Here is a 57,671-nt window from a genome sequence, read left to right as displayed (position 1 = left end):
CATCAATCTCATAGCTGAGGTTCACTACCTTTAGGGCACTTAACACTAGTTCCACAAACATAATGATTAAAAAGCCAATCAGTAATAACTTCAGCCAGTTCAAATCAATGGTAGAAATATCCGCTCGAGCCTCTTTGTGGCGCTTGTGATAACGAGCAATAAGGACAAAACAACTTACAATATAAAGTAAACGCAGCAGTTTGATAGCAGTATCAGACGCTATGTAATGCCAGGTGTGATAAAGCTCCCAGTTCTCTATTGAAATTTGCTTAGCAAGATCACCAAGGCTGTAATACACCACAATTAGATAAACAGTGTAGGCAACAAAAGGAACAAGATGGACAAGGTGCTTTTTACTGAGCTTAAAGTCACTGTACACAGATGAACGTATATAAAAAAACAGTAAAACTGCGTCTAAGCAGTAAGCTAAACTACCAACAAAGAACAAATTAGGTTCAAAATCCAACACTTCGAATCTGAACTTAACCCCAAAAAATGTTAACTCATGAAATGCAATAAGTGCTTGGCTGGTTAGAAAAGCTGATAGTAAGTAAGCACTAACATCAGGCATTCTATGACTAGAAATCAGCATTAGAGCGAATAAAATAGAAAGTACAAATGTCATCACCAGAATGATGTCATTTAAATTGAAAACAACGCTACTCATAAACTTAAATTAGATATCCGATTTATTAATTTAGCCGTAATCACGTAATTTGCTTTCAAACTTTACACAGAACATTCTATTGAAATTAGTTAGATATATCCGGCCGAATCCTGCTTGGCCGTAAATGCTAGCCTATTATTAATAGGGATCCTATGAATTTATTAATTCACTTAACCCGAGCATGAGTTATATGCACTGGCGCAAAAATATGTGGCTAAGGGCTGTCGGTTTTTAAGTGTAGATAGTTTAGTGAGGCTTATTTATAAGGAAACCCAACTCTACAACAATGAATTGCCATAGAGCTGGGAGTGGTATCACTTTAAAATAAGTTGAGACTTATTGACAACTTATGATGGCTTCAGCAGCTGTTTGCGGAATTAAATTAATATCAGAAACAGATAGCTGTAGCGCACCTTCAGACTCTAATGAGAACGGCGATACAATTTTCTCAAATTTAATGCCTTTATCAGCAAAACATTTCAAATCAACCTGTAAACTAGACCACTCATTTAATGGCAGCTCATTTACAGCTTCAGTTATATCTAGCTGAGTACGGCAACTTCCCACTTCTTCAGAAAACGCTTCACAGTTCATGGCAATGAACACCTTATCACTAGGCTTACTATCTAACTTAAGTAGCATAGATAAACTGCTTTGTAACAAGAGGTCTTTAGTTAAGTCTTCTCTGAAACGGCTTTTGCTGGCTATTGTCACACCTGATAGTTGCCCACCATCTAGCTTAATAGAAAACGAGTCTTCTTGAACTTCTCTATCAACAGTACGATATGCTAGGCCTTCCATTTGGTGAGAGTTAGCACTAACTTGCAGTTCTTTATTGCCTGTAAACAAGTGCATTAACCAAGGCTGATGCATAGTACCTGTATACAAATGTCTAATCTGTGCTTTATCTGCAGCTAAGTCTTCATGTTCAGACAAGTCGTCACCTAATAGGTTCTCATCTTGATAGGTCAAGCCAAAGCCATAGGGTAGTAATGGGTCGTAGTCAGCATCGCCATAGTTGACGGTAGCTTGGTCAGCAGATTTAGGCCATGAAAACGACAACTTACCTTTAAAGTCATGTTGCACTGAACCATCAGGGTTAGCTAATACCACTTCAGCAACACCTTTTCCTTCTGAGCCTGGTAACCAAGCAGCGACTAAAGAGTCAGAAGCATTCAACTCAGCGTTGATCCACATAGGTCTTCCAGAGATAAAGATAGAAACCACAGGAATACCCTGTGCTTTAAGCTTTTTAATAAGCGCTAAATCTCGTTTGTTACCTTGTTGATAACTTAAGCTTTCTCTATCACCATGGCCCTCTGCGTATGGCTCTTCACCAAAGACTACAATGGCAACATCTGGTTTATCTTCAAAGTTACCATCAGTGTTTAGGCTTATCTTGCCACCAGCTGCTGTTACTTGTTGTTCTAGCCCATCAAAAATTGAGGTACCACCTGGAAAGTCTGCATTAGTGTTATTGGTACCCTGCCACGTAATAGACCAGCCACCAGATTGCTTACCTATATTATCTGCTGCGTCTCCCGCTACCAATATTGATAACTTAGGATCTAAAGGCAGTAGTTTATTTTTATTCTTTAAGAGTACTAAAGACTCTCTTACAGCTTGACGAGCCACATCTCTGTGACTTTGTTGCCCAATAAGCTCTGTTTTTCCTGAGAACTTACGGTCCGCTGGGCTAGGTTTTTCGAATAAACCGGCGCGCACTTTCACTCTTAAGATACGTGTCACCGCATCATTAATACGTGACATAGGAATAGTGCCGTCTTTAACTTGAGCAATAGTATTTTCGTACAAGGGCTTCCATGCATCGGTAGGTACCATGAAAATATCTAAACCAGCATTGATTGCTTGAGGACAGTTATCGTTACTGCACCCCTTAACTTGCCCATGGCCGTTCCAGTCACCAACTACAAATCCATCAAACCCCATTTGCTCTTTTAGCACATCGGTTAACAGGTATTTATTACCGTGAACCTTATCGCCATGCCAGCTGTTAAATGAAGCCATAACAGATTGGGCACCCGCAGTTAAACCGCCCACATAACCTTGAGCATGAATATCAAACAACACTTGTTCAGAGCTGATATTGTTACCTTGGTCATCGCCTTTAACTGTGCCGCCATCCCCAATAAAATGTTTTACTGTGCTGATAACACGGTTATCTGATAAAAAGTCTTTGTCAGCATGACCCTGCAAGCCTTTAACAATAGACGCAGCGTAGTTTCTAACGATTTCAGGATCTTCAGAATACCCTTCATAGGTTCTGCCCCATCTATCATCACGCACCACAGCAACTGTTGGAGCGAACACCCAATCTATTCCTGTCACCATTACTTCTGTGGCAGTTACATTAGCTATTTTTTCAATTAGGTCAGGATTATTGGCTGCGCCTAACCCTATGTTGTGGGGAAACAAGGTGGCGCCTATAACATTATTGTGACCATGGACAGCATCTGTGCCCCACATGGTAGGAATATTTGAACCGTCTAGACTGTCGTCAATTGACGCTAAATAGAGTTCATCCGCTAATTTGATCCAATCTTCGGCAGTTGAGTGCTTATTGTTATTTGGAAAGGCGCCGCCACCATTTAAGTAAGACCCAAACCCATAATTACGCATGTCTTCTACGGTAATGTCTCTTATTTCAGGCTGGATCATTTGTGCGACTTTTTGCTTTAAAGTCATAGAAGCCATTATCTGTTTTACTTTAGCTTCAACCTCTTGATCTTGCTTAACTGCTATATCTAATTTTGGCCAAATTTCAGCCGCTTTACTCTCTTTAACGGCTGCATCATTACCACTGTTACAAGCAGTAAGTGCAAGCATTGCGCTTGCTAAAATACTTATTTTAACGGATGTATTCATAGTTATTCCCAAAGTAAATTACTCAAAATAGCCAAGCTATTTGAATCAAGTTATTGCTATATCATACCAAGGGTTCGGAAATTATTTTAATTAGGTTTTTTTAGCGTCCTTAAAAACAAACTATCATTCAAACCCTGCTATTTTTTAGTCCGAATACCTGTTTGTTTAGTCGAACTTCCCTTTATTCACAAGGGTTTACGCCCTACTGATGACATTAAAAAAAAGTAAAAAATCGTTAGTTTACTATGGAGATATTAAACCTCACCCAAACAAGCAGAGGTTATTTAATGATTTTAAATTGAGAGATAGGTGACACAAGGAGTTAAATTGAACACTAAACCAGCAAAATAAATGAGAGCTCGATAACCTTAGTAGGCCATCGAACACTTACAATTATGATAGAAAAACATTCAAAGAGTATTGAGTGGTTTAGCTAAATTGCGACATAAAGTTTTCAATTCGCATGCAGGCGTCATCCAGTTGCACGTCATCCACAACGTAAGAAATACGAATATAGTTAGCCGCGCATTCACCAAAAGCGGTGGCAGGCAATACCCCAATTTTTTGCTGTTCGAATAACATTTCTGCAAATTTTTGACCGTCTAATCCTGTTTTGCTCACATCTACTAATAAAAACATCGAGGCTTTAGGCGGGACACAAGCTAAGAGTGGCTGGCGATTAAAACATGCTAATAAACGGTCGCGGCGGCGCTTATAGGTAAGTCGCATATGTTCGGCTTCTGCCAGAGCTTCGGGATCAGTTAATGCGGTATAGGCCGCTTCTTGTACGAAGCCAGGTAATCCGTACAACATGCACAAAGATAAGTTACTTAAGTGCTTAATTAACTCAATCGGTCCAATAGCCCAACCAGCTCTCCACCCTGTCATAGCATGGGATTTAGACAAGCTGTTAAGTGTCACTGTGCGCTCGGACATATTCTCAAGTCCAGCTATGCTAACGTGCTCACCTTCAAAAATAGTATTACAGTAAACTTCGTCTGAGATTACCCATAAATCATGTTTTATCGCTACATCGGCAATAAATTGTAATTCGTCTTTGGTAAGCATTACCCCACTTGGGTTACTCGGAGTTGCAAAATATATGGCTTTGGTTTTTTCTGTGATAGCTTGTAGTAATGCCTTTTCATCAAGACAAAAGTCATTATCTACATCCATAGCTACGGGTACTAGTTTTGCACCAGTAAGTTGAATACAAGCTTCGTAGGTAACATAGTTAGGTTGTAACACTAGTACTTGATCACCTGCTTCTAGAATACACATAGAAGTAGCAAACAAGGCGTTTTGCGCACCTGCCAATAAAATTACATTATCTTTTGTCACCACTTGGCCGCAATTGGCTTGGTGATCTGCCGCTATTTTATTACGCAGGTGGTCTCTACCTTCGATATCTACATAATGAGTATCGCCACCACGTAAGCTTTTCACTGCGCTTTCAACTATTGGGGCTGGTGTATCAAAATCTGGGTCACCAATGCTAAGTACTATTACACTTGGGTCCTGCTCTTTTAGAGCGGTAGCTTTGAAATGAATATCCCAAGCATCAACGGTCTCCCCTTGAATTGCTTGAGTAAGAGGTGCATAACGCATAAATTTTTCCTAACTTGCAAATTAAAAATGGCTTTGCAAAACAAAGCCATTATTCGCTGAATAACTTGATATTATTGATCTGTAGAGTCTATTAACAGAGCTTTGGTTTCGGTGTATTCTTTTAACCCTTCTAGGCCCCATTCGCGGCCATTTCCAGATTGCTTATAACCACCAAAAGGTGCGTCTGAATTAAAGTAAGCGCCTTGTAAATAACACTGACCAGCCCGTAATTGACGAGCGATTTTAATAGCCTCGCTACTATCTTTGGCATACACAGCGCTGGCTAATCCAAAAGGCGTATCATTAGCAATGACAATAGCTTGTTCAATATTTTCGTAGGGGATAATGCACAGCACTGGGCCAAATATTTCTTCTTTGGCTATGATCATGTCATTACTCACATGTGAAAAAATTGTAGGAGCCACATAGGCACCTTTGCTGAATTCCGGAGCAAGCTTGGTGCCACCACAAAGTAACTTTGCGCCTTCTTCTATGCCTTTTTTGATATAAGCCAAGACTCGACTTTGCTGCTGGTGAGAGCTCAATGGTCCCATATTGGTATCTGCCAGCATTGGGTCGCCAAGTTTCCACTCAGCGGCAACAGTTTTGGCTATGGTTTCTACTTCAGTCAGTTGCGATGCGGGCACTAACATGCGGGTTAAAGAGCTGCAGGTTTGCCCAGAATTTAGCATGACGTCTTCCACACCATAACGCACCGCAGCCTCCAAATCCGCGCCAGGTGCAATGATATAAGGAGACTTCCCACCTAACTCCTGACACACCCTCTTAACACTTGGGGCAGCGGCTTGAGCAACTTTAATACCTGCTTGGGTTGAGCCTGTAAAAGACACCATGTCAACATCAGGGTGACTAGATAAGGCTTCACCAATTTGACTGCCAACACCCGTTAATAAGTTAAACACACCTTTAGGTAATTCTGTTTGGTTGATGATATCTGCCAAAATTAAATCTTGCAGCGGCGTTTGTTCTGCTGGCTTTACAACCACAGTACAGCCGGCTGCGAGCGCAGGCCCCAATTTACCCACTAGTTGGGATAACGGATAATTCCACGGATTAATTAAGACGCACACCCCAATCGCTTCGCTTACCACTATGTGGCTATCGAACACTTCTTCCTTGTCCATTTCCAAAGCAAGTACCGCAAAACTCCGTAAAGCATCTATAGAGCCTTGCACTTGTAGGTCTTCTGCTATCGCAATTGGGCAGCCCATAGTGGCAACAATTGCCTGGATTAATTCATCTTTACGAGCCTGCATGCCATCAGCGATAGCATTAATTAGGGCTGCGCGCGCTTCACTTGGCTGTGATGACCAGGCCAGAAATGCCTTTTTGGCAGCGTCAACAGCTAGATTAACATCCTGTTTATTGGCAGCCGGTACGCTCGCACACACCTCTCCATTAGCTGGGTTTATAACGTCGAGTGTTTCATTACCTTGACTGCTAACCCACTGCCCATCGATATAGACTTTTTCAAAGTTCTTCATTTTATACCTTACATTATGGGGATTAACTTAATGGCCATTACATTGCGAGCTTAACAACGGCACCTAATAAGACTTGGCAACCAGCTGCGATATCTTCAGGTTTGGCATTTTCTGCCTCATTGTGACTAATGCCTTTTTCACAAGGAATGAAAATCATTGAAGTAGGCGCGACCTTAGATATGTACACCGAATCGTGGCCCGCACCCGAGAACATTTCCTCGTATGCTAATCCCATATCTTCAACGGAAGATCTAACAGCATTAATACAGGTTTTATCAAATGCCACAGCAGGTGAATCCCATTCATCTAAGATTTCGTAGTTTACTTTACTGTCTTGGCAAACTTGCTTAGAAATCTCTCTAAATTTCTGATCCATTTTCAATAAAATGTCTTGATTGGGGTGTCGCAAATCAACGGTTAGAGTAAGTGTCTCTGGAACAGTATTGCGAGAGCCTGGACTTACATTAATATCTCCAAAGGTTGCCCGCGCTTGAGGTGAAAACTCATCAGCCAAGGCATAAAGCTGTGTAATTATTTGTGCCGCGGCTTTGACAGGATCTTGCCTTTGTTCCATTGGGGTTGGCCCTGCATGTACCGGCTGGCCGTGGATCACTAAATCATACCAACGCATGCCCTGAACACCTTGCACCACACCTATTTGTTTACCGACGGCTTCTAAAATAGGCCCTTGCTCTATGTGTAACTCAAAGGCCGCTTTTATTGGAAACGGCGCACAAGGTGCATCACCTAAATACCCTATACGCTCAAGCTCTTGTTGAATTGTTGCGCCCTGTTTGTCGGCCCGTTGCCAGCCATAATCTAAAGAGAAGTCGCCGCACCACACACCAGAGCCTACCATTGCGGGAGAAAACCTTGCCCCTTCTTCGTTGGTCCAAACCGCCACTTCAATAGGATGCAAAGTAGTAATCTCAGCATCATGTAGCGTTCGTAACACCTCTAAGCCACCTAATACACCATACACGCCATCAAATTTACCGCCTGTTGGCTGAGTATCTAGATGACTGCCCATTAACACCGGAGGTAAACTATTGTCAGTTCCTGCTTTACGTAAAAATAGATTACCCATTTGGTCTACACGGCGCTCACAGCCTATTTCTTCACACCAATCAACAAATAGGTCACGGCCTGCTTTATCTAAATCAGTTAAGGCTTGGCGATTACAGCCACCTTTATCAGTAGCGCCAATTTCAGCCATGGTCATCAAGCTAGACCACAACCTTTCACTATTAATTTGTAACGTCATTTGCATTCTCCTAAGCGTCTTTTCTGCTCAAAGGCTGACACATACAATGCACCCCGCCACCGCCAGAAGTAAACATAGACATGTCTGGCGCGTATACCTCTAGCCCATGGGCTTTGGCTTTACCAATTAGCTCTTGGCTGGCTTCTGGAATTAGCACTCTGTCTTTACCTAACGCCACCACATTTACACCAAGCTCTAGTACCGAACGGTAAGAAATATCAATGATTTCTATCCCTTTGGCTTTCAACCAATCTAGTAATTCATCTTCCACTGCTTGAGTACAAACGGCAGCTAACTTTTCAGATAACATGGCAAACTTAACATCTAGATGTAAGAAATAAGGGTCAAACTGATAAGACTTAAATTCCCAGCCTTCTTTTTCTACCCAAGAACGCATTTGATTTATTCCTGCTTCACTGGTGCGCTCACCCGTATAACCGCATAATACAACCCCAGGCTCTAACACCATAAAGTCTCCCCCTTCAAAGGAGCCGGCAGTAACCGCATCATAAATGGGAATATTGTTCTCTTGATAAAAGCGCATCACCTCAACCCATTCGCCACGTCGCCACGGGCTGTACATTTGGGTGATAACTGGCCCCCAAGGGGTTAATACCGATGAGTCTCTGGCATAGATTTGATAGGGTAAATGCTCATTGGGTTCCAAAATATGGGTTTTCACACCACACTGCTTATACACATCTAACATTTCATTGAATTGCTGCTGCGCCAACTGCTTATTATACTCGCGGCCCAATCTTAACGAGCGCCTAGACATGGCATTACCAGCCTGCCAATCATAATGATCCATGGGTCCTATTAGTACTTCCTGCAACTCGCCATATTCAGAGTCCATACTCCAGTGATCTAAACGAGGCGTATTGCCCTGCCCATTACGTCGAAAAAAATTAGATTTCATATAAAAGCCCTATCAGAATACCTACACTTAGTTTATGGTTACATTTTAATTACTCAAGCAACGATTTTTCACCACCTTGGTTCAATTAATAGACCAAAAATTTGATTTATTGGATAGACCTAACCTATGAAGCCAAACAAAAGCCCTTACTTGGATCTACGACAAATCCCGCTGAACGCCTTGTTGGCCTTCGAGGCAGCAGGTAGACACTGTCATATGCGCCGAGCGGCACAAGAAATGTTTGTATCTCACTCCGCTTTAAGCCGCCATATCAAACAATTAGAGGCACGCTTAGGCACTCAACTGTTTGAGAGGAAAAACAATAAATTACGTTTAACGGCCCCTGGTAACCGCCTACTTGCATCTATCCAGAGCGCTTTTTCTGAACTCAATAAAGGCATTCACTCACTTGATCCAGACCTAGTTGCTGGAGAAGTAGTAATAGGTACTACAGCCACTATCATGCTGAATTGGCTATTGCCTGTATTAGCTAAAGTTCAGCAGCAATACCCAGAAATATCCTTTAATGTACAAACCTTAGAGCCTTTACAACAATCTTTACCTTCTGATTTAGATTTTGCCCTATGTTTAGGACGCCCCGACGATCCGAGTAGAGTAGTGACTAAGTTATATGATGAATATTATCTACCTGTATGTAATCCCACCCTATTAAAAGGCCAACCCGTACAGCATGTAAAAGATTTGCTCAACTACCCCCTTTTACATGATGGCTTAGGTCAGTGGTATAAGTGGTTTAATCATCACAATTTAGATGGGCACGACTCCAAGCACCACACCTCTTTTGAATATGCGTTTCAAGCGATAGAAGCCGCAAGGTTGGGCATGGGAATGGCACTTGCAGATATAGTAGAAGTGGAAGACGATATTAACCAAGGCAGGCTTATGCAGGCCATAGACACAGCCCATACAGAAGGCCAGTCTGTGTATTTAGCCACCCATGAAGACTCGCAAATCAACTATCGCACCCAGTTAGTGTTAAATAGTATTTTAGAAAAACTCACAAAAAAGACGCCAAGTTAGAGGCTACTAGCTAATTTTTAAATTCCGCATGTTGCTTCACTAGTTCAGTAGGAGTTTGGTTAAAGTGCTTTTTAAATGCGCTTACAAAGTTAGATGAGTGGTTATAGCCCACCATGTAGGCGACTTCTCCGATGGTTTTACCCTCAAACAGTAAAGCGTGGCGAGCAGCTTCTAGTCTTTTGGTACGTAAATAATCGGACAAGGTAACCCGGTGATGCTCTTTAAAGTAACGCTGTAAGGTACTCAAGCTGGTGCCTAATTGTTTGGCGATTTCAGCACCTCCGTGTTTTGTAAAAATGAAAGCATCCACCTTTTTTTCAAAGCCTCTAAGGGGCAAACGGCTTGGGCACTGTTTACCCGTATGTTCCAGATATGAGCCATTTAATAGATACTTCACACTTTCATTAAATAGCGTTAGTGCATATTGTTCGCAATATAAATCAATAAAAATACTTTCGTCGTTGCGGTGTTCAAAGAATTGCTCACATTGATGGAGTGTTTGCAGATCACAGGGCCATTCTTTAACAACAATGTCTTTTTCAAAAAGAGAAACATTGCTTCCTAAGTAAGAGAAAGATCTCAGCCGTTGCTGCAACCATTCTTGAGACACAGAAATATTTACTTTTTTAACCTTGTTGTTTTCAACTAACCTGCGCATGAACATCACGGTTTTATTATTAGCGTAGGCGAAAACTCTAGGACCCTGTTTCGCAGAAATAGAATAGGTGGTTTGATCTAGGCTGAACTCAATAATACCTTCGAGTAACACACAAACGCAGACACTTGGCTCTATTTCAGTGCTGCATTGGGCGTTTTCTTGCTCAAGCATATTGGCCACATGTACATTAATACCACTAGGTAAACTTTGATAATCTAAGTTACCTAACATGAGTGGATCTTGATCTTGAAAAGCTGGCGATAATAGAAATTGTTCACACCCAGTGTTGGATAATTTCCTTGATAACTCTATCTTAGATACCGCATTAAACTCGCCCACTTCCTTCTCCTTATGGCTGGTGACCATATTGCATAACACGCTGATTAAATATCATAACAAAGGCTAGAACGTAAAATATACCACAATGGTATCTTAATGATAATTGTTCTCATTAAAATTATTATTGTAAGGTAAACCTATGAAACTCACTTCAACAAAAATGCGTTATTCTGCTATTGCTTTGTCAGTAGTGGCATCTTTAACATCTGTACAAGCTTTATCACAAGAAGAAAGCGACAGCGAAGCATCAGTAGAAAATGTTACGGTCTGGGGTACAGAGGTTAAAACGTCTTCTTTGTTTTTAAAACAACAAGCCATAGCGGATAAGCAAGCAGACCATATCAGTGACTTACTGCGCGTCATCCCTGGTATTGATGTAGGTGGAGCTCACTCATTAAACCAGCGTATAACCATACGTAGTATGGACGATAAAGATCTGCAAATATCTATAGATGGCGCAAGACAAAACTCTTACATGTATCACCATTTAGGAAACCTACAAATTCATGCTGACATCTTACAATCAGTAGATATTAACGTAGGGACTAACAGTGTAATAAACGGTGGTATCGGCGGTGCAGTACGCTTTGAAACCAAACAAGCTGCCGATTTGCTAGACAAAGGTCAAGAGTTTGGTGCCCGTGTGCAAGTGGGTGCTGGCGATAACTCTGGCACCACCCTATCTGCTACAGCCTATGGCATGTTATCGGATAATGCTGACTTTTTGGTGTATCACAATGCTGTAAATCGTGACAACTATGAAGTAGGTGGCGGCAAAATATTAAACTCAAGTGGCGAAGTTATCGATGGTACAGATGGCACCGTGCGCGGTCTTGAAGGAGAATTAAGAGACACACTGATTAAGTTTGGCTACAACCTAAATGACAACCAGAGATTCGAAATAGGGTATGAGTCTTATAAAGATGAAGGTGATTATAGTTATCGCCCTGACATGGGCCTTGCTACAGACCTAGCCATCACCAATTCTTTAGGAATTCCATTATTGTGGCCAACCGAACTCACCCGTGACACCTTAACCCTAAATTACGATCTCACCATAGATAACACAGTGATAAAAGCAGCTGTGTATAAAAATACCAGTGAGCTAAAACGTGATGAATCAGGTTGGGCCGACAACGCTGCTTTTGCAGGTAACGCAGGCTTTATAACAGGCGAAGCTAGTAATACTGGTGCATCCTTAATCGCAAATACCATAATAGATAGTTCCATAGAGCATGGATTAACCTATGGTTTTGACTATGTAAAACACGATACACACTATCAAGGAGAATTCACAGATAGCACAGCTACCTCAGGTGAAGACTCTAGTACGCTGGCATTATTTATTGAAGATAAAATCAGTTTAAATGAACAATTTAGTGTCATCCCTGGTTTACGCTACGAAAACTATGAGATTGATTCAGCGGTAGTTGATGATGAGTTTGACGCCCTTAACTTGGCGCTGGCCCTAGAGTACGCACCAAGCAACGACTTGTTATTCCGCTTTAGTGCCACTGAGATATTTAAAGGCCCAGAAATTAGTGAAGTATTTATTGGTGCTGGTCTTTACGACACAGCCAATGCAGACATAAAAGAAGAAACAGGGCTTAACCTTGAACTGTCTTTTGCTTATCAAACTGAGATTGATAAAAACCAAAGCATTGCCTTAGGTGCAACCTTATTTAAAACCGAAGTAAATGATTATATCTATGACTACGCAACGGCACCTGAAGAAATAGGAGGTTCATGGAAAGACAATGTAGGTGATATGAGCATAGATGGTTTTGAAGCTTATTTTGAATACAGCTATAAAGCCTTTACCACTTTATTTACAGTGTCTCGTGCAGAAAGTGAATTATCTGCCTTCGCAGATTACACTGAGTTACAAAACGCTAGGCTTGATCGCCAGCAAGGTGACACTTTCACCTTAAACCTAAATTACACATTTTCAGATGCGAATATTGTTACCTCTTGGGAAATACAAAGTGTGCAAGATGTTGATGCAGGAGTTGACCTAGATGGTGCGACCTTGGACAACAGTAAAGATGGTTTTGTAGTACACAACATGTCAGCCCGCTGGACCCCAGATGCAGTTAAAGGACTGACCTTAGTATTTGGAATAGATAACGTTTTTGATGAGTTTTATGCATCACAATCATCGCGCACTGGCGTATCTTTTCACCCATTATTTGGTGAGCTGTATTTGCAAGACTTTGAACCGGGCCGCAATATAAAAGCCACAGTTCAATATAAATTTTAAAATATGACTGCAATTATATTAACCGTTGTATCGGTTACCCCAATGGGAGGCGCTCTTAACCGTTTGGTTTTGAGCTCTCCTGAGCTCACTAGCGAGCGGATCCCTGCGTTTTTTGCAGGCTTACATATTAAACTATTTTTTAAACAGCCCCATCAGGCAGAACTCGTGCTGCCTCAACGGGACGAAAACGATAAAATAGTATGGCCTGAAGCAGACAAAAAGCCCTTAGCCCGAACTTACTCTATTGCTGACTTTGATGCTGAAAATCAAACTATAACAGTCGATTTTGTATTGCACCGAGACTATGGCATTGCCAGCGAGTTTGCCAAATTGGCAAAACCTGGGGATATACTTGGCTTTGCAGGGCCGGGCTTAATCACTATGGTAAACCCAAGTGCTGAACAGCATTTGTTGGTGGGAGATTTATCTGCCATGCCTGCCATTGCAGCAGTATTGAATACCCTTACTCACAAGGATAGTGTGCGTGTAATTATTGAGCTTGAGAGTAGCGTTAATCAAACCTTGATAACCCAACAATACTTTGCAGCTAGAGAGCATCAAGTTACTTTTGTAGAACAAAAGTTTACGGATAAGTCTGAAATACTTGAGCTGGTTCGTAACTTACACATTAGCAACACCAAGGATCAGTGGAGTATTGCTCTCGCAGGAGAACACCTCACAGTTGTCAGCATTCGTAAGTACTTGCGACAAATAGACTTTGATAAAAAATCATTATATGCAGTGCCCTATTGGCGGAATCAACAAAATGAAGAAACCTATCATGCACAGCGCCACGAAGTGATGGATACCTAACATGAAAAAATTATTCGTATTGATACTGACTAGTTTAACTTTATTGCAAGTAAGCTGGTTACAGGCTGCAACAACCGACAGCGTCCCGCAAAAAGTGGTGTCATTTGACTTAGCACAAATCGACACCCTTGATTATTTGGGTGTGCAAGTATTAGGTGTACCTAAAAGCCATACCATTAATTACTTAGCTAAATTCCAAGGCGATGAGTACATAAATGTGGGCTCTATGTTTGAGCCAGATTTTGAGACCGTCGCCAGCCTTGAGCCAGATTTGATCATTGTTGGTGGCCGGACCCAAAGCAAAATAAAAATGATGAAAAGTATTGCTCCAACCCTTGATAGCACAGTTTGGGGTGATAACTATCTGCAACAATTTTACCTTATCACCCAAGAGTCTGGCGCCTTAGTAAACCAGCCAGAACTTGCAGCCCAAGCCATTGCTGACATAAAGCAACAGGTAGCCAAGATAAAAGCTAAGGCTAAACAAGGCGGTAAAGTGATGTTTGTTATGACCACAGGCGGTAAAATCACAGTATTTGGCCCTGGGTCTCGATTTGGCTGGCTATACACTGAACTAGGTTTTGAAGCCGCTGGAGATGAGAATGCTCTGTCACATCATGGTGACCCAGTGTCTTTTGAATATTTACGTAAGCTCAACCCGGACATTTTATTAGTACTTGACCGTGATATTGCCATTGGTAAAGACACAGGTATGGCTAAACAACTATTAGAGAACGACCTTATAAAAGGCCTGAAAGCCTATCAAAATAATAAAGTTATTATGTTAGACGGCTATGCCTGGTACACAGTTGGTACTGGAATTAGTGCCATGAATAAAATCTTAGCGCAAATACAAAGCGCCCTTATAGAGTAATAAAACTTGATGACACCCCAGCAGCCAATATGACCAAGACCTATCTTTATTGGGCCTTAGTATTTGTTGGCCTAATTATCACTAGCTTACTACTGGGTTCTATCACACTAGATAGTGCCAGCTTTGACTGGCAATTGCTCAGTCAAACACGGATACCAAGAACGATAGCGATTGTATTGTCTGGTATGTCTTTGTCTGTTGCAGGTGTCATCATGCAAATGTTGGCTAACAATAAATTTGTAGAGCCTACCACCACAGGCACAGTGGAATGGGCCATCCTTGGTATGTTGTTACTACTTATTTTTTACCCCCAAGCCTCTCTTACCGTTAAGTTAAGCGTCTCTGTGTTGTTTTCTATATTGGGGGCAATGAGCTTTCTATTACTTATCAAAAAGCTACACACTCGCTCTATCATTATGGTGCCCTTAGTAGGAATTATTTATGCTGGAGTGATTGGCGCTGTGGTTAATTTTATTGCTTACCAGCAAGATCTTATGCAATTTGTTTGGGTGTGGATTCAAGGCGATTTTTCAATGATATTGCAAGGTCGTTACGAACTACTATGGATTGCTGGCCTGTTAACTTGTCTAGCCTATTTTATTGCTGATCGCTTTACCATAATTGGCTTGGGGAAAAACGTCGCCACCAATCTAGGATTAAATTACGGCTATGTATTTGCCATTGGGATTACACTTGTGGCTAGCGTTGCAGGCATTACTGTTGTGATTGCTGGGGTATTACCATTTCTAGGACTAATAGTGCCAAACATTATTAGTCTATATTATGGGGATAATCTGCGCCGCTCTATTCCACTAATAGCATGTATGGGCGCTATGCTAGCCTTAGTGTGTGACATATTAGCCCGTGTTTTAGTACATCCTTTTGAGATACCTGTTGGCGTCATAATGGGAGTGGTGGGCAGTGTCATATTTTTAGGACTACTGCTAAGGCAAACGCGACATGACTAAGCAAGCAGTATCTAAACTTAAGCTGTCACCTTTTACCCGCTTAGCTCTGCTGACGGTGGCGGTAATTTTAGCTTGTACCTTATTTTTAACCTGGAACGTTAAAGCATCTTGGGCCTTTACACTTGAATTCAGAGGTCAAAAGCTAATCAGTATGGTGTTAGTGGGGATTTTTATCGCCATCGCCACTTTGCTATTCCAAACCATCAGCCAGAACAAAATTTTAACGCCATCCATTATGGGCTTTGATGCCTTATACATGCTGATTCAATCTGTGTTGATAGTGGTAATAGGAGCCAGCGGTTACTCCATACTGAATGAGTATACAAAATGGGCCATCGAGATATCTATCATGACCAGCATGATGTTACTGCTGTCTAAATTTCTATTTAGAGGCTCTGCCCAATCTATACAATTATTAATACTCAGTGGTGTAGTGTTAGGGATATGTTTAAGTAGTATCAATGGCCTAGTGTTTCGTACGATGGACCCTAGCCAATCAGTGGTAGCTCAAGATGCCTTTTTTGCTTCGTTTTCATCTCCGTCCATAGCTTTAGTGCAATTATCCTATTTATTATTAGCTGCGACGTTTGTGTATTTGTTTAGGTATCATCACCAACTAGATGTGCTCTTGCTAGGGGAGCAAACCGCCCATAGCTTAGGCATAAACTACGCACGTTTAACCCAGCATCTACTCATATTAATAGCCATTTTAGTCGGTATGTCGACTGCCTTGGTAGGCCCCATTACCTTTTTAGGCTTGCTAGTTGTACATCTAGCCTACCAATTAGCGGGCAGTTACAAACACAAAATATTATTACCTTTTGCCGCCTTGCTGGGAGTATTGGTTTTGGTTTTAGGAGAATTTATCTTGCAACATTTAGTCTCATTCAACACTCGACTAAGCATAGTGATAGAGTGTGTAGGTGGCTTAGTATTTTTAGCCCTAGTAATTAAACAAGCCAAATCATGATTGAATTAAAAAATGTAGCCTTAAGCTACGGCCAAAAACAAGTCCTTAAAGACATTAATTTAACCCTAGCAGATACCGGCCTTACCTCCATCATAGGACCAAATGGCTCAGGTAAGTCCTCTTGCTTGTCTCTTATGAGCCGACTACAAAAAGCAAGTGTTGGGGAAGTATTATTAGATAACTGCCCGATACAGCAAATACCCGCTAATCAACTAGCTAAAAAGCTGTCTATATTACGCCAAGACAACCATACCAATGCCCGTATTCAGGTTAAAGATTTAATCACATTTGGACGCTACCCCTATCACCAAGGGCGACCTAGCGCGGAAGATCTGAAAATAGTTGAGCAATGTATTGAATATGTTGATTTACAAGCAGTACAAGATAGATTTATCGACCAGTTATCTGGAGGGCAGCGACAAAGAGTGTTTATAGCCATGGTATTAGCCCAAGACACCCAAACGATTCTGTTGGACGAACCACTTAATAATCTCGATATCAAACATAGCGTGAGCATAATGAAACAGCTGCGCCAAGCTTGCGACGAATTAAACAAACAAGTGGTAGTAGTCCTACACGATATTAACTTTGCTGCACACTATAGCGATACCATAGTCGCCTTAAAAAATGGTGAGCTGGTGGCCAATGGCAGTCCCACTGACATAATGCAAGATTCAATATTAAGCCACATCTACGATATGCCCATGACAGTGACACAGATACAAGGTAAGCCCACTTGCCTATTTTATTCGTAACACTAAAAGCCGGCATAATGAGTATTACATAAACACTCCCGGCGCTTGGAAACAGGAACCCCCCTTAATAGTTTAATCTCTCTCACAATTTGCAATTAAAATGTGACGTTTATGTAAAGCATTGTTTAATAGCGGCTCTTAAATTAAAGGCACAGTAAAAACACCAAAAAAACCTAATCAATAACCATTATCATTTACATTAGTATTATGTATACTCTCGCGAAAAAATACATAATCATTTAAATGGCATAGGTTAACCATGAAACTAAAGCACACACTTAAACTTTCTCCGCTAGTTATAGCAATGGGAATGACTAACGTTTTGGCACAAGAGGCTAACGAAACAACCACCACTACAAATAACAACGAACAAGTAGAAGTTGTAGAAGTGGTAGGCAGTGTTTCAAGGTTTGGGGCCACTAAATCTAACACCCCTATTTTAGAAAGTGCCCGCTCTGTATCAATTGAAACTATTGAAAGCTTCTTAGAAAAAGGCGCATTAAACCTATCGCAAACCACCACTTATATGGCTGGTGTATCTGGAGAAACCTTTGGTTTCTCAACCCGAGGAGACTGGATAAGGATCCGTGGGTTAGAGGTGCCCCGCTACCGTGACTCTATCCAAGAATTGTTCGGAAGTTACAACACCACTAGAACCGAGGTTTACACGTTAGAACAAGTCGAAGTGTTGAAAGGCCCTGCGTCTGTACTTTATGGACAAGGCTCAGCGGGCGGACTCGTTAACGCTGTCAGTAAAACTCCCAGAGCCGATGCAGCACAAGAGATATCACTGCAACTCGGCAATTATGACCGTAAACAACTTAGCATCGATTTTAATGGTTCATTAAATGATAGCGAGAGTGTTTTAGGGCGTTTTGTGGGTATTTACCGTGATTCTGACACCCAAGTAGACAATGTTGATGACAACACCTTAGTCTTGATGCCTTCAATTACTTTTTTACCAACGGATGATACGAGCATTACCTTTATTGGGTTATTTCAAGATACCCAGAGTGATATCGGTTCTCAGTTTATTCCAATTGAGGGTACCTTAACTCCTTTAGCTGATGGCAGCTATTTAGATCAAGATGTTTACGCTGGCGAGCCTGGATTTAATAAGTTTGATACAGAATCTACTCAGTTTACTGTGCTTGCAGAACACATGATTAACGACAACTTTTCATTAAGCGGAACGGCTTTGTGGCGCGAAGGTGAAGCAGACTATAACCAAGCTTGGCCAACATTTTGGGGAGACGGTGTAAGCCGTTATCTAAACACTCTATTTGGAGCAACAATTGCCACTGACACCACAGTCGCTCGCTCTTTTTATCAAGCAGATAATAGCTCAGAACAAGCTGCGATTGACCTTCGTTTAAATGGAGATTTTACAACAGGTGACTTTGAGCATGAGATTTTAGTAGGTGTGCAGTATCAAGATGTCAAAACAGATAACAACTCTTCATATTACTATGGCGGTGGCGTGCTAGAAGGAGACTATAGCTATATACTTGACCTAGCAAACCCAGTATATACAGGTGCTCCAGACCAGTCTGTATTTGACGCAATCTATTACGATGCCCCCTCAGAAACAGTGAAAGACACAGGTTTGTACCTATCCGATCAAATATCTATTGATAACTGGCGCATCACACTTGGCCTTCGGTACGACAATGTAGACAACACCACAGCAGCAGCTCCAGATTTTGGCATTGAAGAGTCGAGTCAAAGTGATGATGCGGTGTCATTTAGTGGTGGCGTACTGTATAAATTTGATAATGGGTTATCACCCTATGTAAGTTATGCTGAATCATTTGAAACGGTAGTAGGTACTGATTCTTTAACCGGTGATGCATTAAAACCACAAGAAGCAGAGCAATTAGAAGTTGGATTAAAGTATGAACCTCAGAGTTTTGCTGGTTACTTCACCCTAGCTTATTTCGATATTGTAATTAGTAATTTAGACAGCCCAAGTGCACTACCTAATGCTGTCAGTCAACAAGAAGGCGAGTCAACACTTTCAGGTATCGAGTTTGAAGGTAAATTTGCTGTTGGCGACTTTGATATTCAACTTGCTTACGCCACACTTGATGCAAAAGATCCTGATGGATTTCATCTTGCAGCAACGCCAGACAGCAACGGCGCAGTTTGGGTAACATGGCAACCCGCTAAGTTATTACCAAACTTCAATATAGGTGCTGGCGTGCGTTATGTGGGTGAAAGTGTTGCTGAAACTAGTACTGTTAACTACACAACACCAAGCTATACCCTTGGAGATATCATGCTTGGCTACCAAGTCTCTGACAATCTTGATTTAGCACTAAACATACGTAATGTAACTGACAAACAATACCTTACCGCCTGCCTTACTCGTGGTGATTGTTTTCCAGGATTGCGTCGTAGTGTTAACGGCAGCTTAACCTACCGTTTTTAATCATCAATAATAACCGGAGATAGCAATGATATTGATTCTAGCAATAATGCTTGGCTTAGTAGGCAGCTATATCATTTACCTAAGTTGGAAGCGTCATAGCAAAGGACTTGCTATCTCTGGTTGGTGTTGTTTATTTGCCAGCCTACCAGCCCTTATTGTGCAATTTGGTTTGGAATACGGCAGTGTTTTGGCTGTATTTTTACCCGCTTTATATGTGTGGTTGGGTATATTTCAAGAGCAAAAAAAACAGATTTATCCTAATGAAATAAACAAGCCGCATCAGGCTATTTCATTTAATTTTAAGAAAATTGTAGTCAACAGTTGGAATATAATTTATCAGTTAGTCTTACTTTTGTTTGTCAGTGGGGTGATAACAATATGCCTAGTTGACTTGATACCTATTGCTAAACCCGAACAATTGGCCCTAGGTATGATTGCTATGCCTATTGTCTGGGCTGGGTTGTCTTTTTGGCACTTAGTTTCAACAAATAAAACAGCCAGCCTTACCTTTAGCTTATTCAGTTCTCTTGCTGCTAGCATTTACTTATTTGTGGTGTAACCATCCATGCAAAACCCTACTCAATTACCCGTACCTACATTAACTAAACGTTCATTATCTGCACACACTTGGCTTGGGCTATTCGTCAGTGCTTTTATGTACATAATTTGCTTGTCCGGCACACTAACTGTTTTCCACCAAGAGTTAGAACGTTGGGAGCAACCTAATGTAATTGAAACTACTGATTTTGATATCGCCACAATCGAGCAAGCCTACGACAATTTTGTAAACACATACTCTGAAGAAACTGAGCACATGCATGTGGTTTTTCCTACTTCAGGGATACCTCGCTTAGTCATAGAAGATGATCATGTCGCTCACTTCGTTAATTCAGATGGCTCGCTGGGTGATACGGAACAAAGCTATTGGACCAAAATGCTTGAAGATTTGCATTTTTATCTACACTTACCTAAGAGCTTTGGCATGATCTTAGTGAGTGCATTTGGCGCTCTTTTGTGCGCATTAATGTTATCAGGTTTCTTTGCCCATCCCAGAATAATAAAAGATGCGTTTAGGTTCAGAAGAGGAGGAACGGGGTTACAAGAAAATATAGACTTACATAACAGATTTAGTGTTTGGGCTTCACCCTTTCATCTAATGATTGGAATTACAGGTGCCTATTTTGGATTAGCTACCATATTAATAGTATTAGTGTCTCAGGCATTTTATGAAGGTAATAACCAAACTGTGATTGACGAAGTATTCCCACCTGAGCCCATTTTAGAGCAAGCTATAGTTAAGCCTCAAATAGGTAAAGCAATTAACTATGTGCAAACCAATAAACCCGATGCAGAGTTAATTTTCCTTACTGTTCATGAGCCAAATACCAAAGGTCAATTCATTGAAATTTACACTAAAATGTCGAAACAACTAGTGTACTCAGAAAACTTTCGTTTCGATGCAGATGGTAATTATATAAACCAAGGAGACTATCGCACCTTAAGTGGTGGTAAAAAGCTTATCTACTCTATGTATCGGCTTCACTTTGGGGATTTTTTGGGTATGCCAACTAAAATCCTCTATTTCATACTGGGGATCATGCTTACAATTGTGTCAGCTACTGGCATTAATATTTGGCTTAAAAAACGTAAAAAACAAGACCTTATCAATCAATGGTGGCCAACCCTTGTTTGGGGTACTCCGGTGGCCTTATGTATCAGTGCGACTATTAACTTGTATTTTGCTACCCGTTTAGACGCGGTTATTTGGGTTACGCTAGTGATAGCGTTAGCCGCATCCAAAAATATAAAAAATATACCGCAACTTATTTACTGGCTTAAACAAGCACTCATTTTTACTTTGTTCCTTTTCATTGTTTGTTACTCAGTAAAGCATGGAAGTTCAGCTTTTAACTTTGCAGCCCTGCAGATAAATGTACCTTTAGCACTATACGCTTGCTACCTGTTTATCAGAACCCCAAAGCCCAATCTACTAACATAGACTGGGCTTTTTCATTAAAGAAGGTTTACTTTGCGATGTAATAATCCGTTAAGTAGATTTTATCTGTGTTATTTCCGCCCACTCCAAATATCGCTATTTGGGTAAGCTTAGATAAGTCCAATGGAATCTCACTTAAATCAATACTGACGTCACTCCAGCTGCTATTTACACTTAGCGGGACTTTAAACTCAGCGCCATCAACAATAAAATCTAAAGTGTATTCAGAAAAGCTACCAGTTGAAGCAATCTTGAAATTAAGAGATGTATACTTGGATACGTCTATATCGTACTGCTGCACATCGCCGTATATATCTCCCATTAAAGCGAGTACCGCACCCCACCCACTGCCTTTAGATAACTCAAAGCTAGTCAAGCCGCCGTAAATGACATCAGACATAAATGTTGTGCCTGTAGACCATTCATTTAGGGTGATATTACCGTCATTAGCAAAGTTATTGTCATCAATAATCATGTCTGTATCTTCACCAGTTGAAGAGAAAAACACAAATTTATCATCAGAACTGTCTTTTTCAGATTTTAGTTTGCCAGAGTCATACATGATAAGGTCAGTCACATAAATATCTTGGGAAGCTGAACCTCCTTGATACACACCAAATAAGGCTACTTGGCTGACATTAGATAGATTCACCCCGTACATGGCTAAATCAATATCAATAAGATTCCAATCCGCTTGGCTAGCTAAGCTAAAGCCCACTTCTTGGGATACTTGGTTACCATTTACATTAGACACAATAGCAAGAGCATAACGTTCAAATGCTCCTTCAGAGGCCACTTTGAACTTTATGTTGGTATATTCAGCAAAATCCACATCATAGTTATCAATAGTTGAACCGTCAGATATATCACCTTGCAGTGCTAATACCGCTCCCCAAGACCCATTTGCACTTAACTTAATACCATCAAGCCCAGCATAATTGGCATCAGAGATAAGCGTGCCGGTACTCCACTCTCCAAAGATAACATTGCCCACATCACTGTTATTGTCGCCATCAACAATTAAATCACTAGGCACACTTTCATCTGATGAGATAAATACAAAGTCGTCGTTAGTTGTACTATCGAAGGGAATTGTTTCATCTTGGATAAAGCTAAAATCAGTGACATAAATAGTCGACACACCTGACTGTCCGCCAATACCATAAACCGCTATCCAATCGACTGTAGATAAATTTAATGGAATATCTGAGGTATCTAGGGTTACGGTTTGCCAAGTATCAATGCTTTCATCTATGGGCAGTGTAATTTCTTTACTTACACCATTACCAGATATCGCAATTTTGTATCCACTTGCGTAACTGCCTGTGGTCGCTAGTTTTAACTCGATACGATTAAATAAGCTGAGGTCTCCATTTATACCATTCTGGAAAGCCAGAACCGTGCCCCAATTTCCTTGCTCTGGCGAGTTTGAGCTAGATACTAGCTCCCACCCCAGTAAACCATCAAACATGACATCACTTTGAATACTGGTACCTGTACTCCATTCGCCAACAGTATCTGACTCAAAATTAATATCGGAGTCACCAGTAGAGGATATTAAAGTATAGGTATCTCCATCTATGGGCTCGCCGCCATCACTATCTTGCAAAACCACACTAACATCATCTATATATACTTCACCGACTTCAGCCCCTAGGTCAAACAGTACTCGATTGTTTTCGCCACCAAAACCTGTGGTTGTAATGGTAAAAGAGTAAGAGACCCAGTCAGTGGTAAGAGAGGCGGTTTCTGCGACATTTGTCCAAGGGTCATAGTTAAGCCCTAACCCCACTAAAATTGTACGTTCAACCGACGCTTTAGCCTTAAAAGAAACAATATAGGTTTCATCTGCGAGTAAGGTCATAACTTGACTTAGGTTTACATCCCAGGCGTTACCAGCAGCTAATACATTGGCATAAAAAACCTTATTGCCGTCTTCTTCAATAACATTTACAGCGCCAATCCAATCTTCACCGCCATTATCAAATGAACCATTACTAACTAAATCACCGTCTTGGCTGCCATCATCGCCGCCATCATCTCCACCGCTGTCATCATCACCGCCGTCGTCATCACTTCCTTGTCCATAGAAACGAATGTTATCGAAATATACGATATTCTCTTGAGTACGGCCTGCATTGTCAAAATCTGGAAATACGATAATTTGATCAATATCTATGGCCTCAGCTAAACCAATATAGCCGCTAAAATCAAAGGTTAACTCTTCCCATTCATTGATTAGGGTATTAGCTACCTTGATCTCTTGCTGAGCACCGCCACTATTGATGGCAAACTTTACACCCACATCACTGATAACACTTTTGTACACCATCATTTTCACTATGCTGTTGGTTTCATCAAGTGTTAACGGGCCAAACTCGCCATGCACAGTTTCGGTTCCTACCCAAGGTGCACCAGTAACACGGGCAGTAAATTTAGCAACAGTAGATGAGTCATTAATTCCTGAAGTATCTGGGTTATCCACAAACTCAAGGGCTGGGTTGTCGTCATTCTCAAACACATTCCAGTTTACCGAAGCACCATAACCGCCTTCTTCAAAATCAATAGGGGTGATATCGCTTAAGTTGCCGTCATCGCCACCATCATCTTGAGTTTCAGTTATAGTGACATTATCTACTCGATAAACTGCACCTTCACCTGCTCCCCAGTCTGGGAATATCATTAATACATCAATACCGTTAAGCTCTAAACCAGCATTACTCAGGGTTTTAAGGGGGACTGAATAATGTTGCCATTGTGAGGTAGGCGCGGTGATAACAATATTCGCCTCGCTCGCGGCGCCACCTTGCTCAACTTTAAGGTTCCAACCTGCAGATGCATTATTAGGAGGGGTAACCAATTTCAAATCAAATTCCAGCACACCTGTATCTTCTAATGGTGAGCCATCATAAGGTGCAGGATTCTCAGCAAAGTTAGTATTAAAACCCAATACAGTAGGCTCAGCACCAACAACAAATTCCACTACGTTTAAGTAATCACCATCTTCATATTCGATAGTGGGCGTAGTCCCCCCACAGCAATCCCAAGCTGGCCATGCTGGATTTAGAGTGTCTTCAAAAATAATGAGGTCTTCGGCTATTCCATCTGAAGGTGGAATTGGAATAGGAGCTTGCCCTTCGTTTAAGGTACCTCCTTCATCGATGGGATCTAAATAACCATCGGTAACCGTTGCACACCCCTGACCATTTGTGGGGTTAACTGAACATTCATACACGCGAACATAATCAACTTGAAACTTATTGGTACCGTCAAATGCCGATGGATCAACACCGCCTTGATTGACATTTTCGGGCCAGTTTCCACCAACAGCGAAGTTTAAAATCATATGAAAACGTTCATCGAATGGCGCTTCTGTGTAAGCAAACTCACCGTCTTGCTCTGTATACCACCCTCTATGCTCTAGGCCATCGGCAACACCATTTTCATCATAAGAAACTTCCGATTTCAACTGAGTTTGATACAAGACACCGTCTACATACCAACGGATCTCACCTTCTTCCCACTCAATGGCATACACATGAAAATCATCAGCAGGGTTAGCTTCATCAGGTAAAGCGTAATCTAAGCCGGAATAATCATTATTAGGCCAACTTTGACCATAGTGTAAAGTGCCATGTACAGCCGACTCCACAGATCCAGTGCCATCATCTAAAGGCACACCTAAATTGACGGCTTCAAAAATGTCAATTTCACCTGAATGAGGCCAACCACCGTACACATAATCTGTAGGCAACATCCAAATTGCAGGCCATGCCCCCTGACCAGTAGGTGCTTTGGCTCTTATTTCAAAGCGGCCATACTTCCAGTCGCCTTTATCTATTGTTCTCAATCTAGCTGAGCTATAAGGCAAAGTTTGATTGTCCTCAGCTTTAGCAACAATATTTAAAACACCATTTTCAATATAGGAATTCTCTGCACTATCGGTATAACACTGTCTTTCGCTATTGCCGCCGCCATCACAGTTAACTTCGTGAGACCATTTAGATTCATCAATCTCAGAGCCTTCAAATTCATCGCTCCAAACTAAACTCCAACCATCATCCTCAGCCTGCTCATTTCGTAATGAAGCCTTGAAACTAAGTACTTTCCGCTCTAGTTCAAAGTCAACTCTTATGGTTTGTGATGCCCCAGGTTCCAAAACAGTAACGGGTAAATCAAAATATGGCGCATCATCTTCATTCACGCCATCTTGGTTCGCTACAACTAGAGTCGCATCATTAATAACAACACGAAAAGGCCCCTCAACAATTTCTGAGCCGTTATTTGCGATAGTTACATAGGAGTAATAGACGCGATTGATGCGATCTAATGCTGCTCGAGAATTAGCAAGACTGATATCACTTTCAATGTTTTCCCAACCAGCTAAGGCAGCTGTTGAAGACAACATTAGGGCGCAACAAAACCCCTTTGCGAATTTAAAATTTTTCATACTATTCCTTTAACAAAGAATGCCTACCGACTAGTAATCTAGTAAGTTGATAAAAAGATGTGCCTAGATACTTCTCGATGAATTTCGTCTATTACGCAAAAAGAGACCTATTAGACCCAACGAGAATAACCAAACAGTTGCTGGCTCAGACACCACAGCATCAACTTCTGTCAATGAAACACTATTAATTAAAAAAGAGGAGCCGTATGCATCGGAGAAACCAAATTCGTCTACACCAAGGTTCAACTGAAAATCTAGAAACCAGCCAGTCTGGTTTGCAAAAGAACTATCAATTTCATAAGACACTGTTTGGCTCAGTGCCTGATTTATATCAGTTGGCTCATATAAAAAACCTAACTCGCCGCCTTCATCAAAATAATTACCCATCCCATCATTCAAGCCAATTAAAAAGTAATCAGCAATAAAAGAAGGGCCGGTGTTATTCGCTTCAGTATCCACTGAAAAATCAATTTCAAGTAAAAAATTAGTATCATTAGTGGTCGTAAAATCGAGTTCTTGATATAGGGTGTTTGCAAACCACGCTTCATCAATAGGTGTCCCAAAAACGTCACCTGTTGTATCAAAATGGTCAACATTAATTTCTGCACTACAACTTGTACCAGTGCTTTGAATTGCAAAATCGTTTCCCATGGATATATCACCAAATCCATCTGTATCTTTTTGCCAGCCAGAGAAGTCACAGCTTGCAAAATCGCCGTTCGCTATCATTGTCGCCGATACATTGACGCTAGCTAAGCTAAGTGCTGCCAATGTAAAACCTGTCGCTATTTTCATATTATCTACCTTAGGAATTATTTTAAGTGCGAATAGAAGAAGGCATTAAGGCATTTCTGAAACAGCTATCTGTCAAAGAACTAACCTCTCTAAGCCGTAGTTGATTTCGCATAAACCATCATTTGTTAAATAAGCAAGCCCCATAAAAACAATTAAGAAACGTTTTATTAACAAAACAAGAGTAAATTGCCGATTCCAGATAACATATGTTTTTGCGCTAAGGTGATGTCTAATAGTGGATAAAGCGGACATGTAACTAAGACCAGCTTTGGTTGACACTACAGGATGGACTAATAGCGCGATCAATAGGCATGAAAAAGACTGTCTAGCTATATTTTTGTAATTAGCAGAGCAGAAAAATCAGCATTAGGAATTTGAAAACAAACTAGACGTTGTCTTTAGAATGAAGCTGGTGAGTGTTCATAAAATTTACGTGATTATTGGCAAAAAAGAATTAACGGTTCCATTCAAAAGTAAACCGCCAGCTCCTGAGTATCAGGAGCTGAACTGTATAATGATAATTTAGTACATCAACTCTAGTTTCAAGTTTTGTACTATTTCGACTTTACCTGACTGGCTAATCTGGTTATCAACTGGCTTTTGTCCTTTTTCTCCCCACAATACTGCAATAAGTTTTACAGGGTTATTTTTAAAGGTGTTGTTTTTAAGGACTAGGTTAACTATTCCCCGGTTCTTAATTAGTAAGCCATTCTCTTCACCTGATTGGGTAACAGTATTATTTTCAAATACTAAGTTACCACCAATGGTTGATTCATCATAACCGCCACGGTGATAATCGATTATTAGCCCAGAGATTTGCTCAAATTTAGTATTCTTAATAGTCAAGAACTCTGCGTTATAGTCACCTTTGTTATCAGTTTCTTGATTTAATAAAAATCCAGCTTGGTTATTTTTGATAACGCTATCTAGAACAACAATTGAATCAGCGAACGAGCCTTTAGATACCTCTAAAACATTTTTAAAGCCAGAGATAACACTGTTTTTAATAGATAAATTATAGGCTTTAGACATGTACTTATCTAAGGTTGAGAAAGCATTTTGCTGACCGTTGCCTTTAAGGGTTACACCATCTAAATGTAAGTAACCTTTGGGCTCCATAGAAAACCCTGTGTCTTTAGAGGTAAAGTAAATAGTCGGACTACTATTACCTGGCGCAACGATAGAAATCGTTTTGTTAATCGCTAAGCTACTAGATATTGCATAATTTGCAGACGTCAGTTCAATAATATCACCAGAGCTTGCGGCTGCTATCCCATTAACTAAATCAGCAGAGGTTGCAGCTTTAAATACACTAGGTTCTTTTTCTGCTTGCTCGGTTACAAACCAAGAGGTACCAAACTGGGTTTTATCAAACAGACGGGCGTCTGATTTTACAGGGCTAACCATAGCCCCCACACTATTATGTGAAGCTCTTTGGGTACCAAAAAAATCAGTGGTAATTTTATCAAAATCAAAACCGTGATACACGTCAGTATATTGAGTCTCTGGGACTAACAAGCTTTCAGAAACCGGCTCCATAGATATGGTCTGCTTTACAATCCCGTCAGTTTTAACGTCTGTCTTGTTATCGTAATTGGAAATATTGTTTTTGAAGGTAACCCCGTCAACTTCATCATAGTGATAAATGGGGTATTCTGATTTTGTAGAGTTATAAATCAAATTATTTGCAAAAATAGTCCGTATGGGTCTGGCTGAGCGTATTTCAGATTTTGGCAAAACTGCACTTTGAGATACATTTGAGCCCACGCTAAAGTACCAAGGTGTGGGAGATTCAACCCAAGTATTGTAAGCCACAACCACATCTGTCACTTGGTTGTATCTGTTTAAAGGCGACTTTGGAATACCATTCATAACCGCTATAGGTGCTCTGAACTTTTCACCTTTTAAATTATAAAAGTAGTTGTTGGTTATCCAATGCCCAGTATTAACAACACGAATACCGCCAAAAAACTCTGATTTGCCATCACCAATAAACACATTGCCATCAATAGTGGCATAGTTGCCATGGCGTAATACTAAAGAGCCTTCACTTTCAAAAAACACGTTATTTTTGAAAATATTGAAATTAGATTTACTTGATATGATTTCAACTTCACCATTAACTCGGTCAAAAAAGTTATTTTCAACATTAGTATAAGACGGCGTCATAGAAGTACTGCTATTACCTATTTGCAGTGTTTCTCCATGGGGGCCACCTTTTCTGGGACGTGGCCCAAAATGGTTATTGATTATTTGATGGTGATTATTAACGTGTTGGTTTCCCTTAAGCTCCACCATAATAGTAGGGCCAAAGTTAGACTTACCGGTAATATAGTTATTGCTTAATTCGTTATGCTGTCCCCAAAATTCCACCCAACGGTCAGTCACATGGCGGTCTAACTGGGTGAATTCTTCTATGACATTATTGGTAAACTTTGAATGGAAGGCGACTTTGTCGTCGCTGATCTTAAACCGAACAAGGGCTTTAGTGGGTGAGTAACCATTTCTAAAATGCAAGCCTTCAACAACAAGATAATGTCCACCTAGATGTAGATTTGAGACTCCTTCAATAAATACTTTACCTGCGGTCTCCGCTTTTAAGGTGATGGGCTCTTGCTCTGTTCCTTCGCCGTAAAACTTTATTTGTATGTCTTTATAAGTGCCATTTTTTAGGACGATATTATCGCCAGCTTGTACATTTTTTATCGCCGCCTTTAATTTGGCGTCACTGTTTACAAAAATATCTTTCGCTGTAACAACACTAGCGCTTAGGGACAAAAATAAAGTACCCACACATACTATTAATTTATTCATAACATCCTTTAATTTGACTTAATAACCCAAGCCACAATAGACATTTTCAGCGTGCTAAGCAAGATGTCTATGAGGCAAGCTTTTCCCACTAAAACAACATAAACAGTTTAAAACTTTTAACTATTCAAGCTTCCCATAAACCTTTCTAATCTAAGTAGGCCCTCTGCTAACTCGGATTCAGAGGAAGCAAAAGACAAACGTACAAACTGCTTATCAGTTTGTTCACTAAAATCATTACTGGGCGTGAGTGAAACATGGACTTGCTGTAACACTTGTTCACAAAATTCCATTGCCGTTAACCCAGTTGCTGTAACATCTATATAAACATAAAAAGCTCCATCTGGAACCACTGGCACACTTAAGCCACATTTATGCAGTCCAGCAATAACCAAGTTTTTACGAGTAACCAAAGATAATCTACGAGCTTCACAAACCGCCAATGAATCAGCTGTAAAACATTGCAAGGCAGCTTTTTGAGCCAGAGTAGAAGGACAAATATAATAATTTTGCGACAAGCGCTCCATCACATCTACAGCGTCTTCTGGCACTATGCACCAACCTAAGCGCCAGCCTGTCATACCAAAATATTTTGAAAAGCTGTTTATCACAAAAGCTTGATCATCAATTGATAGGACACTTGTGAGTTCTGAATCAGCAGGTCCGTGATGTAAGTTCAGATAAATTTCATCAATGATACGCCAAGCGCCTTTATCCTTTGCAAACTCACACATTTTGGCTAACTGTTCGGTAGCCACAGCCGTACCTGTAGGATTAGAAGGTGTGGCGAGCATCAAACCTCGGGTGCCAGATTGCCAATGTTGCTGGAGTAAGCTGCTATCTAACTGAAAACGAGATTCGGCCTGGGTAGGCACTAATTGCACCTTGCCACCAAAGCTTGTAATGAATTGTTTATTACAAGGGTAACAAGGATCAGCCATGATGACTTTGTCACCTTGGTCAACGAGTGCAGCTGATAGCAACATTAAAGCGGCTGAAGCACCAGCGGTTACCACGACTCGTCTTGGGTCAATATCGATTTGATGTTTAGTTTTATAAAACCCTGCTATGGCGGCTCGTAATTCAGGCAAACCTAAGGCTGATGTATAAGGAAGAGGCGCATTTACAGCTAATTGCTGCATAGCTTTTAATACATCTGGCGGCGCACCAAAATCAGGCTCACCAATATTTAGCTTAACAACGTGATTTCCCTGGGCTTCAATAATGGCTGCTTTTTCACTAAAGGCCATAGCTAAAAAAGGAGAAATGGCCTGTGCACGCTGAGAATATTTCAAATGATACAACTTAAAAATTAACAAAAATACTAGCCCCATATTGTGCCATTATTTTTGCCATTAATCGCCTTTAAAAATGCTATTTCATATTAAGCCTGTTACTTGCTAACAAGCTTAACAAAATACTCAAATCGAAGTTATTTTTAGAGGCAGTAGCATTACTTTGCAATTTTAGCGTGCAGTAAAGCCACCAGAACAATATTCACCGACAACCAAACCAACCACTCCACAGCCGATACAGTGAAACTTGTATTTACAGAAATCAAAGCGCCAATAGAGAACACCATAAGAGTAACACCTAGCAATCTAAGCCCTACTTTCATGCTATTGCTAAGTTCAACCTTAAAGCTTGCATAATAGTGTTTATGCATTGCTAAAGATAAACACAGCAGGCTAAGCAACTGCAGAAAGAAACTAGTTAGCATGATATTTTACTGCTTTGTTACTTGATAAGGGAGTGACACTTCGGGCTCTTAACCAAAGGGCTGTTTTTGCAAGCACCGCCCCCACAACTAATAAAACCAATGCAAAACCCACATAGCTTGTATTGAACTGTACAACCCCATTTATCAGCCGGTTGCTATCTTGGTATAGGTCAATAACAGGCACCATAAAACACCCTATGGCAGTAAGGAGTAACTGCTCCACCCAAGCCTTGCTAGTGGGCCGAAGAACACTATGAATTAAACAAGCCAACCAAACCCACAAAAACACCTGAACTTCTGCATCTGCTCTGTTTTCTAGTCCTACTGGAAGCAATCTATTACTAATAAAAAACGCAGCAATCGCTAACGGTAAACCCGCTATAACGGCTACATTTAAACGCTCTACTATTTTATGACCTAAGTGCTTTGTTTTCACTCGTTCGAGGCGCTTGTTTAACCAAATAATTGAACCTGTTGCAATTAAGGCAGTTGATATTAATCCTAACCAAAACAATAACCAACGTAACCCAAGGTCAGCAAAGTGTGCTTCATGTAAGCCCCAAAAAACTTGTCGCACATTAGCAGCCGTACTAGCTTGGGGATAACTTTCTAACAACTTACCGCTATGAGAAGAAAAAACTAAGCGCTCGGATTGCCGAGATATAGTTTGGTCCTTAATACGTTCAACGATAATTCGCCCCGCCTCACTGTATGGCTGTTGAAAAGTAATTCGTTTGATTGGATTTGCTTCAGGCCAATAGGATTGAATTTGCTTTTGTACAGGAGTGAAGTCTTTTAAAGGAATAGTTTTTGGTGCCTTGTCGTCAACACTTTCTAAGCCTGGGCTAATGATACGACTAACAGCCCGCTCTCCTCCCACATAATGGTCGGCGCTAAATGGCATGTACATGATCACATAGACCATGATGCCGCTTGTACAGATCATGATACAAAATGGAATACTCACCAAACCCGCTAGTGCATGAAAGTCGGTTAGTGTTTTCGAGAGTTTTGATAGACGGAGCGTAAAAAAGTCTCGGAAGAAACGTCTGTGAGTGAATATACCGGTAAATACTGCAACCAACATAAACATAGCTGCTATTCCCGCATAAAACCTTCCACCATATTCCCGTAACTCAAGAGTGTAATGAAACACACGGAAAAAATTACCACTTGCGGTTTCTCTTGGGGTAATAATGGTAGTTACATCAGGCTTAAGTGTATCCACACTGAGATTTAGCCTTGTGCGATTTCTCCTGCCTTCTCCCCATTGAATATACCAATCTTGTGTTCGTTCACTTGGTAGGTAAATCAGCCAGTTTGAGGCATCTTGCCCTCTGGCATGCAACTCATCTAATGAGCGATTAACAATATTTGGTGTATCTGTTACCCGAGTAAGCTCGGGCTTCATCCACTGAGTAATTTCTGGGTTAAAGTAGCTTAAAGTGCCAGTCAAAAAAATAGTAAATAACAGCCAACCAAGTACTAAACCAGAATAGGTGTGTAACCACACCATATTGCGTCTAAACCCGCCTTTCATAAAGAGCCCAATACAAAGTAAGGGCCAATACAAACACAGGCTAGGATCATCAAATCTCTCAATAGAAGCAAAAGTGTTTTCCTGCAAAAACAAAATATAATGACGCAAAAATACACAAGGTAACTGAGCATTGCTGCCACCATTACAGCTTCAGCTTTGGGAGCCAGGTTAAACTGCATGAGTACAGGCACCCAGCCAAAACTAAATAATACAGATAGGCAATAGCCACCAAAAATGGCGGCTATTACACGATAGAATACATCGAATTGATGTTTCATTTTTATTGACAACAAGCTTAATTAAAACCTATAAGTAGCGGTCAACTTGGCGTTTCGGCTTTCTCCAGGTAAGCCGCCCAAATACAAGGCATTGCTGTAGTAAGTTTTGTTTGCAAGGTTATCTATATTAAGTTGCACATCCCATTTATCGCCTTGATAACTTACTGCTGCATCCCAAACGGTATAAGAAGGAACAATCGCATAATAAATACCAAAAGCAGACGCTGAAATAGAGCGGTCATCTTCATACTTCATACCGATACTAAATTTAACCGGGTTGGCTAAACCGTCAAACTCAAAGCTATATGATGTCCACAAGCTTGCAAACTTTTGCGGAATACCTTTGGTTTTTTCCTCTTCTTGGCTTGCTGCGTGATCACCAGGCTCAGTTACCGCATCTTGGTATGTGGCGTTGAAGTTTAATGACCACTGCTCGTTTAACATCATGTTTAAGTCAACTTCAACACCTGTAGTGCGATCAGCTTCATCATAATAAAACTCAGGTACATCTATGTTGTAGGCTGCATCTGTAATATCGTCTTCAAACAAAGGGTTGCTGTAACGAAGGTTGGTTCGAGCAGTATCGAAGAATACAATGGAGCCTAATAACTCTTCTTCAAAAGCAGTAAAACGTGCCCCTAAATCCCAAGACACAGATTCAGCATCTGGACGGTTATCTTCAGCCCCTAGACTTCCCAAAATACTGTAAGCGGTACGGCCTTTAGAGTGATTAATAAATGCCGCAAATTGCTCAGACACTTGGTAGTTAACCCCTAAGTTATAGGTAAACCCATTGTCATCAGTATCGTACTCTGGGTTGCTGTCTGTAGCTTGGTTTTGGTAGGTCTGTTTTACGCCGCTATATGCACCGCCAACTCTGGCAGTTAAGGCATCACTAAAGTAAATAACTTCTTGGGCGCTAATTCCCCAAGCCGAAGCACTTTTGTCATATTTACTACGTAAAGAGCCACTTGTGGTGTAATCAGTGACGTAATCAAAAAAGCTACCTGTCGGCCAGTTTGGATCGCGAATATCGTAAATATAAGGAACAGGATCACTTCTACCGTCATCGGCATCCCAAATTGAATATTGCTGATACTGCATATCACGATATTCATAGTTAAAGCTCATTAAGTGCTCACCACGAATTGAACCTGAAGACCAAGTATTGGTCAAATCTGCAAAGTACTGCCACGTATCCTCTTCAGCAGAAATATTGCGGTATTCTTGTCTACGTGCGGCAAAAGGGTACAGTACACCGTCTTCAATTAAAGGGGCGCGAGGATCAAGGTTAATAACGCCGTTGCGATCATGATAGATATAGTTGTAAGCAGCAGTTTGACGAATATAATTAGTCGTATAGCGTCTGTACTGCAACTGATGCATAAGCATCCAGTTATCAGAAAAATCAATATCTTGGCGCACTTTCAAACGCACCTCTTCACCTTGATTAGGTGTTGATATCGGAGACACTAAGCTAGTTTCACCTATGTCATAGGGCTGCCAACCATCGGTTGGAGTAAGCGTGTCCACTAGTGTTTGAATTTGTTCGTCAGTTAACTGTACGCCACCAGCACTTGCATCGCCATTTACAAAGTCATCAGCGGTTATATCACCAGCTTCTGCATCAAATAAAGTTAAATCAATTAAGCGCACAGGGTGGCCAACAGAATCTACCTGAATAGCATCATCTATATATGCAGCAGATACTAATATTTTATTATCATCAGAAAAATCATGACTAAGTGATGCATATAGCTCGGCACGTTCAGCACTCACTTCACGGTAACCATCTGTAGTTTCATAATTTGCAACGATGCGAAACGCGGTATCCTCAGATAAGCCACCAGTGGCATCTAACATTAAACCATAGTTATTCCACTGCCCTAAGGTTGCACGCATCTCAAATGCCTGTTGTTGCTGCGGTTTTTTCTCTATCAAGTTAATTACACCACCAGCATTCCCCATACCATACAGACCAGTAGCCGGGCCTTTTAGCACTTCAACACTTTCCACATTGGTCATTGAACGGGTTGGGTTGTAACTATTTTCTAAATCAGCACCACCATACATACCATCATAAGCATAGTTTACTCCTAAGCCTCGAATAGAAAGGTTATCACCAACGCCATAGTTATTACCTGCTTGGCTCAAGCCGCTAATGTTACGTAAGGTTTCTTGTAACGTTGTGGCTGCTTGCCCAGTAAATAATGATTTATCTACTACAACAACAGCAGCAGGAGTTTGCATCAGGCTCATATTAGATTTAGTCGCCGTGCCAGACTCCAAGATTAATTCATTGTGTTTACCGTATACGGTTATTTTATCTAGTGCTGCTTCTTCAGCACCTAAAGTCTCAGTGCCATCAGCGAAAGCTGTAGTAGACGATGTAGCCAGTATTGCAGCTACCACCACTGAAACAGACCAAGTATTTTTTAGTTTAAATTGCATTTATGTGTGTCCTTATGATGCGCCAACCTTAAATTTGGGCGCGAATGATAATTACTTGCATTTACAATAGCAATGAATTTCATTAATAAATGCAAATAACTTAAGCCATCAATCAAAACACGATAAAAAAACAGCTAAAAACTTACTTTAGATATTGAAAAACGTCTGCATGACACCAACACACCTTCTCAAGATAAAAGAACATCCAAACTATTCAGCCTACTAATTAAAGCCGCAATCTGTTTATGTATAACCAGTAGCCGTACTAACAATATTCACACCTAAAACATGTCAAATTTATTTACACACGGTATAAATAAAAACCAACAAAAACAATAAAGAACAATAAAAACAGTAAGATACATATTGGCACCAAAAATGCTTAATTCCATATACACTTTGTAGTAAACATCATATTTAGTTCTAGGAGTTTAAAGTGAAAAATTTAATAACAGCATTATTTTTAACCCTTTCATCAACAGCCGTTAATGCAACGCTAATTGATTTCGAGGGTTTTGCAGATACAGGAGAAAGAGTCGAATTAGCAATATTTACACCCTATCTAGAAGAAGGTTATGAGTTTACATCAACTCATGTACATGCTGCTGTTATTGATTCTGAATATTCAACTTACAATTTTAATTTTGTGGGCAACGATACAGATTGGTTTGGTTTTTCTGAATACAATACAGTCATGTTAACCTCTGCATCAGGAGCCTTATTTGATCTTTCAAACCTAACCTTAGGTATTAATGCATTTGCAACGAGTTCTAGTATTGATATTGCGATCATAGGTAACCTAGCTAATGGCAATACCCTAATAAGTAACATTACCAACATATCAACTTCTACCCTTGTTAATTTAGACTGGACTAACTTACTAAGTGTAATATTTACAACGTCAGATGACGCGGGTATCGATAACATTAATGTAGCTGCTACCCAAGTACCAGCACCTGGTGCGTTTGCTATCATAGCTTTAGGTTTAGCTTTTATTGGATTTAGAAAAAAATCTAAAAACCTTTAACTCCTGATTCTCCTCAATACCTCATTTGCTAAAAAGCCAAAGAAACTTATGTTTCTTTGGCTTTTTTTATACGTTAATTTTGCTACTTTTTACGTAAATATAGCGATTAAGCTTACCCATTAGTCAGGTTTTAAATAAGCAATATCATCTAAGTCATCCATGCCGAAATCATATCCACCTTCAAAATCATCATTGAGTTCGTTGGTAAGATTAACCGAAAGTTCTAGTATTTCAGGAATATAGAGAGCGATGTTTTGTTGTAAAGTAATAATAGATTTAAACTCGTTAAACTCTAGCAGTGCCGTTTCTTTAAGAAAACTCCTAGAACTGACGGGTTGCTGCTCTGCAAAACGGGCTACGCACGAATCAAGCTTTTCGAGTATCACATCTGAGTCTGTTTCAGTTAAAAACTGAATCAGCTGATTATAACGTTCGTTGTTGAATGTTTTTTCATCTGAATCAATTAACATTAACCCTATGGCTGAATTGAGTAACTTCTGCAGCTCAAAACGCAAGTAATCTTCGTCTGTTTCAGGGATCACCACATTAGCTGCATATTTGGCAGACATTATCTTGTGGAGGTTAAATAGTCTTAAACTATTTTGGCCTTGTTTCACCAATTCCTCATGGAGCTGTCTTATATCCGAAGTATCATCTGCAGCTAGTGCGTAAGTACTTAAATCTATTTTCTTAAAATACTCAGCAGAGATGTCTTTCAAGCCAGAGTATTTAGCCCAACCTGCTCTAAAACAGTACACTATTCCGTGAGTTTTAATGATTTCTCTTGCTTTATCGGTACTATTTTCACAATGACTTAATAGGCCTAGGTTAATAATACCCAAAACAATTTCACATGCTTTCTTAATGTGGTCAGCGTAAATAATAGATAAATTATCAGAGGCAATACGCAGAGACATATCCGATAGCTGTTGTTTAGTCTTATGGACAAACTCCTCAGAAAAATACCCTTCAGCTAACCCGTCTTTTAATACCAAAAGCACAAAAGGTTTATTCCTTAACTCAGCGATTTTCATGGCATTTTCCTACAAGGGTGCAAACATATCATCGGTGTCCATTTCAACAGCCGTTACTCTTTGTTTATTCGCATTATTTTTTAGTGCCGCTTCAATGTTATCTAAGGTGCCGTTTGTGCTAACAGCTAAGACTTCGTTGTAGGCTTCTTCACTTAAGCTTTTAATTTTTAGAAGTAACTCTTCGACACTACCTGAAACTTGTTCTTCATCATATTCAAGCTCAGAAAAATCTTGGCCAATAAACGGCAAAGATAAATACAACAAGCCAAAGTCATCCTGTACCACTGCATTAAGTATTTCTCGTTGTTTCTCATCATCATCATAAGACAAAAAGATTTGAGCTAACAAACTATGGGCTTCGGTTTGAACACAGAAAAGCGATTCTTCGTCCATATTTTGCCAATAGGAAGGCTCAACATTTAATAACTTTTTAACCGACTCTGCATCCATTAACCAAGTTGCAATAGAAGGTATAGTGGCGTCATGCTCCCTTACGATTTTAGCGACTGTTAAAATATCCATCTCAGCAAATACCGCCAACATTGCGGTATCACCTTGTTCGGATGCTATTTTTTCTAAAGAGGTACCCGCCTCTCTGCCACTACTCTGGGCTTGCTCGGTAATATCAGTAGCAAGGATCAATGCGTTACTAGTCAATTGTGGGTCCTCAAAAGTTCGTTTGAATTATTCGTCATAACCGTAAGTTTCATAAGTATCATTTATATCACTTTCGTCGGCTTCTACTTCTTCAGGTAAAGGCGTTGAATCATAAGTATTGTAAAGGTGTATCAGTAATATAGCGGTTTTCAGATCGTCTTCTGAGTGATTCATTAATTGGGTAATCGTCTCTCTCGCATTAGCATGTACCCCAACAAAAGGTTTCACATCAGACCATAATGGCTGTTGAGAGAGGTCTAGCTTTGCGAGCTTTTCTGAATCAATTCTCACACTTAATGTTATAGCCATAGCCAACTGATCGACCAATCCTGAAAAAACCGCACTGTCGGATGCTAATTGTGTTTGTAAAACCTTTAAATAATTTCTTAACAAATCTGGATTTTCTGGATCACTCAAGGATTCCATGTTTTCTAAGTACATAGAAAATTCGTCCGCAAGATATGCAGGGATTGGAGCATCAAATTTCATGAATATTTATTCCTAAGAAAGGGCGCTTTGCCAAAAGGAGTCTGCCACTGCTCTTGGATCAGTGATAACCGTATAAGTGCTCTTGATATAAGCAGCACGTTTTTGAGGATCAGCAATCTCATCATAAGCCTTTTGAATAGCCTGAAACTTCTCTTTTGCTTCTGCCCCATCATTTCTGTCTGGGTGATACTGATTTGCCAATTTACGATAGGCTTTTTTGATTTCAGTGGTTGAAGAAGTTCTAGTGACCCCTAGTAGTTCAAAATGATCCATAAAATGTAACTCACCTCTTGTGCATAAAATGCAACTAAAAACGCCTATGTTTATTGCAGCGCATTTTACATTCAGCACAGTGCTTTAACAATGTAAGAGTGCAATTTATAGCACTTAACTAAGATAAAACTAGTACACACTCGGAAACCCAAGAAGGCGGTCACCCCATTGACATTTAACGCGACAGGCTCCTTAATCATTATTTACATGAAAATTATATAAAAGCGCTGCGCCCAAGCAGTGTTATTAACGCCAAGGAATAGTTCATGAAAACTCTCACATTTGTACTCATTACCCTTAATATATTTTTTACAACAACCTCACTTGCTCAAACTAAAGAACAACCGTCTGTGGCTATTAATAAGTTACTTGATGGTTTACACCTTGCCGCCAGTGAAGCCAAGCTTGATAAGTATTTAAATTCATTCACAGCTAATGGGGTGTTTATGGGTACCGATGATTGGGAAAGATGGTCCCGCCCTGTCACTTTAGATAAATATGTCTCAGAGCGGTTTGCTGGCGGTACCGGTTGGACCTATAAGTCAGTAGAGCGCAACCTAGTTTTATCAGAAGACAGCAACACGGCCTGGTTTGATGAAATAACTGTGTCTGAAAAATGGGGACGTTTTCGTGGTACTGGGGTTGTGATCAAACAGCAAGGAGAATGGAAAATAGCCCACTACGCTATGTCATTTTTAGTACCAAATGAGGTTTGGGAACAAGTATCAGAGCTCAGCACAAAGGCATTCACAGCAAGACCTAGTAACTAAGTAGAATACCTAAATACTCCGAATCTTATGGTTCTATAGTAAAAAATTAAGCTAATTCTACAGTTTTTTAGCTAATTGCTGATAAAGAGATAAGGTTTTATTTACACACGTCTAACTCTCATGACAACGCACATTAAGAGGTACCGATGAATAAATTTAGGTTACAAGTCACATTTTCTCTTGGAGTCATCCTAGCCTTAGTTATTGTGGTGATCGCTTTCCTTGATTTTTTAGCTTTTCGCTCAGAAAGTATAGCGTTAAACAAACACATTATCGCAGAGAGAAACGCAGCTTTAGAGTCTACTCTTTCAGAAAAGCTCCTTAGCTACAAATTGGTATTATCAGCCCTTAAAATAGAGAACCACCAAGTGGGTAGTGACTACCTTACCACTAGTAATGCTTCAAGCTTAGAAGACATATCAAATGTACTTGCAGGCAAGGTCAATGGCGTATATCTGTTTGATAAAGAAGGTAGTGTTTATAAAAAAGACGGTAAAAAATCAAAATCAAATTACAAAACAAGAAGTTACTTCAAGGCTCTTTTCAATGAGGGTGATACCTTTTTTGTTTCAACACCTTATGTAAATAAGAACAATGGAAAACGCTCAATTGCTATCGCTTATAAAGTCAACCAAGATGTAGCAGTCTCAGCCACACTCCATTTAGACTTTGTACTCGGTAAATTAAAAACATTAAAACAATTGTATCTATATGCCGATGGCGGAAAGATTGTCATCGCCCCTTCAGAAGAAATGCTGGGTAAAAAACTAAAAGATATTCGTCCGGAATTTCTTACACTTAATGCCACTAACCCTGAGTTTGTTTATAAGGAAACTACCCAAGATGGAAAAGTGGAGTTTGATGCTTTTTGGGGGCAGTTAGATATTCAAGGATGGGGAAAAGGTTGGCAATATGTTTCTATTATTGAAACCAACATAATTACTAGAGGTGCCCAAAGGCAACTTATCACTTCTCTAGTTATAGGTTTTATTTGCTTTTTGATTTCCTGTGCCGTCATAGTTTGGGTTATGAACCGCTTAGTGTTGAAGCCTGTTGGTGGTTCGCCAGAAGAAATCGGAAAGTTAGTAGAAACCATGGCCAGTGGCAATTTATCATTGAAGTTATCTAACCCGGGTGACAAATCGGGTATTTTCAGCTCAGTTATTGCCTTCTCTTCACAGTTATCTAGTTTAGTTAAAAACTCTCTTGGTATTTCAGAAAGTGTGGCGTCAGCATCCCAAGAGTTGACCGCTGTTATGACGGAAACCCTTAATAATATTGAAAAAGAAAAGCAACAAGTAGAGCTAATTTCCAAAGCAATCAATAATTTATCTGAGACTTCCAAAGAAGTGAGTGAGCAAGCCACAAGTGCTGAAGAGTTGACGAAAGTGGGCGTTGAAAAACTAGAAGTTGGCAAAGTCTCGTTAGAACAAAATATGGCACTATCAAATGATATCAACCAATCTGTTAATACCACAGCAAGTATTATTGATGAGCTACAAAACTTTTCTATTGAAATTGACTCAGTGACAGAGGTGATAAATGGCATTTCAGAACAAACAAATCTATTAGCACTTAACGCAGCAATTGAGGCTGCAAGAGCAGGAGAAGCCGGTAGAGGTTTTGCTGTAGTTGCCGACGAAGTAAGAGCCTTAGCTTCTAAAACCCAGCAATCTACATTAAGTATTCAAGACTTAATTTCTAAACTACAGGCCCAATCTAAAAAAGCCAGTACGAACATGCAACATAATGTTGAATTGATTCACGACTCTGTAAAGCTTGCTGGAAAAGTAAAAACTTCTTTTGAAGAAATATCAGTGGCCATAGACGCAATATCTGAAATTAACACATTAGTGGCTAAAGAGTCACAAGATCAAAACGCAGTGACAGACAAGATATCGCAAAATACGTCGGATGCCCTTGATTTAGTGCAACAAAATGCCAGTGCCGTAAATCAAACCCTTAATGCATCAAAAGAGCTAGCACAACTAGCAGAAACTCAAAAGGACGAGCTTGCTTTCTTTAAAGTTTAAGCTCAAGGTGCTTTAAACATTGACATATTTTAGCCTCAACATCCGCGATTTATTTTTATTGGTTGCCTTATTAGGGTTAAGCGCCTGCATGCATGGACCTAAAGTAGGCGGAGCCTGCACTTATAAAACACTAATTGAAGATGTTACAGTTACAGCTATACATTCAAACTACAGTGAATTGAGTCATGAACATGCCACATACCAAGTACCTTTAGGCCTGTTTACGTCTGCGCCGCTAATCGGCGCAGAGTACCAAATCACAATCGAAAGCATAACCAAAGGTAGCTGCACCCCACATGTGGTTAAAGCAATCAATTAGCTATTTAGGTGCCATGGCTTCTTTCACATCAGCTAAATCTTCAGCACTTTTCAGGTACTGAGGCTCAAGCCTTTTTTGCGACTGCTGTTCATATCCATAAGCGTAAGCTAAAACCTCTGCATCTGCATTTTTACCCCCAATAAAGGATAATCCCACAGGTAGTTTATGCACTCCTCCCATAGGGACTGTTACATGTGGATAACCAGCTCGCGCTGCATAACCACCATAACCTGGCCAATCATTAGGCCAAACGTCACCATTAATAGGATCAATTCGAGGCACGATTAAGCCTGATGGCGCAATTAACACCTCTACATTATGTTCGAGTAGAAGTGCATCTATGCCCTCTTCTCGTGTGGCCCTTTGAACCGTTTTCAAGGCAGCTTTATACTCTTCACTTTCAAGAGTTCCCATGGCCTGCGCTGCTAAAAAAATACTTTGATCAAACAAAGCAAGCTCTTTTTTATGGCTTACATTAAAATCTATTAACTGCTGCAATGTACGGGTATCCACCAGCTCAGGTGAAGTGGAAGCTAAATACTTATTTAAGCCATCTTTAAATTCATATTTGAGAATGTCGTAGCTCATTTTCCCAAAATCTTGGGGGGCTTGCGGCGCTTTATTGATATCCACTAATACTGCGCCAGCTGCTTCTAGATCTTCTAAGGCCTGATTAAAAAGAGTCAGGATTGGTTTTGATTCACCTTTAGCAAAATTCAATACCCCAACACGCACACCTTTTAGAGAATTTTTTACTAGGCCAAGTGTGAAATCTTTAGAAGATGATGTAGCCATAGCGTTCATCATCAATGCGGCCCCCATAACCGTTTTCGTCATAGGGCCTGCAGTATCCTGAGATTCCGAAATAGGAATAATAAACTGCTGGCTTACCAAGCCTACTGTGGGTTTAAAACCAACAATACCATTGGCATTTGATGGGCAGATAACTGAACCATTAGTTTCTGTACCCACTGTGGCAGCAGCTAGTGATGCTGCTGTGGCCGCGCCAGAACCAGAGCTTGAGCCACAGGGATTACGGTCTAACATATGAGGGTTATGCACCTGCCCACCTAATGCACTCCAACCACTCATTGCCCCCTCAGAGCGAAAGTTTGCCCACTGACTCAAATTAGTTTTACCTAAAATAATGGCTCCTTGAGCCCTTAGTCCTGCAACAAGTGGGCTGTCCCTACCGGTAATATTATCCTTTAAAGCTACCGCTCCCGCAGTTGTTGCTAGCCTGTCTTTAGACTCTATATTATCTTTAAGTAATACAGGCACTCCATGTAAAGGTCCTAATATTTCACCCTGTGCACGTTTTTTATCTAAGGCTCTCCCTTGACTCAATGCATCTGGGTTAATACTTAAAACAGCTTGTAACTGAGGGCCGCTTTTATCAATGTTCTCAATTCGTTCTAAATACAGATTAACTAACCGCTCAGAGTTCACTTTACCGGTTTCAAGGGCGTCAATAATTTCAGGCAAAGTACCTGCAACCAAACCAGAGGCCTTAAAGTCTATAACCTTAGTTTCAGAAGTTTGCGGGGTGGGTTTATCAACTACAGGTTGACAGGCAGTGAGTGCAATGCCAATAGCCAAACTAGATATAAGGGTATGTTTCATATAGTCGTCTTTATTTTGTGATTATTATTAGTAAAAGAAGAAACACCAAGCTAATAAAACCTAACAAGTATTGCAAGGCTGGTGACCTTAATAGACTATTTAGTAGGGTATTTTCTCTCTTACAATCACAACCAAGTTATGTGAACATTATTCACACTTAGCCCTAAAATATTACACAGTCGTGGATACCATTAAACAAATAGATATTGATACTTGGCACAGAAAAGAGCACTTCGAATTTTACTCTACCTTTTCGCAGCCATTTTTTAATATCTGCACTACAGTTGATGTCGCCAAAACCCTACGTTTTTGTAAAGACAATAACCTGTCATTTTTTATCTGTTCTCTATTTATTTTAGGTTACACAGCCAATCAAATAGCGCCATTAAGGTTAAGGATAAATAACCAAAAAGTAGAGTTACACGAGCAACTAGAAATCAGCTGTACTGTGCTTAATAACAATCAAAGCTTTAGCTTTTGTGATTTTGGTAAATGCCAAGATTTTAATAGTTTTTATGAAAATGCGAAGCAACAAATGAGCTATTTGAAAGAGCACAATTCACCGCTAATCACTGCTGAAAGCAAGGCCAACAGTGTATTTTGTTCGGTCTTACCTTGGTTACATTTCACTAGTTTTTCCCATGCTCAAAAGCAAAGTGAGCATGACTCCATACCTAGATTTGTAATGGGTAAATATAAGAAAAAACATAAAGAAGTTATTATGCCCGTATCGGTAGAAGTCCACCATGGATTAGTAGATGGTCTCCATGTAGGCCAATACTTTGAAAAGCTACAACACAATTTTGATAACTTTTTTGAGGGCAAAAAAAAAGCCTGATAACAAATCAGGCTTAAAAAGAGAACACACATAAAAACTGTATATTCAGAGGGTGTTTTTCAGCGTTAGTTCCATCTTGTTATAAATAAATCCCATCATTCAAAATTCTAGCTGGCATTTAACTTGCTGAACCAAGTATTTAGTCAAAAGGAAAATCCAATGAAACATCCCTTAGCCCAAGGTATAAAATTAAGTTTACTCTTGTCTTTATGCTCACCTTTGGCTGTTTATGCACAGCCCATTGATTTTAATTACTTAGAAGCTCGTTATGTTAGTGATAATGGCGATGGCATTGAAGTAGCGGGCTCTTATCAACTCGACTCCAATTGGCTCGCATTCGCTAGTTATCGTGACCAAGATCACGGCTCATATGACTACACTAACCTTGAAGTTGGAGCTGGTTTAATTGTGCGGGGTTTAATGGACCATGATTTAATTACCTCAGCAGCTTTAGTAAAGCGTGAGTACAACAACCATAGCGATACGGGTATTAAAGTATCAGCCGGTGTCCGCGACTTTTTCTTTGCAAAATACCTAACGGATATCCAAGTATTACGTCCTGTGGAGCTAAGAGGAGCGGTCAATATCGAAGAAGTAGGTGATTTTGATGTGTCTTTAGAATTAGGAGCGGATTACCATTTTCATCCTAGCTTTTCTGCTGGGCTACAGTTTGATTTAGGAGGGGATGATCAAGCTATCAGCTTAGGGGCTCGTTGGTACTATTAATGGCAGATTTATGTGTTACTGGTCTAAAGGCTACTTGTCTTTGAGACTAATGCTTAAAGATAACACCTTTATTTTGTAGCTAAATAGACACTCTACAACAAAAAAGCGCGACATTTGATTACATCAAATCATCGCGCTTTTTTAACAAGCTTAGTCTCTTCGTAAATAGAAATTTATTAAAGAGTACCTATAACACCCTCACGGCGCTTATCGGCAGCCCCTACTAGGTTTCCATCAGGTTTACGCATAATCACACTTAATCCTGAGTTCTCACCTCGAGAAGCATCTACATCAAAGCCCATTTCTTTCATGGCTGATATTAATGACTCTGGCGCAGCTCCTTTTTCTAAACGTACGGTTTTACCACGGGCAACCATATTAGGTAGGTCGACAGCTGCTTGCGGCTCTAACCCCCACTCAAATACGCCCACCATGGTTTTAACTGTATAAGCAATAATATTATTACCGCCAGGCGAACCTGTAGCCATTAAAAACTCGCCGTCTTTATCTAATACAATAGACGGAGACATAGATGAACGTGGACGTTTGTTAGCAGCAACCGCATTTACAATGGGATTACCGTCTTTATCATGGTGTTGAAAAGAAAAGTCAGTTAACTGATTGTTCAAAAACATTCCACCAACCATACGTGTAGTACCGAAGATACTCTCAACTGTGGCTGTCATAGATACTACATCGCCTTTGGTATCGACTATTACAAAATGGGTAGTACCGTGTACGTCTTGAGTTGCATCAATACCGGCTGTGGTTTCACTAGGAGTATCGTTGTACGCCCAAGGATCGCCAACAGCATAGGTCAAAGGTGTTGCCTTATCTGTAATTAACTTGGCTCGCTTGGCTAAATACTCTTTGTTTAACATCCCCTTTAATGGCATGTCTACAAAATTAGGATCAGCAATAAACTGGTCTCTATCTGCATATGCAAGTTGCTGAGCCTGAGCCATTATGCCCCAGTTTTTAGGATCATCAGGGCCACCAGCACTTGGCTTAGGACCATTTTCTAATATGCCCATGATCATGCCAACAGCCAACCATGAAGATGGCGGCGGTGCGCCACAAATTTGCGTATCGCGATAATCTTGGCAAAGTGCGGTGCGCTTTACAGGTTTATAAGCTGCGATATCTTCTGCAGTTAATGAGCCTGCTCTTGGCTCTTGTTGCACCATAGCGGCAATTTCTTTTGCTATCTCACCTTGGTAAAATTCAGTTGGGTCTTTCGCAATGATTTCTAACGTTTTAGCGTATTCAGGATTTTTTAACAGGTAACCTTCTGGATGGGCGACTCCAGCTTCATCATAGAAATATTCAAAGGCATCAGTTGGACCATCTTCTGGCTTGCTTGGGATATATTTCCCGAAACGTTCTAACATGCCATGTAAGCGAGGAGATATTTCGAAACCTTCATTAGCAAGCTTACTGGCATAACTAAATAAACTGCTCCATTCTAGTGTCCCTTGGTCTTTGTGGGCCATAGATAGCATAGCCAACACACCCGGCACACCAGTAGACAAGCCACTCGTTTTGGCCTGGATAAATGGCATTGAGTCACCATTTTCTAACATAAACATGTCTGGCGTTGCACCACTTGGTGCTGACTCACGACCGTCATACACGGCTAAAGATTTGGTTTCACTGTCGTAATGCACCATAAATGCACCACCCGCTAAACCCGAGCTTTGCGGCTCTACTAAACTCAAAACAGATTCTACGGCAATGGCTGCATCAACAGCTGAGCCACCTGCTCGTAATACCTCTAAACCCGCCGCGGTTGCATGGGGGTTAGCAGTTACTACCATAGCTTGCTGCTTAGGCTGTTCAACTTCTTGTTTTGTTTGATTTTCGGCTGAACCACATCCTAAAAGAGTGGCCGACAATACTCCTAATGCGAGCATGTGAAACTTCATAGTTTGTTCCTTATAGTTGAAACTTAATCATTAAAATCTGGAATTGAAAATCAGATAGTAAAATATTTAAATGGAAAGACGATGAGCAGGCTAAAAACCAAATACCTGATGCGCAATTGCACATTCACCCTGCAACACTCCCACGTAATTTTTTATCATATATCAGCGCCAAGTGACAACGAACTTGCGCTAATGAGCCGTATTTAATCGTTTAACCCTAAAAACATCGGCTATAACACATATTTTCATATTGAAATTAACACCTTAGTTACAATGGTAAAGCGTTACATAATCGATAGATCGGCAACAAAAAATTTATGATTAGCAATATAAAAAAGGCCCAGTTAAAAGGGGCCTCTCAATAGTTTCATTTATTACTTAGGCTAGTAACACCTTAAATTTCCAAGAATGAATCTAATCAGCTTGTTTTTGTAAAAGAGAACCGCTACGCATATATTTAAAGGCAGCAATAAGCACCGCAAAGCTTGAAATAATCAAGGCATAACGCAAAGACTCTATGCCATACTGTGGCGCTAAATAATCACTCACCATGCCAGTGACCATAGGTCCACAACCTAGGCCCACAATATTGAGCACAAAAAACAAAATAGCCGAGGTCATAGCGCGCATCGAGGGTTTAACCAGATGATGCACAATAGCTATAGTGGGTCCTAAGTATGAAGACATAAACACATTACTGACAAATATGCAGCACAACACAGCATTTAGAGAGTCCAAGTTCAAAGCCAATAAACTAAAAGGTAACGACAGTAATACACCTACCCCTGGTACCCACAAATACCAGCGCATATCTTTCTTGCCTAATTTATCCGCCAGATAACCACCAGAAAGGGCACCAATCATGCCTGAAACACCAATAATCAATCCTAATGCCACACCAACTTGCGACACACTCATGCCATGACTACGAATTAAAAAAGAAGGAATGAATGTAAGGGTTGAGTAGCCAGCAAAAGAACAAAACCCAGCGGCAAATGAGGCGTATCTAAAGGCCTTTGATTTCCATAGATATTTCAGAGTCTGTTTGAATGTAAATTGTTCGCCGCTAGTAGGGTCAGAAACCATATCAGCCCCACCTCTAGGTGGCTCTTTCAAGGTAAGCCTTACCACCACAGCCATCAATACTCCGGGCAATCCCACGACCAAAAACGCCATTCGCCACCCTATTTTATCGCTTAACCAGCCACCTAGTAGCAAGCCAACTAATATCCCTATATACAACCCCATGTTATAGATTGACATAGCCGTTCCCCGCTCCTCTGGGGCATAGTAATCAGAAATAATAGAATGGGATGGTGGGCTAGCACCAGCCTCTCCTACCCCTACGCCAATTCGAGCCAAGAGTAGGTGTACGTAGTTTTGAGCAAGCCCAGAAACTGCCGTCATGCCACTCCATATTATTAGAGCTAAACTTACAATATTGCGGCGGTTCCCTACATCAGCCCATCGAGCAATAGGAATGCCCACCACCACATAAAATAACGCAAAGGCAAAACCAGTTAATAGGCCCAATTGGGTGTCAGATAATCCGAGCTCAGCCTTGATAGGCTCTTGTAAAATGACGAGAATTTGCCGGTCGACAAAATTGAAAACATAAACCAAGGTAAGAATAAACAGAACGTACCGTCGATAACTTCGTGTTTCAGCACTCATAGAAAATTCCATATGATCATTTTTGAACAGGAATTTTCAGTATGCACACTAAATATATAGGCCTCAAGGGACCCTAAAACCAGCAAAATGCAAAATATTTTATGCTAATCGACCGCCAAGCGTTTACATACAAGCAACACAGTGATTACAAAAAACCTACAACGCCATTTATTTTAATTATGAATGATTGGTTATATGGAAAGTCCAAGATCGTGGCTGAGACAAACCTCAAAGCCCCATCAGCCGATGCAGTAAATTTTACTAACTCAAACGTACACTTTACACGCCAAGCCTTACCTAAGGTAATGTTCTAAAACTCAAAATCCAAATAACATATTGTTTTACATATAAAAAATAATAACAGCAACGCTGGTTTAAGAATTGCTATGTCTACAGAAATATCCTCAATCGGAAAATAACATGCAAAACAGCCATTCAGTTTTAGATAAATCAATATTGTACTTTTTCTTATCCAAGCCTACTCTGCTGCTTACGATTATCGTACTGAGTTTTCAGGTTACAGCAGCCCAAATGCCAAACAAGGAACAACAGGCTGTAACCGTTGAATACATGACTGGGTCTGCTGATATGCATGGTATGCGAATAGCTTACAGACCAGACTTCAATTACGACCTAGATCTATATTTAATTGGCGATACTCGATTATCTTGGGAAGCAAGCCTTAATCTTTTTGATTTACATGGAAGCGCACGAAACGAAGCGACCTATGGCGTATCTGTATCTCCAGTATTTTCTAAAGCGTTACCGAATATTTCTGAAAACTACCCTCTCACCTTTGAGTTTGGCATTGGTGTAGCTTATGTGCACGATGAAAAATTTGGTGGTGTAGACATTGGAAGTTACTACCAATTCGAAGATCGCTTAGCCTTACTCATTGGCCTAGACAAGAACCAAAACTCAGAAGTAGCTGTGCGCTATATCCATTATTCGAATGGTGGCTTAAACACTAAAAACCCTGGGTTGGACTTCTTCAGTGTGGGTTATATATACCGCTTTTAAACTACTAGCTTTATAGAAGTTCACAACAAATCGCGATACAGTGAGTGTATTTAATGTGTAAACGAGAACTTAACTATGGCTACCATGGGTTTATTTATTTACGATCACTGTCCTTATTGCGTTATGGCACGTATGCCTTTTGGTATGAAAAATATTCCAGTTGAACTAACTGTACTACCGAGTGATGATGAGGCAACGCCAATTTCTATGATAGGCGTAAAGGCCTGCCCGATATTAAGAAAATCAGACGGTAGTTTCATGCCAGAAAGTATGGATATTGTCGCTTATGTTGATCAACTTGATGGCGCTCCTATTTTTAGCCCATCAGCAGAGCGAGAGGACTTAAGCGCTTGGCTGAAGCACGTAAACCTGTTACTCAAACAGCTACTTTACCCTAGATGGATCACATCTCCGGTTGGTGAATTTCAGACGCAAAGCGCCAAAGATTACTTTACAAAGAAGAAAACGAAAGAGCTTGGAGATTTTTCTAAAGCACTAGCTAATAGTGAAACATTAATTGCAGAGCTAGAAATAAAGCTACAAGAGCTTGCCCCACTGCTTTACAGCGACACTCAAGTCAATGCTCAGTTATCCATTGATGATGTACAGTTATTTGGGCGTTTAAGAGCCATAACTCTAATCAAAGGACTCACAATTCCTAAAAAAATAAGCACCTATATTGCGTACTTTTCAAAAGCTTGTGATATTCCCACCTTTTATGACGTGGCTCAGTAAAGCATCAATAAACTAAGCCCCCGTGCCTAGAATAGTCAAAATGGCTGTTCTAGGTTTATCCTAGTGTTTGTATAGGAGCTTGTAGTGAGTAATCCCACATCACCAAAAACAAAAATACCTCAACTAACTGATTACCATCACCTTATAAATATAGACACGCGATGGAAAGACAACGATTTATACGGCCATGTTAACAACGTAGTGTATTACAGTTATTTTGACACTATCATCAATCGTTATCTCATTGAGCATGCAAATTTAGACATACACACAGGCTCTACCATAGGCTTGATGGTAAGTTCACAGTGCAACTATTACACGAGTGTTGCGTTTCCCGATAAACTTGTAGGGGCGTTTGCCGTCAATAAAATCGGCAATTCATCAGTAGAATATGACGTAGCCATTTTTAAAGAAAAACACGTTACAGCATCAGCAAGAGGCACTATGACACATGTGTTTGTGGACCGTAATACCCGTAAACCCACACCTATTAGCGGTATATTAAGGGACGCTTTAACCAAGGCACTTAAAAACTGAAGCTGGCTTACCTAACGAAATAAAAATATCCAACGCAGCTCTTTAGCTAAAAAGCTTAGATATTCGGTTCTGCACCTTAGGTGGATGAAAGTTTAATTCGCTTTTCTACAATAATCGGCATGTCATTACGAACCGCAGAAATACGTACTCTTATATTTTGAGGAGCATCAGATAAGGTTTGATATTTCACATCCTTACTGCCTTTAACACGGGTTAAATACATAGTTGTTTTACCCAAAACTTTCACCCCTTTGCTGCTTACCACCTCAGCTTTAACACTGTGATAACCAGGATGAATATGATAATTGATGGTGAAAGCATCATCTTTTAATGTCCCATTGCTATCTGCCGACAGAGTTATATCTAATGGTGCACTGACTGGCGGTTTAAAGTGTTGAAGCATAACAGGGTGTAACTCAGGTAAAAGTGGAGGAAATTTCGGAATTCTACTTTGACCATAGTCATGAAACTCACAGCTAAGACTGTAAACCGAAAATAACGCACAGAAACAACCTATAAAAAGATATTTTATTTTCATGTCTACGCCTAGTTTGTCAATTGAGAGGGTATTTTTCAGTATGTTAATGAGTGGTGTTTAGTAACAAGGTATTACCTTCACGCAAATCAAAATATCAAAAAATGATTGAATTTTGAACATATCAAAACAAACCTCTACCGGTCAAGTTTCATAACGAAATATAAATGAACAAAGACATACTGAAATACACAATAGTGTTCTCTTTCAGGTGGGAAAATTAAGTTATGTAAGAAATACCCCATAAAAGCTTCGAATTAACATATTCACAAAGGGTAAATATTACACACCATAAAGTAAACTTTACTATAGTAGCTTCCCTTTACATCACCCTCATTTCCTAAGGTACTGAAAATACGGTCAATATTCTAACTGGTGTGTTCTTTGCTCCTATTTAAATCACTACGGCTCAAAAGGAGAAACAATATGTACGCAGGTCTCAGAGATGTAAAACGATTTACTATTGCTGCCACTGACGGCGATATAGGTATCAATAAAGATTTTCTGTTTGATGATAGAGCGTGGACGGTAAGGTATATGTATGTGGATACACATCGCTGGCTGCCCCTTAGTACCAAAGTACTTATTTCACCCATTTCGCTAATTGATTTTGATACAAAGCAAGAAAAAATAAGCGTGGCCTTATCCAAGCAACAAGTTAAAGACAGTCCATCTGTAGATGAACACAAACCCGTATCTCGAGAGTACGAAGAACTTTTATTTAAGCATTTTGGGTATGGCTATTATTGGACAGGCCCAGGTGCATGGGGCGAGTACGCAAATCCTACCGCTTTAGCTAAAAATGGAGATATGCCAGATATAGAAACCCTTGGGCAGACTGAAGTAGGCACAAATGCAAATCACCTGCGCTCTATAGATGAGATACAAGGCTATGACTTACATCACAAAGACACAAGTTTGGGACGTATTTACGACCTAATCTTAGACAGTGAAAACTGGGAAATCCCACTGCTTGTCATTGCAACTACTGATGATAAAAAAGTACTTGTGGCGCCTAAACACATTGCAGAAATCAATTGGTTGGGCCATAACATTAGCAGTCATTTAACAACAGATGAACTGAACTCTTGCCCCGAATACCTACCAGAGCTATTGAACGACAATAGCTATCGGCAGCAAGTGCAAAGACAACTAGTGGCGGCATAGCAATTATCAAGGGTAAGGGCTTATCGCCACCAGTGGGCTACCCTTATCATTGAACTACAAACACTAGATACCTTTAACCCATTACCTTAACTAGGTTTTTGAAGGATCCCCAATGAAAAATAAGACCAATTATCAACAAACTTTAACAGTAGACGGGCAAGATTATAGCTACTACAGCCTTGCGTCATTAGCAGATGAATACCAATTATCCCGTTTACCATTTGCAGCCAAAATTTTATTAGAAAATTTACTACGACATAGCGAGCAAAACTTTGTGCAAGACGACGATATAAGCGTACTTGCACAGTGGGATGTTGAAAATAAAACATCACAGGAAATCGCCTTTGTTCCAGCTCGGGTGGTATTACAAGATTTTACCGGTGTTCCTGCTGTTGTAGATTTGGCAGCCATGCGCGATGCAATAGTCGACCTTGGAGGCAAGTCAGAAAAAATTAATCCTTTAAAGCCCGTTGAACTGGTAATAGATCACTCAGTAATGGTTGACTTTTTTGCTCAAAAAGATGCTTTTAGTAAAAATACTGCAAAAGAAGTAGAGCGCAACAAAGAGCGATATCAATTTTTACGTTGGGGCCAAAAAGCTTTTGATAATTTTAAAGTGGTTCCACCTGGTAAAGGCATTGTGCACCAAGTAAACCTTGAGTATTTAGCTAGAGTAGTATTTGAAGAAAACAACAGCAATGAAAGCTTGCTGTATCCGGATACCCTAGTAGGTACTGACTCCCACACCACTATGATAAACGGTTTAGGTGTATTGGGATGGGGAGTAGGCGGAATAGAAGCAGAAGCGGCTATGTTAGGACAACCCGTAACTATGCTTATTCCAGAAGTAGTAGGTATGGAATTAACAGGTGAATTACCCGCTGGAACTACTGCCACTGACTTAGTGTTAACCATCACAGAGACACTACGTAAACTTGGCGTAGTAGGTAAGTTTGTAGAATTTTTTGGTGATGGGCTTAAACACCTAAGCCTTGCAGACCGAGCCACTATAGCCAATATGGCCCCAGAGTATGGTGCCACCTGTGGTTTGTTTCCAGTAGATGAACAAACCATTCGCTACCTTGAACTAACGGGTAGAGACCCGAAATCCATCCGTGTAATTAAAGCCTATGCTCAGGCGCAAGGCATGTGGGGAACCGACACTCAAAAAGCGGCACAATACCATGACACACTCAAGATAAACTTAAACGATGTGGTCAGTTCAATTGCTGGCCCAAAACGCCCACAAGACAGAATTCCACTCACAGATGCTTCAAAACAGTTTAAACAATGGTTGTCTGAGCAAGAAAAATTAATCATCAGCACCGACGATAAAGCAAAAGGTCGCTTCGAAAGTGAAGGGGGACAAACCACAGAACCCCCTAAAAAATCCCCATTATGTGAATACAAGGATACAAAATTTAACCTTGAAGACGGCGCTGTAGTGATAGCTGCTATAACTAGCTGTACAAACACATCAAACCCTTCAGTATTGATAGCTGCAGGGCTTTTAGCCCGAAAAGCTAAAGCTTTAGGCCTAAAGGTTAAACCTTGGGTTAAAACCAGTTTTGCCCCTGGCTCTCAGGTAGTTACTGAATACATGGATGAAGCCAAATTAACGCCTGATTTGGAAGCGATGGGCTTTAATTTAGTGGGTTACGGCTGCACTACCTGTATCGGAAACTCAGGACCATTGCCAGAGCCTATCAGTGAAGCTATTCGGAATGCTAAACTAAATGTAAGTGCGGTACTCTCCGGCAACCGTAATTTTGAAGGTCGCATACATTCTGATGTTAAAGCGAACTATTTAGCCTCACCACCTTTAGTGGTTGCCTATGCATTAGCAGGCAATATGAATATTGACTTGTTGCAAGAACCCCTTGGTACATCAGATGCTGGAAAGCCCGTTTATTTAAAAGACATATGGCCTACCAACGATGAAATACAAACACTCGTCACAGCAACGGTTAACAGTGATATGTTCAGCAAGCGTTACCAGCATATTTTTGAAGGCGACCAGAGTTGGAACGCGCTAGAGGTAGTTGATAGTGCCCAGTACAACTGGCCTGAATCTTATTACGTTAAAAAGCCAACCTTTTTTGATGATATGCAAGCTGAGCCAGAACCAGTTAAAGCAATTACAGCTGCACGCTGTTTATTAAAGCTTGGAGACTCAGTCACCACAGACCATATATCTCCAGCAGGGAGCATTGCACCAGATGGCCCGGCTGCCGCTTATTTACGTAAAAATGGGGTTGAAGATAAAGACTTTAACTCATTTGGCTCTAGGCGGGGTAACCATGAAGTGATGATGCGCGGCACCTTCGCTAATGTCAGATTAAAAAATCATTTAGCACCTGGCACAGAAGGAGGTTGGACCCGCTTTCAACCAACAGGGGAGCAAATGACAGTGTTTGATGCCGCAATGAAATATCAGGAAAACAATACTCCATGTATGGTTATCGCTGGAAAAGAATATGGCACTGGTAGTTCTAGAGATTGGGCTGCAAAAGGGCCATTATTGCTTGGCGTCAAAGTAGTGTTAGCAGAAAGTTACGAGCGCATTCACCGTTCTAACTTAATAGGGATGGGGATTTTGCCACTGCAATTTAAAGACGGCGAAAGTGCCATGAGTCTAAATCTAGATGGCACCGAAGAATATTCGGTGGAAGCAATACATCAAGAGCAACAAGACGTACAAGTGAAAGTTGTAAAAGGTGAAGAGACCTTTAGTTTCACGGCAAAAATTAGAATAGATACCCCAAATGAATACAATTACTTTAGCCACGGAGGGATCTTGCAGTACGTATTACGTAGCTTGAATTAATTAAGAATCTTAACATGGAGATGTTGGAGAAGAGGCTCATACTATTTCTCTGTCACCAATCGAATTGAAATTTGGCGAATTTCGCTCAGGTAATAAGTTAGCCAGTGGAGATGGTGACTGGGCAGACTTCTTCAGCGAGTACTTTGATGTAACTGAAATCATCTTTACTGAAATGAGTTACACCCGTACGTTAGATTAATTTAAGTATATAAAAAGGCCTGAAGACTTGTGTTTCTCACTGTCTTTGGGCCTTTTTTATTTGGAAATATAAAAGCCTCTTAGGCTCAACCTAAGAGGCTTTAAATTAACTAAAGATATAAGATAAATAAGCTTATGCTTTTAGCTGTTCACCTATTGGTAACTGCCTAATACGCTTACCACAAGCAGCAAAAATAGCATTGCATAATGCTGGAGCATAAACCGGAGTGGCTGGCTCACCAACACCTGCCGGAGGTGCATCACTTGGTATAATTTCCACCTCTACTTCAAGAGGTGAATCACTCATTCGTGGTACTCGATAATCATGAAAATTACTTTGCTGTACACGGCCTTCATCAAAGGTGATACCTTTACTAATAGCCGCTGTTATACCGTATATAGAACCACCTTGAACTTGGTTTTTAACCGTATCAGTATTTACTACCGTACCTGCATCAATGCTAACCCAAGACTTAATAATATCCAGCTCACCACTTTCAGAAACTTCGACTTCTACAACTGTTGCCACATAGGTTAAAAAGCTTCTGTGGGCGGCAATGCCTAATCCTCGCCCTTTAGGAAGCTTTCTTCCCCAGTTACTCATATCAGCCACTTTCTCAATAACTTGTCGTAACCTACTTATGTCTAGTGGATAGGTGGCTTTATCAGCGCCGTAGTTATCGTATTCTGCATTTTGTTCAGTGACATCTAGAATACGGTCGGGACCTATAGTGTCTAGTAAATAGTCTTTTTGATCCCGTCCCGCTTTATGGGCTGCTTCAGCGATAAATGACTGTACCGCAAAAGCATGGAAAATATTGGATACTGAGCGCATCCAACCAACTCTCGTTTTTGCCGGTGCTTCTCCGCTCTCTAATTTCATGTTGGGTGTGTTTATAGGGTTATCGGTAAACCCTAAACGTAACTCAAAGCCAAGGGGAGCAGTGGCACCTTCTATAAAAGTAGATGCAATAGGTGAAAATGCGGTGCGATGCAAATAGGCTTCTATGGCGCCATTTTTATCAAGAGACGCTTCGATATGTTGTGCCGATACAGCATGGTAAAAACTGTTTTGAATATCATCTTCACGGGTCCATTGAACACGGATTGCTTTGCCAGTTTTCATAGAAAGATAAGCAGCTTCTGCTGAAAAGTCAGGCTTAGACTTTCGACCAAAACCACCGCCTAGCATAGTGACATGAACATTTATTTGCTCTTTATCCATGCCAACCATAGCTGCAACTGTCGCCATGTCTGCCTGTGGG

45 protein-coding genes (2 of these 45 only partly in view) are annotated in these 57,671 nt (G+C 40.4%); 22 read left to right on the top strand and 23 right to left on the bottom strand.

The features are described from left to right. From ACMUMK_RS13455 to ACMUMK_RS13430, 6 genes are all read right to left on the bottom strand, one after another. A protein-coding gene (locus ACMUMK_RS13455; RefSeq protein ID WP_414701662.1) for a helix-turn-helix domain-containing protein crosses the window boundary here: on the bottom strand, positions 1 to 667 show its 5' portion. The gene continues 497 nt to the left of window position 1, outside the view; the window shows 667 of its 1,164 coding nt (coding positions 1–667); its start codon is at positions 665 to 667; its stop codon lies beyond the left edge, outside the window. A 336-nt stretch (positions 668 to 1,003) separates the two neighbouring features. Continuing rightward, a complete protein-coding gene (locus tag ACMUMK_RS13450; RefSeq protein WP_414701661.1) occupies positions 1,004 to 3,553 on the bottom strand; it encodes a glycoside hydrolase family 3 protein in 2,550 nt (849 codons plus the stop codon). A 429-nt stretch (positions 3,554 to 3,982) separates the two neighbouring features. Further along, on the bottom strand, positions 3,983 to 5,161 hold the full coding sequence (locus tag ACMUMK_RS13445) for a pyridoxal phosphate-dependent aminotransferase (RefSeq protein ID WP_414701660.1): 1,179 nt from the start codon (positions 5,159 to 5,161) through the stop codon (positions 3,983 to 3,985). Positions 5,162 to 5,232: 71 nt separating this feature from the next. Continuing rightward, positions 5,233 to 6,666, bottom strand: a complete 1,434-nt coding sequence (locus ACMUMK_RS13440) for an aldehyde dehydrogenase family protein (protein ID WP_414701659.1) — start codon at positions 6,664 to 6,666, stop codon at positions 5,233 to 5,235. 37 nt (positions 6,667 to 6,703) lie between these two features. Then, positions 6,704 to 7,930, bottom strand: a complete 1,227-nt coding sequence (locus ACMUMK_RS13435) for a M20 family metallo-hydrolase (RefSeq protein ID WP_414701658.1) — start codon at positions 7,928 to 7,930, stop codon at positions 6,704 to 6,706. 10 nt (positions 7,931 to 7,940) lie between these two features. Continuing rightward, a complete protein-coding gene (locus ACMUMK_RS13430; protein WP_414701657.1) occupies positions 7,941 to 8,849 on the bottom strand; it encodes a dimethylarginine dimethylaminohydrolase family protein in 909 nt (302 codons plus the stop codon). Between the two features lie 126 nt (positions 8,850 to 8,975). Here ACMUMK_RS13430 and ACMUMK_RS13425 point away from each other — a divergent pair, with 126 nt between their 5' ends. After that, on the top strand, positions 8,976 to 9,890 hold the full coding sequence (locus ACMUMK_RS13425; RefSeq protein WP_414701656.1) for a LysR substrate-binding domain-containing protein: 915 nt from the start codon (positions 8,976 to 8,978) through the stop codon (positions 9,888 to 9,890). Positions 9,891 to 9,900: 10 nt separating this feature from the next. On the opposite strand, the gene ACMUMK_RS13420 is transcribed toward ACMUMK_RS13425, so the two are convergent. Then, positions 9,901 to 10,887, bottom strand: a complete 987-nt coding sequence (locus ACMUMK_RS13420; RefSeq protein WP_414701655.1) for a helix-turn-helix domain-containing protein — start codon at positions 10,885 to 10,887, stop codon at positions 9,901 to 9,903. 139 nt (positions 10,888 to 11,026) lie between these two features. Between ACMUMK_RS13420 and ACMUMK_RS13415 the strand changes: the two genes are divergently transcribed. The 9 genes from ACMUMK_RS13415 to ACMUMK_RS13375 all read left to right on the top strand — a co-directional run bounded on the left by ACMUMK_RS13415 (position 11,027) and on the right by ACMUMK_RS13375 (position 21,957). Next, positions 11,027 to 13,147 carry a TonB-dependent receptor domain-containing protein gene (locus ACMUMK_RS13415; RefSeq protein WP_414701654.1) on the top strand — a complete coding sequence of 707 codons (2,121 nt, stop codon included), beginning with the start codon at positions 11,027 to 11,029 and terminating at the stop codon, positions 13,145 to 13,147. Positions 13,148 to 13,150: 3 nt separating this feature from the next. Continuing rightward, positions 13,151 to 13,960 carry a siderophore-interacting protein gene (locus tag ACMUMK_RS13410; RefSeq protein ID WP_414701653.1) on the top strand — a complete coding sequence of 270 codons (810 nt, stop codon included), beginning with the start codon at positions 13,151 to 13,153 and terminating at the stop codon, positions 13,958 to 13,960. Position 13,961: 1 nt separating this feature from the next. Continuing rightward, a complete protein-coding gene (locus ACMUMK_RS13405) occupies positions 13,962 to 14,834 on the top strand; it encodes a siderophore ABC transporter substrate-binding protein (protein WP_414701652.1) in 873 nt (290 codons plus the stop codon). A 29-nt stretch (positions 14,835 to 14,863) separates the two neighbouring features. Continuing rightward, entirely contained in the window at positions 14,864 to 15,802 is a 939-nt protein-coding gene (locus ACMUMK_RS13400; protein WP_414701651.1) for an ABC transporter permease, read from the top strand. After that, positions 15,795 to 16,772: an iron chelate uptake ABC transporter family permease subunit gene (locus ACMUMK_RS13395; protein ID WP_414701650.1), complete on the top strand. Its 978-nt coding sequence runs from the start codon at positions 15,795 to 15,797 to the stop codon at positions 16,770 to 16,772. The genes ACMUMK_RS13400 and ACMUMK_RS13395 overlap by 8 nt, the downstream gene beginning before the upstream one ends. Continuing rightward, a complete protein-coding gene (locus ACMUMK_RS13390) occupies positions 16,769 to 17,527 on the top strand; it encodes an ABC transporter ATP-binding protein (protein ID WP_414701649.1) in 759 nt (252 codons plus the stop codon). Before ACMUMK_RS13395 ends, ACMUMK_RS13390 begins: the two co-directional genes overlap by 4 nt. Before the next feature lie 259 nt (positions 17,528 to 17,786). Then, positions 17,787 to 19,958, top strand: coding sequence for a TonB-dependent siderophore receptor (locus ACMUMK_RS13385; RefSeq protein ID WP_414701648.1), 2,172 nt, complete (start codon positions 17,787 to 17,789; stop codon positions 19,956 to 19,958). Positions 19,959 to 19,983: 25 nt separating this feature from the next. Further along, positions 19,984 to 20,517 (top strand): hypothetical protein, encoded by a 534-nt coding sequence (locus ACMUMK_RS13380; RefSeq protein WP_414701647.1) that lies wholly within the window; start codon positions 19,984 to 19,986, stop codon positions 20,515 to 20,517. 6 nt (positions 20,518 to 20,523) lie between these two features. Continuing rightward, positions 20,524 to 21,957, top strand: coding sequence for a PepSY-associated TM helix domain-containing protein (locus tag ACMUMK_RS13375; protein WP_414701646.1), 1,434 nt, complete (start codon positions 20,524 to 20,526; stop codon positions 21,955 to 21,957). A 25-nt stretch (positions 21,958 to 21,982) separates the two neighbouring features. Here ACMUMK_RS13375 and ACMUMK_RS13370 read toward each other — a convergent pair whose 3' ends face one another. The 7 genes from ACMUMK_RS13370 to ACMUMK_RS13340 all read right to left on the bottom strand — a co-directional run bounded on the left by ACMUMK_RS13370 (position 21,983) and on the right by ACMUMK_RS13340 (position 35,999). Further along, positions 21,983 to 26,404 (bottom strand): family 16 glycosylhydrolase, encoded by a 4,422-nt coding sequence (locus ACMUMK_RS13370; protein WP_414701645.1) that lies wholly within the window; start codon positions 26,402 to 26,404, stop codon positions 21,983 to 21,985. A 63-nt stretch (positions 26,405 to 26,467) separates the two neighbouring features. Continuing rightward, positions 26,468 to 27,199: a PEP-CTERM sorting domain-containing protein gene (locus ACMUMK_RS13365; RefSeq protein ID WP_414701644.1), complete on the bottom strand. Its 732-nt coding sequence runs from the start codon at positions 27,197 to 27,199 to the stop codon at positions 26,468 to 26,470. Positions 27,200 to 27,721: 522 nt separating this feature from the next. Continuing rightward, a complete protein-coding gene (locus ACMUMK_RS13360) occupies positions 27,722 to 30,013 on the bottom strand; it encodes a chondroitinase-B domain-containing protein (protein ID WP_414701643.1) in 2,292 nt (763 codons plus the stop codon). 116 nt (positions 30,014 to 30,129) lie between these two features. Then, positions 30,130 to 31,305, bottom strand: coding sequence for an aminotransferase class I/II-fold pyridoxal phosphate-dependent enzyme (locus ACMUMK_RS13355; RefSeq protein ID WP_414701642.1), 1,176 nt, complete (start codon positions 31,303 to 31,305; stop codon positions 30,130 to 30,132). Between the two features lie 158 nt (positions 31,306 to 31,463). Beyond that, a complete protein-coding gene (locus tag ACMUMK_RS13350) occupies positions 31,464 to 31,730 on the bottom strand; it encodes a DUF3325 family protein (RefSeq protein ID WP_414701641.1) in 267 nt (88 codons plus the stop codon). After that, positions 31,720 to 33,270: a PepSY-associated TM helix domain-containing protein gene (locus ACMUMK_RS13345; RefSeq protein ID WP_414701640.1), complete on the bottom strand. Its 1,551-nt coding sequence runs from the start codon at positions 33,268 to 33,270 to the stop codon at positions 31,720 to 31,722. Before ACMUMK_RS13345 ends, ACMUMK_RS13350 begins: the two co-directional genes overlap by 11 nt. 299 nt (positions 33,271 to 33,569) lie before the next feature. Beyond that, on the bottom strand, positions 33,570 to 35,999 hold the full coding sequence (locus ACMUMK_RS13340; protein ID WP_414701639.1) for a TonB-dependent receptor: 2,430 nt from the start codon (positions 35,997 to 35,999) through the stop codon (positions 33,570 to 33,572). 436 nt (positions 36,000 to 36,435) lie between these two features. Between ACMUMK_RS13340 and ACMUMK_RS13335 the strand changes: the two genes are divergently transcribed. Beyond that, positions 36,436 to 37,026: a PEP-CTERM sorting domain-containing protein gene (locus tag ACMUMK_RS13335; RefSeq protein WP_414701638.1), complete on the top strand. Its 591-nt coding sequence runs from the start codon at positions 36,436 to 36,438 to the stop codon at positions 37,024 to 37,026. A 119-nt stretch (positions 37,027 to 37,145) separates the two neighbouring features. Here ACMUMK_RS13335 and ACMUMK_RS13330 read toward each other — a convergent pair whose 3' ends face one another. The 4 genes from ACMUMK_RS13330 to ACMUMK_RS13315 are packed head-to-tail and all read right to left on the bottom strand — an operon-like array spanning position 37,146 to position 39,479. Continuing rightward, entirely contained in the window at positions 37,146 to 38,060 is a 915-nt protein-coding gene (locus ACMUMK_RS13330) for a hypothetical protein (protein WP_414701637.1), read from the bottom strand. Between the two features lie 9 nt (positions 38,061 to 38,069). After that, on the bottom strand, positions 38,070 to 38,717 hold the full coding sequence (locus tag ACMUMK_RS13325) for a hypothetical protein (RefSeq protein WP_414701636.1): 648 nt from the start codon (positions 38,715 to 38,717) through the stop codon (positions 38,070 to 38,072). Positions 38,718 to 38,744: 27 nt separating this feature from the next. Continuing rightward, positions 38,745 to 39,158, bottom strand: a complete 414-nt coding sequence (locus tag ACMUMK_RS13320; RefSeq protein WP_414701635.1) for a hypothetical protein — start codon at positions 39,156 to 39,158, stop codon at positions 38,745 to 38,747. A 60-nt stretch (positions 39,159 to 39,218) separates the two neighbouring features. Beyond that, positions 39,219 to 39,479, bottom strand: a complete 261-nt coding sequence (locus ACMUMK_RS13315; protein ID WP_414701634.1) for a DnaJ domain-containing protein — start codon at positions 39,477 to 39,479, stop codon at positions 39,219 to 39,221. Positions 39,480 to 39,745: 266 nt separating this feature from the next. Here ACMUMK_RS13315 and ACMUMK_RS13310 point away from each other — a divergent pair, with 266 nt between their 5' ends. The 3 genes from ACMUMK_RS13310 (at position 39,746) to ACMUMK_RS13300 (ending at position 42,601) form a co-directional block, all read left to right on the top strand. Next, positions 39,746 to 40,249, top strand: a complete 504-nt coding sequence (locus ACMUMK_RS13310) for a nuclear transport factor 2 family protein (protein WP_414701633.1) — start codon at positions 39,746 to 39,748, stop codon at positions 40,247 to 40,249. A 146-nt stretch (positions 40,250 to 40,395) separates the two neighbouring features. Continuing rightward, on the top strand, positions 40,396 to 42,282 hold the full coding sequence (locus tag ACMUMK_RS13305; RefSeq protein WP_414701632.1) for a methyl-accepting chemotaxis protein: 1,887 nt from the start codon (positions 40,396 to 40,398) through the stop codon (positions 42,280 to 42,282). A 19-nt stretch (positions 42,283 to 42,301) separates the two neighbouring features. Continuing rightward, a complete protein-coding gene (locus ACMUMK_RS13300; RefSeq protein ID WP_414701631.1) occupies positions 42,302 to 42,601 on the top strand; it encodes a hypothetical protein in 300 nt (99 codons plus the stop codon). On the opposite strand, the gene ACMUMK_RS13295 is transcribed toward ACMUMK_RS13300, so the two are convergent. Beyond that, on the bottom strand, positions 42,602 to 44,224 hold the full coding sequence (locus ACMUMK_RS13295; RefSeq protein ID WP_414701630.1) for an amidase: 1,623 nt from the start codon (positions 44,222 to 44,224) through the stop codon (positions 42,602 to 42,604). A 181-nt stretch (positions 44,225 to 44,405) separates the two neighbouring features. On the opposite strand from ACMUMK_RS13295, the gene ACMUMK_RS13290 reads away from it, so the two are divergent. Further along, a complete protein-coding gene (locus ACMUMK_RS13290; protein ID WP_414701629.1) occupies positions 44,406 to 45,062 on the top strand; it encodes a CatA-like O-acetyltransferase in 657 nt (218 codons plus the stop codon). A gap of 159 nt (positions 45,063 to 45,221) precedes the next feature. Continuing rightward, a complete protein-coding gene (locus ACMUMK_RS13285) occupies positions 45,222 to 45,788 on the top strand; it encodes a hypothetical protein (protein WP_414701628.1) in 567 nt (188 codons plus the stop codon). A 176-nt stretch (positions 45,789 to 45,964) separates the two neighbouring features. Here the strand turns inward: ACMUMK_RS13285 and ggt are convergent, their stop codons facing one another. Together ggt and ACMUMK_RS13275 are read right to left on the bottom strand one after the other, a co-directional pair. Continuing rightward, on the bottom strand, positions 45,965 to 47,713 hold the full coding sequence (ggt, locus tag ACMUMK_RS13280) for a gamma-glutamyltransferase (RefSeq protein ID WP_414701627.1): 1,749 nt from the start codon (positions 47,711 to 47,713) through the stop codon (positions 45,965 to 45,967). Positions 47,714 to 48,127: 414 nt separating this feature from the next. Beyond that, on the bottom strand, positions 48,128 to 49,387 hold the full coding sequence (locus ACMUMK_RS13275) for a spinster family MFS transporter (protein WP_414701626.1): 1,260 nt from the start codon (positions 49,385 to 49,387) through the stop codon (positions 48,128 to 48,130). 420 nt (positions 49,388 to 49,807) lie between these two features. Between ACMUMK_RS13275 and ACMUMK_RS13270 the strand changes: the two genes are divergently transcribed. The 3 genes from ACMUMK_RS13270 to ACMUMK_RS13260 all read left to right on the top strand — a co-directional run bounded on the left by ACMUMK_RS13270 (position 49,808) and on the right by ACMUMK_RS13260 (position 51,679). Next, on the top strand, positions 49,808 to 50,407 hold the full coding sequence (locus ACMUMK_RS13270; protein WP_414701625.1) for an acyloxyacyl hydrolase: 600 nt from the start codon (positions 49,808 to 49,810) through the stop codon (positions 50,405 to 50,407). An 84-nt stretch (positions 50,408 to 50,491) separates the two neighbouring features. Then, positions 50,492 to 51,142 carry a glutaredoxin 2 gene (gene grxB, locus ACMUMK_RS13265; RefSeq protein ID WP_414701624.1) on the top strand — a complete coding sequence of 217 codons (651 nt, stop codon included), beginning with the start codon at positions 50,492 to 50,494 and terminating at the stop codon, positions 51,140 to 51,142. Between the two features lie 84 nt (positions 51,143 to 51,226). Next, a complete protein-coding gene (locus ACMUMK_RS13260; RefSeq protein ID WP_414701623.1) occupies positions 51,227 to 51,679 on the top strand; it encodes an acyl-CoA thioesterase in 453 nt (150 codons plus the stop codon). Between the two features lie 76 nt (positions 51,680 to 51,755). Here the strand turns inward: ACMUMK_RS13260 and ACMUMK_RS13255 are convergent, their stop codons facing one another. Further along, positions 51,756 to 52,217 (bottom strand): hypothetical protein, encoded by a 462-nt coding sequence (locus ACMUMK_RS13255; protein ID WP_414701622.1) that lies wholly within the window; start codon positions 52,215 to 52,217, stop codon positions 51,756 to 51,758. A 423-nt stretch (positions 52,218 to 52,640) separates the two neighbouring features. Between ACMUMK_RS13255 and ACMUMK_RS13250 the strand changes: the two genes are divergently transcribed. The 3 genes from ACMUMK_RS13250 to ACMUMK_RS13240 all read left to right on the top strand — a co-directional run bounded on the left by ACMUMK_RS13250 (position 52,641) and on the right by ACMUMK_RS13240 (position 56,407). Further along, complete coding sequence (locus ACMUMK_RS13250; RefSeq protein WP_414701621.1) at positions 52,641 to 53,381, top strand: PRC-barrel domain containing protein; 741 nt, start codon at positions 52,641 to 52,643, stop codon at positions 53,379 to 53,381. A 112-nt stretch (positions 53,382 to 53,493) separates the two neighbouring features. Further along, positions 53,494 to 56,208, top strand: a complete 2,715-nt coding sequence (acnA, locus tag ACMUMK_RS13245; protein ID WP_414701620.1) for an aconitate hydratase AcnA — start codon at positions 53,494 to 53,496, stop codon at positions 56,206 to 56,208. Between the two features lie 64 nt (positions 56,209 to 56,272). Then, on the top strand, positions 56,273 to 56,407 hold the full coding sequence (locus ACMUMK_RS13240; protein ID WP_414701619.1) for a hypothetical protein: 135 nt from the start codon (positions 56,273 to 56,275) through the stop codon (positions 56,405 to 56,407). Positions 56,408 to 56,539: 132 nt separating this feature from the next. On the opposite strand, the gene ACMUMK_RS13235 is transcribed toward ACMUMK_RS13240, so the two are convergent. Further along, positions 56,540 to 57,671, bottom strand: the 3' portion of a protein-coding gene (locus tag ACMUMK_RS13235; RefSeq protein WP_414701618.1) for a molybdopterin cofactor-binding domain-containing protein. Its footprint extends 1,124 nt past the window's final position; 1,132 of the gene's 2,256 nt are visible here — the last part of the coding sequence; the start codon falls outside the window, past its right edge; it ends in the stop codon at positions 56,540 to 56,542.

Source organism: Paraglaciecola sp. 2405UD69-4 (genome assembly GCF_047525415.1).
Taxonomy (GTDB): Bacteria; Pseudomonadota; Gammaproteobacteria; order Enterobacterales; family Alteromonadaceae; genus Paraglaciecola.
The sequence above is the reverse complement of the archived record's forward strand: the minus strand, read 5'-3'. Positions and strand labels throughout refer to the sequence as shown.

Coding starts and splice junctions, on each gene's coding strand:
- ACMUMK_RS13275 (WP_414701626.1), bottom strand. CDS start 49,387: ATGAGTGCTGAAACACGAAGTTATCGACGGTACGTTCTGTTTATTCTT.
- ACMUMK_RS13440 (WP_414701659.1), bottom strand. CDS start 6,666: ATGAAGAACTTTGAAAAAGTCTATATCGATGGGCAGTGGGTTAGCAGT.
- ACMUMK_RS13345 (WP_414701640.1), bottom strand. CDS start 33,270: ATGAAAGGCGGGTTTAGACGCAATATGGTGTGGTTACACACCTATTCT.
- ACMUMK_RS13310 (WP_414701633.1), top strand. CDS start 39,746: ATGAAAACTCTCACATTTGTACTCATTACCCTTAATATATTTTTTACA.
- ACMUMK_RS13315 (WP_414701634.1), bottom strand. CDS start 39,479: ATGGATCATTTTGAACTACTAGGGGTCACTAGAACTTCTTCAACCACT.
- ACMUMK_RS13445 (WP_414701660.1), bottom strand. CDS start 5,161: ATGCGTTATGCACCTCTTACTCAAGCAATTCAAGGGGAGACCGTTGAT.
- ACMUMK_RS13305 (WP_414701632.1), top strand. CDS start 40,396: ATGAATAAATTTAGGTTACAAGTCACATTTTCTCTTGGAGTCATCCTA.
- acnA (WP_414701620.1), top strand. CDS start 53,494: ATGAAAAATAAGACCAATTATCAACAAACTTTAACAGTAGACGGGCAA.
- ACMUMK_RS13415 (WP_414701654.1), top strand. CDS start 11,027: ATGAAACTCACTTCAACAAAAATGCGTTATTCTGCTATTGCTTTGTCA.
- ACMUMK_RS13375 (WP_414701646.1), top strand. CDS start 20,524: ATGCAAAACCCTACTCAATTACCCGTACCTACATTAACTAAACGTTCA.
- ACMUMK_RS13330 (WP_414701637.1), bottom strand. CDS start 38,060: ATGAAAATCGCTGAGTTAAGGAATAAACCTTTTGTGCTTTTGGTATTA.
- ACMUMK_RS13410 (WP_414701653.1), top strand. CDS start 13,151: ATGACTGCAATTATATTAACCGTTGTATCGGTTACCCCAATGGGAGGC.
- ACMUMK_RS13395 (WP_414701650.1), top strand. CDS start 15,795: ATGACTAAGCAAGCAGTATCTAAACTTAAGCTGTCACCTTTTACCCGC.
- ACMUMK_RS13365 (WP_414701644.1), bottom strand. CDS start 27,199: ATGAAAATAGCGACAGGTTTTACATTGGCAGCACTTAGCTTAGCTAGC.
- ACMUMK_RS13350 (WP_414701641.1), bottom strand. CDS start 31,730: ATGCTAACTAGTTTCTTTCTGCAGTTGCTTAGCCTGCTGTGTTTATCT.
- ACMUMK_RS13320 (WP_414701635.1), bottom strand. CDS start 39,158: ATGTACTTAGAAAACATGGAATCCTTGAGTGATCCAGAAAATCCAGAT.
- ACMUMK_RS13390 (WP_414701649.1), top strand. CDS start 16,769: ATGATTGAATTAAAAAATGTAGCCTTAAGCTACGGCCAAAAACAAGTC.
- ACMUMK_RS13425 (WP_414701656.1), top strand. CDS start 8,976: ATGAAGCCAAACAAAAGCCCTTACTTGGATCTACGACAAATCCCGCTG.
- ACMUMK_RS13340 (WP_414701639.1), bottom strand. CDS start 35,999: ATGCAATTTAAACTAAAAAATACTTGGTCTGTTTCAGTGGTGGTAGCT.
- ACMUMK_RS13405 (WP_414701652.1), top strand. CDS start 13,962: ATGAAAAAATTATTCGTATTGATACTGACTAGTTTAACTTTATTGCAA.
- ACMUMK_RS13385 (WP_414701648.1), top strand. CDS start 17,787: ATGAAACTAAAGCACACACTTAAACTTTCTCCGCTAGTTATAGCAATG.
- ACMUMK_RS13295 (WP_414701630.1), bottom strand. CDS start 44,224: ATGAAACATACCCTTATATCTAGTTTGGCTATTGGCATTGCACTCACT.
- ACMUMK_RS13270 (WP_414701625.1), top strand. CDS start 49,808: ATGCAAAACAGCCATTCAGTTTTAGATAAATCAATATTGTACTTTTTC.
- ACMUMK_RS13370 (WP_414701645.1), bottom strand. CDS start 26,404: ATGAAAAATTTTAAATTCGCAAAGGGGTTTTGTTGCGCCCTAATGTTG.
- ACMUMK_RS13255 (WP_414701622.1), bottom strand. CDS start 52,217: ATGAAAATAAAATATCTTTTTATAGGTTGTTTCTGTGCGTTATTTTCG.
- ACMUMK_RS13450 (WP_414701661.1), bottom strand. CDS start 3,553: ATGAATACATCCGTTAAAATAAGTATTTTAGCAAGCGCAATGCTTGCA.
- ACMUMK_RS13435 (WP_414701658.1), bottom strand. CDS start 7,930: ATGACGTTACAAATTAATAGTGAAAGGTTGTGGTCTAGCTTGATGACC.
- ACMUMK_RS13285 (WP_414701628.1), top strand. CDS start 45,222: ATGAAACATCCCTTAGCCCAAGGTATAAAATTAAGTTTACTCTTGTCT.
- ACMUMK_RS13400 (WP_414701651.1), top strand. CDS start 14,864: ATGACCAAGACCTATCTTTATTGGGCCTTAGTATTTGTTGGCCTAATT.
- ACMUMK_RS13380 (WP_414701647.1), top strand. CDS start 19,984: ATGATATTGATTCTAGCAATAATGCTTGGCTTAGTAGGCAGCTATATC.
- ACMUMK_RS13360 (WP_414701643.1), bottom strand. CDS start 30,013: ATGAATAAATTAATAGTATGTGTGGGTACTTTATTTTTGTCCCTAAGC.
- ggt (WP_414701627.1), bottom strand. CDS start 47,713: ATGAAGTTTCACATGCTCGCATTAGGAGTATTGTCGGCCACTCTTTTA.
- ACMUMK_RS13430 (WP_414701657.1), bottom strand. CDS start 8,849: ATGAAATCTAATTTTTTTCGACGTAATGGGCAGGGCAATACGCCTCGT.
- grxB (WP_414701624.1), top strand. CDS start 50,492: ATGGGTTTATTTATTTACGATCACTGTCCTTATTGCGTTATGGCACGT.
- ACMUMK_RS13250 (WP_414701621.1), top strand. CDS start 52,641: ATGTACGCAGGTCTCAGAGATGTAAAACGATTTACTATTGCTGCCACT.